Origin of the sequence: Streptomyces sp. NPDC048192, assembly GCF_043202415.1 — a bacterium.
GTDB lineage: Bacteria > Actinomycetota > Actinomycetes > Streptomycetales > Streptomycetaceae > Streptomyces.
In genome coordinates this window covers 1-55,449 of sequence record NZ_JBIDAL010000030.1, presented here as the reverse complement: position 1 = coordinate 55,449, position 55,449 = coordinate 1, and the positions used below count along the sequence as shown (strand labels likewise).

The 55,449-nt window shown below is 72.9% G+C and carries 46 protein-coding genes, 1 tRNA gene and 1 pseudogene; 31 read left to right on the top strand and 17 right to left on the bottom strand.

Annotated features, from left to right (window positions below):
- The 3 genes from ACGFZN_RS38840 to ACGFZN_RS38830 all read left to right on the top strand — a co-directional run.
- A partial coding sequence (locus ACGFZN_RS38840; protein WP_393863199.1) for a hypothetical protein occupies positions 1-272 on the top strand: 272 nt, incomplete at its 5' end.
- 364 nt (positions 273-636) lie between these two features.
- Complete coding sequence (locus tag ACGFZN_RS38835; protein WP_393863200.1) at positions 637-969, top strand: hypothetical protein; 333 nt, start codon at positions 637-639, stop codon at positions 967-969.
- A gap of 398 nt (positions 970-1,367) precedes the next feature.
- Entirely contained in the window at positions 1,368-1,691 is a 324-nt protein-coding gene (locus ACGFZN_RS38830) for a helix-turn-helix domain-containing protein (protein ID WP_393863198.1), read from the top strand.
- Between the two features lie 60 nt (positions 1,692-1,751).
- Here ACGFZN_RS38830 and ACGFZN_RS38825 read toward each other — a convergent pair whose 3' ends face one another.
- The 7 genes from ACGFZN_RS38825 to ACGFZN_RS38795 all read right to left on the bottom strand — a co-directional run bounded on the left by ACGFZN_RS38825 (position 1,752) and on the right by ACGFZN_RS38795 (position 8,520).
- Positions 1,752-2,531: a hypothetical protein gene (locus ACGFZN_RS38825; protein ID WP_393863197.1), complete on the bottom strand. Its 780-nt coding sequence runs from the start codon at positions 2,529-2,531 to the stop codon at positions 1,752-1,754.
- Positions 2,532-2,775: 244 nt separating this feature from the next.
- Complete coding sequence (locus ACGFZN_RS38820; RefSeq protein ID WP_393863196.1) at positions 2,776-3,453, bottom strand: 2OG-Fe(II) oxygenase; 678 nt, start codon at positions 3,451-3,453, stop codon at positions 2,776-2,778.
- Positions 3,450-4,721, bottom strand: a complete 1,272-nt coding sequence (locus ACGFZN_RS38815) for an MFS transporter (protein ID WP_393863195.1) — start codon at positions 4,719-4,721, stop codon at positions 3,450-3,452. Before ACGFZN_RS38815 ends, ACGFZN_RS38820 begins: the two co-directional genes overlap by 4 nt.
- A gap of 37 nt (positions 4,722-4,758) precedes the next feature.
- On the bottom strand, positions 4,759-5,910 hold the full coding sequence (locus ACGFZN_RS38810) for a hypothetical protein (RefSeq protein ID WP_393863194.1): 1,152 nt from the start codon (positions 5,908-5,910) through the stop codon (positions 4,759-4,761).
- Positions 5,911-5,921: 11 nt separating this feature from the next.
- Positions 5,922-6,956 carry a hypothetical protein gene (locus tag ACGFZN_RS38805; RefSeq protein ID WP_393863193.1) on the bottom strand — a complete coding sequence of 345 codons (1,035 nt, stop codon included), beginning with the start codon at positions 6,954-6,956 and terminating at the stop codon, positions 5,922-5,924.
- 321 nt (positions 6,957-7,277) lie between these two features.
- Complete coding sequence (locus ACGFZN_RS38800) at positions 7,278-7,799, bottom strand: GNAT family N-acetyltransferase (RefSeq protein WP_393863192.1); 522 nt, start codon at positions 7,797-7,799, stop codon at positions 7,278-7,280.
- Positions 7,800-8,109: 310 nt separating this feature from the next.
- On the bottom strand, positions 8,110-8,520 hold the full coding sequence (locus ACGFZN_RS38795; protein WP_393862929.1) for a hypothetical protein: 411 nt from the start codon (positions 8,518-8,520) through the stop codon (positions 8,110-8,112).
- Positions 8,521-8,815: 295 nt separating this feature from the next.
- Between ACGFZN_RS38795 and ACGFZN_RS38790 the strand changes: the two genes are divergently transcribed.
- From ACGFZN_RS38790 to ACGFZN_RS38775, 4 genes are all read left to right on the top strand, one after another.
- Complete coding sequence (locus tag ACGFZN_RS38790) at positions 8,816-9,391, top strand: hypothetical protein (RefSeq protein WP_393863191.1); 576 nt, start codon at positions 8,816-8,818, stop codon at positions 9,389-9,391.
- A gap of 153 nt (positions 9,392-9,544) precedes the next feature.
- The gene (locus tag ACGFZN_RS38785) at positions 9,545-9,871 is read left to right on the top strand and encodes an acyl carrier protein (RefSeq protein WP_393863190.1); all 327 of its coding nucleotides are present in this window, start codon (positions 9,545-9,547) and stop codon (positions 9,869-9,871) included.
- 121 nt (positions 9,872-9,992) lie between these two features.
- A complete protein-coding gene (locus ACGFZN_RS38780; protein WP_393863189.1) occupies positions 9,993-11,339 on the top strand; it encodes an ATP-binding protein in 1,347 nt (448 codons plus the stop codon).
- A 216-nt stretch (positions 11,340-11,555) separates the two neighbouring features.
- Positions 11,556-11,651: transfer RNA gene (locus ACGFZN_RS38775), tRNA-Cys, on the top strand.
- A 160-nt stretch (positions 11,652-11,811) separates the two neighbouring features.
- On the opposite strand, the gene ACGFZN_RS38770 is transcribed toward ACGFZN_RS38775, so the two are convergent.
- Together ACGFZN_RS38770 and ACGFZN_RS38765 are read right to left on the bottom strand one after the other, a co-directional pair.
- On the bottom strand, positions 11,812-12,123 hold the full coding sequence (locus ACGFZN_RS38770; RefSeq protein ID WP_361991589.1) for a replication initiation protein, RepL2: 312 nt from the start codon (positions 12,121-12,123) through the stop codon (positions 11,812-11,814).
- Complete coding sequence (locus ACGFZN_RS38765) at positions 12,123-12,575, bottom strand: MarR family transcriptional regulator (protein ID WP_330343079.1); 453 nt, start codon at positions 12,573-12,575, stop codon at positions 12,123-12,125. Before ACGFZN_RS38765 ends, ACGFZN_RS38770 begins: the two co-directional genes overlap by 1 nt.
- Before the next feature lie 1,021 nt (positions 12,576-13,596).
- On the opposite strand from ACGFZN_RS38765, the gene ACGFZN_RS38760 reads away from it, so the two are divergent.
- Together ACGFZN_RS38760 and ACGFZN_RS38755 are read left to right on the top strand one after the other, a co-directional pair.
- On the top strand, positions 13,597-14,862 hold the full coding sequence (locus ACGFZN_RS38760) for an AAA family ATPase (RefSeq protein ID WP_393863188.1): 1,266 nt from the start codon (positions 13,597-13,599) through the stop codon (positions 14,860-14,862).
- Positions 14,859-16,199, top strand: coding sequence for a ParB/RepB/Spo0J family partition protein (locus tag ACGFZN_RS38755; protein WP_393863187.1), 1,341 nt, complete (start codon positions 14,859-14,861; stop codon positions 16,197-16,199). The genes ACGFZN_RS38760 and ACGFZN_RS38755 overlap by 4 nt, the downstream gene beginning before the upstream one ends.
- Before the next feature lie 322 nt (positions 16,200-16,521).
- On the opposite strand, the gene tpg is transcribed toward ACGFZN_RS38755, so the two are convergent.
- Complete coding sequence (gene tpg, locus ACGFZN_RS38750) at positions 16,522-17,076, bottom strand: telomere-protecting terminal protein Tpg (protein ID WP_393863186.1); 555 nt, start codon at positions 17,074-17,076, stop codon at positions 16,522-16,524.
- Between the two features lie 6 nt (positions 17,077-17,082).
- Positions 17,083-19,401 (bottom strand): telomere-associated protein Tap, encoded by a 2,319-nt coding sequence (tap, locus tag ACGFZN_RS38745; protein ID WP_393863185.1) that lies wholly within the window; start codon positions 19,399-19,401, stop codon positions 17,083-17,085.
- A gap of 232 nt (positions 19,402-19,633) precedes the next feature.
- Here tap and ACGFZN_RS38740 point away from each other — a divergent pair, with 232 nt between their 5' ends.
- From ACGFZN_RS38740 to ACGFZN_RS38725, 4 genes are all read left to right on the top strand, one after another.
- Positions 19,634-20,203, top strand: a complete 570-nt coding sequence (locus tag ACGFZN_RS38740) for a hypothetical protein (protein WP_393863184.1) — start codon at positions 19,634-19,636, stop codon at positions 20,201-20,203.
- Positions 20,204-20,916: 713 nt separating this feature from the next.
- Positions 20,917-22,029 (top strand): bifunctional DNA primase/polymerase, encoded by a 1,113-nt coding sequence (locus ACGFZN_RS38735; protein WP_393863183.1) that lies wholly within the window; start codon positions 20,917-20,919, stop codon positions 22,027-22,029.
- Positions 22,026-23,591: a phage/plasmid primase, P4 family gene (locus ACGFZN_RS38730; protein WP_393863182.1), complete on the top strand. Its 1,566-nt coding sequence runs from the start codon at positions 22,026-22,028 to the stop codon at positions 23,589-23,591. Before ACGFZN_RS38735 ends, ACGFZN_RS38730 begins: the two co-directional genes overlap by 4 nt.
- On the top strand, positions 23,588-23,962 hold the full coding sequence (locus tag ACGFZN_RS38725) for a DUF6009 family protein (protein WP_330343088.1): 375 nt from the start codon (positions 23,588-23,590) through the stop codon (positions 23,960-23,962). Before ACGFZN_RS38730 ends, ACGFZN_RS38725 begins: the two co-directional genes overlap by 4 nt.
- Before the next feature lie 179 nt (positions 23,963-24,141).
- On the opposite strand, the gene ACGFZN_RS38720 is transcribed toward ACGFZN_RS38725, so the two are convergent.
- Positions 24,142-24,816, bottom strand: coding sequence for a ScbR family autoregulator-binding transcription factor (locus tag ACGFZN_RS38720; protein ID WP_393863181.1), 675 nt, complete (start codon positions 24,814-24,816; stop codon positions 24,142-24,144).
- A 467-nt stretch (positions 24,817-25,283) separates the two neighbouring features.
- Here ACGFZN_RS38720 and ACGFZN_RS38715 point away from each other — a divergent pair, with 467 nt between their 5' ends.
- Entirely contained in the window at positions 25,284-25,475 is a 192-nt protein-coding gene (locus ACGFZN_RS38715) for a hypothetical protein (RefSeq protein ID WP_393863201.1), read from the top strand.
- Between the two features lie 465 nt (positions 25,476-25,940).
- Here ACGFZN_RS38715 and ACGFZN_RS38710 read toward each other — a convergent pair.
- Positions 25,941-26,615 (bottom strand): annotated as a pseudogene (locus ACGFZN_RS38710) (ScbA/BarX family gamma-butyrolactone biosynthesis protein); the annotation flags it as partial.
- 291 nt (positions 26,616-26,906) lie between these two features.
- Between ACGFZN_RS38710 and ACGFZN_RS38705 the strand changes: the two are divergent.
- Together ACGFZN_RS38705 and ACGFZN_RS38700 are read left to right on the top strand one after the other, a co-directional pair.
- Positions 26,907-27,671 carry an SDR family oxidoreductase gene (locus tag ACGFZN_RS38705; RefSeq protein WP_393863180.1) on the top strand — a complete coding sequence of 255 codons (765 nt, stop codon included), beginning with the start codon at positions 26,907-26,909 and terminating at the stop codon, positions 27,669-27,671.
- A gap of 184 nt (positions 27,672-27,855) precedes the next feature.
- Positions 27,856-28,845 (top strand): NAD-dependent epimerase/dehydratase family protein, encoded by a 990-nt coding sequence (locus ACGFZN_RS38700; RefSeq protein ID WP_393863179.1) that lies wholly within the window; start codon positions 27,856-27,858, stop codon positions 28,843-28,845.
- Positions 28,846-29,054: 209 nt separating this feature from the next.
- Here ACGFZN_RS38700 and ACGFZN_RS38695 read toward each other — a convergent pair whose 3' ends face one another.
- Positions 29,055-30,056 (bottom strand): ScbA/BarX family gamma-butyrolactone biosynthesis protein, encoded by a 1,002-nt coding sequence (locus ACGFZN_RS38695; RefSeq protein WP_393863178.1) that lies wholly within the window; start codon positions 30,054-30,056, stop codon positions 29,055-29,057.
- Between the two features lie 567 nt (positions 30,057-30,623).
- Between ACGFZN_RS38695 and ACGFZN_RS38690 the strand changes: the two genes are divergently transcribed.
- From ACGFZN_RS38690 to ACGFZN_RS38625, 14 genes are all read left to right on the top strand, one after another.
- Positions 30,624-31,253, top strand: a complete 630-nt coding sequence (locus ACGFZN_RS38690) for a ScbR family autoregulator-binding transcription factor (protein WP_393863177.1) — start codon at positions 30,624-30,626, stop codon at positions 31,251-31,253.
- Positions 31,254-31,519: 266 nt separating this feature from the next.
- Complete coding sequence (locus ACGFZN_RS38685) at positions 31,520-32,353, top strand: BTAD domain-containing putative transcriptional regulator (RefSeq protein ID WP_393863176.1); 834 nt, start codon at positions 31,520-31,522, stop codon at positions 32,351-32,353.
- Between the two features lie 90 nt (positions 32,354-32,443).
- On the top strand, positions 32,444-33,382 hold the full coding sequence (locus ACGFZN_RS38680; protein ID WP_393863175.1) for an SRPBCC family protein: 939 nt from the start codon (positions 32,444-32,446) through the stop codon (positions 33,380-33,382).
- A gap of 59 nt (positions 33,383-33,441) precedes the next feature.
- Complete coding sequence (locus ACGFZN_RS38675) at positions 33,442-34,737, top strand: hypothetical protein (protein ID WP_393863174.1); 1,296 nt, start codon at positions 33,442-33,444, stop codon at positions 34,735-34,737.
- A 38-nt stretch (positions 34,738-34,775) separates the two neighbouring features.
- Complete coding sequence (locus ACGFZN_RS38670) at positions 34,776-35,705, top strand: 4'-phosphopantetheinyl transferase family protein (RefSeq protein ID WP_393863173.1); 930 nt, start codon at positions 34,776-34,778, stop codon at positions 35,703-35,705.
- A 124-nt stretch (positions 35,706-35,829) separates the two neighbouring features.
- The gene (locus ACGFZN_RS38665; protein ID WP_393863172.1) at positions 35,830-37,878 is read left to right on the top strand and encodes a condensation domain-containing protein; all 2,049 of its coding nucleotides are present in this window, start codon (positions 35,830-35,832) and stop codon (positions 37,876-37,878) included.
- 88 nt (positions 37,879-37,966) lie between these two features.
- On the top strand, positions 37,967-38,182 hold the full coding sequence (locus tag ACGFZN_RS38660; RefSeq protein ID WP_393863171.1) for an acyl-CoA carboxylase epsilon subunit: 216 nt from the start codon (positions 37,967-37,969) through the stop codon (positions 38,180-38,182).
- A gap of 295 nt (positions 38,183-38,477) precedes the next feature.
- Positions 38,478-39,353 (top strand): BTAD domain-containing putative transcriptional regulator, encoded by an 876-nt coding sequence (locus ACGFZN_RS38655; RefSeq protein ID WP_393863170.1) that lies wholly within the window; start codon positions 38,478-38,480, stop codon positions 39,351-39,353.
- Between the two features lie 38 nt (positions 39,354-39,391).
- Positions 39,392-40,165 (top strand): phosphopantetheine-binding protein, encoded by a 774-nt coding sequence (locus tag ACGFZN_RS38650; protein WP_393863169.1) that lies wholly within the window; start codon positions 39,392-39,394, stop codon positions 40,163-40,165.
- 121 nt (positions 40,166-40,286) lie between these two features.
- Positions 40,287-41,234 carry a 4'-phosphopantetheinyl transferase family protein gene (locus ACGFZN_RS38645; RefSeq protein ID WP_393863168.1) on the top strand — a complete coding sequence of 316 codons (948 nt, stop codon included), beginning with the start codon at positions 40,287-40,289 and terminating at the stop codon, positions 41,232-41,234.
- A gap of 178 nt (positions 41,235-41,412) precedes the next feature.
- On the top strand, positions 41,413-42,234 hold the full coding sequence (locus ACGFZN_RS38640; protein WP_393863167.1) for a BTAD domain-containing putative transcriptional regulator: 822 nt from the start codon (positions 41,413-41,415) through the stop codon (positions 42,232-42,234).
- Positions 42,235-42,457: 223 nt separating this feature from the next.
- Positions 42,458-42,814 carry a hypothetical protein gene (locus ACGFZN_RS38635; protein ID WP_393863166.1) on the top strand — a complete coding sequence of 119 codons (357 nt, stop codon included), beginning with the start codon at positions 42,458-42,460 and terminating at the stop codon, positions 42,812-42,814.
- Between the two features lie 372 nt (positions 42,815-43,186).
- Positions 43,187-45,268 (top strand): condensation domain-containing protein, encoded by a 2,082-nt coding sequence (locus ACGFZN_RS38630; RefSeq protein WP_393863165.1) that lies wholly within the window; start codon positions 43,187-43,189, stop codon positions 45,266-45,268.
- Positions 45,269-45,702: 434 nt separating this feature from the next.
- A complete protein-coding gene (locus ACGFZN_RS38625; RefSeq protein WP_393863164.1) occupies positions 45,703-46,938 on the top strand; it encodes a helix-turn-helix domain-containing protein in 1,236 nt (411 codons plus the stop codon).
- Positions 46,939-46,981: 43 nt separating this feature from the next.
- Here the strand turns inward: ACGFZN_RS38625 and ACGFZN_RS38620 are convergent, their stop codons facing one another.
- Together ACGFZN_RS38620 and ACGFZN_RS38615 are read right to left on the bottom strand one after the other, a co-directional pair.
- Complete coding sequence (locus tag ACGFZN_RS38620) at positions 46,982-51,895, bottom strand: AMP-binding protein (RefSeq protein WP_393863163.1); 4,914 nt, start codon at positions 51,893-51,895, stop codon at positions 46,982-46,984.
- A 274-nt stretch (positions 51,896-52,169) separates the two neighbouring features.
- Positions 52,170-52,532: a hypothetical protein gene (locus ACGFZN_RS38615; RefSeq protein ID WP_393863162.1), complete on the bottom strand. Its 363-nt coding sequence runs from the start codon at positions 52,530-52,532 to the stop codon at positions 52,170-52,172.
- Between the two features lie 472 nt (positions 52,533-53,004).
- On the opposite strand from ACGFZN_RS38615, the gene ACGFZN_RS38610 reads away from it, so the two are divergent.
- Entirely contained in the window at positions 53,005-54,201 is a 1,197-nt protein-coding gene (locus ACGFZN_RS38610) for an aminotransferase class V-fold PLP-dependent enzyme (protein WP_393863161.1), read from the top strand.
- Positions 54,202-54,276: 75 nt separating this feature from the next.
- On the opposite strand, the gene ACGFZN_RS38605 is transcribed toward ACGFZN_RS38610, so the two are convergent.
- Entirely contained in the window at positions 54,277-55,035 is a 759-nt protein-coding gene (locus tag ACGFZN_RS38605) for a thioesterase II family protein (protein ID WP_393863160.1), read from the bottom strand.
- Between the last annotated feature and the right edge of the window lie 414 nt (positions 55,036-55,449).

The following is a 55,449-nucleotide window of genomic DNA, read 5'->3' as shown; positions in this document are numbered from 1 at the left end:
GGTTCGACTGGTTCGACTGGTTCGACTGGTTCGACTGGTTCGACTGGTTCGACTGGTTCGACTGGTTCGACTGGTTCGACTGGTTCGACTGGTTCGACTGGTTCGGAGGCCAGGCCTGCTGTGCAGGGGGCGGTCTTGTCTTCTTCAGAATGGGCTGCGGATTAACTCTGGAAAAGATCATGGCTCCCGGAACGGGATCTCCGCACCACTGTCACCGGGCGAGTGGAGCCGCGTGGCAGCGGCCGGCGCCTGGAAACCGGCGGCCACCGTAGAGGGTGGGCCCAAGGAGACCGTGTGCGGTACCTCCCGCACGGGTGGACTCGCAGCGCCGCCGAACGCGCCACCTGGCAGGCGTCCTGGGCACGGCTCCGGTTCACCTAGTCTCCTGGCGCGGATGGGGGCAGGGGCAAACTGCATGCGGGGCAGGTGCGCTGGTGGGCAGTCACCAGTTGGCAGCGTGGCGCACGTTGGGGGCAGACCTGCATGTCCTCGGGCGTCCAGGACAGGTGGTGGCGGGCGCTGCTAAGGAGCCACACAGAACGGCTGCCGCCCCCAAGCTCCCGCATCCCTGACCCACCGACGCACGAGCCAGTCACCATCTCCCGCGATGTCCTGTAACTCCTCGCTCTCGTCGACATCTCCCCCACCGGCCGACGTGTCCTCGGCATCCTCCTCGCCCTCCAGGATCCCGACACCGGCACCGCCCACATCAGCCAAGACGAAATGTGCGCCACACTCGGCGCCACAAAGCCAGCCGTCAACCGCGGCTTCCGCGAGCTCCGCCAATGCGCACTCGCCTGGCTCCACAAACGCGGCGAATACCAACTTCACCCCCTCATCACCGGCGGCCGCCTCGCCACCACTGTCACCGCCGTACCCGACATCCACCCTGCCAATCCCCAACACCTCACCCAACAACGCCGCCAGCGCTTCGCCGCCCAAACCGCCAACCTCCCCCACACCACATAAACGACCCAGCCCTCCACCGACATCGAGGACGGGGCAAGCCGAGCAGACTCTGCTCTCGGCATCATCCGTCCCAGACCGTGTCGTGCGCCGCGGGTGGTGCAGTGGCTGGTAACCGGTCAGCAGCAGACGGGAGGGCTGCTGCCAGAGGCACAGTCGACGTTCGCGTCCCAGCCGTGAGCGGGAGAGCAGCCGGCCTGGTGGCATTGCGTCGGTTGCCGTGTTGGTCCGTCAGGGTGACTTTGCGTCAGTCTCGCTGTCAGGTTTTCGCAGGTCAGGGGCTTGGGGGCAGGGTGTGGGGAGTGGATTTTTCACCAATCGAGTTTTTAGCCATAGCTAAAGGTGGCATTCTGATGGAGTGGTAACAGGTGTTGCCGTCATGCGAGTTGGGGGAGTGAGACATGGGCATCTTTGCTCGTGACGAGAGCCGGTCCGAGTTAGCTGCGGCGCGGGTGGCGAGGCAGGCCACGGCCTCGCTGGCCGGTGTGCTGGCGGGGCTGGGCAAGACCCGCTCCGATCTGGCGAAGGCGATGGGCGTCAGTCCGGGGCGTGTCAGCCAGATCATGTCGGGGGATGCGAATCTGACGGTGCGGACCCTCGCTGCCGTGGCCGAAGCGCTGGACGCCGACGTCCAGATCACCTTCTGTCCCCGATCACAGGCAGCAGCCGGCGGCAGCGCGGGTGCATCTGCCGTCAGAAGCACGGGGTTCCCGGCACACCACTGAGCTTCGGTGCCGCCGTCGCTTCTGTCTCAAAGTCGCCCCGCCGCGGTGCTCGTGGTCCGCTTATCGTTCCCGGGTCAGCCATCGGTCGTACCAGCGGCGCTGTGGGGGCAGCCCTGCGCTGTGGAATGCGTCGTTGGATGTCGCCTTCGCGCGCAGGGCGCGGAGTTCTTCGTTCTGGCTGCGGCGGCCGTGGACGTAGGCGAAGTGCAGCAGGTGTCCGCACTGGGCGAGGGCGGTGCCGAAGGCCTGGCGGCGGGCGATGAGTTCCTCGGTGGTGGGCTGGCGCTGCCAGGTGACGTTGCCTTCACGGCATGCCTCGTCGATGCTGGTCTGCACGTCCAGTGCCGTGTCGATCGCCTTCTCGGCGTCCGCGTAGATGGCGTTGATCGTTTTGGTCTCGGCGGCGAGTGGGTGCCGTTCCAGCAGGTACAGCTTGAGGTCGTGGACGAACACCCGGAGCTGGGTGGATGTTTCGATGCCGTTGAGGAATCGGTCCGACCAGGTGCAGGCGTCGAGGTGCACTCGCTGGGCCAGTCGTTGCCTGGCCAGGGCGATACCCAGCGTCATGAACTTGACGTACGGTTGTGCCGTGTCGTCCTGTCTGCGCCGGGGCAGGGCGGTGGCGCCCGTCGCCGCGCCCGCGATCACCGGAGGTATGGATGCCGCGTGCGGCAGGAGGGCCACCGCGCCGGCTGCCACCGCTCCCATCATCGCCAGCACGAGGAGTGTCAGACCGGTCGAGGCCCAGCTGCCCAGCAGCCGTCCCTTGCCCGCGAACTCGCGTGCCAGGCCGATCCAGGCGATGGCCGCGCTCACGCAGGCCGGTAAGGCGTAGTCCACTAACCAGGCGTGGTGAACCCAACTCATCGACGGCGCCCCCAAGACGTCCCACGAACACGCTGGACCGTCGTCAGCGTGCGGGAAGCCGAGCAGGCTCTGCTCTCGGCATGTCACACCGGCGGCCGGTCCTCTCGCCGGCGCACCTTTCGTCGAGAGCTGCCGCGAGTAGAGCTGATGATGTCAGCCGGGACAGCACGGTGCCGTTACTTTGAGCAACAATTGGCCAGTATGGGCCGGGGACGGGTCACTCGAAGCTCAGGGTCCATGTGATGCGGCGGCGTTCGGGGGCGTCCGGGGCCACCGGTTCGACCCAGTGCCGTGCGTCGCGGGTGGGGTGCAGGAGCACGGCGGAGTTACGGCGTGGCTGGTAGCCGAACCAGCCGGTGGCGCCCGGGTCCCAGTACTTGGTCATGCCGCCGTCGGCGGGGCGCCAGCCGTCGGTCAGGGAGATGACCATCACGAGCTGGGTCGTTCCGTTGCCGTGGTCGTTGTGCGGTGTGGTGAACGCTCCCGGCCCCCAGTAGGCGAGGGTGGCGGCCTTCAGGCCGTGCAGGGGCAGGCCGCTGATGCGGCGGAAGGCGTGCATCGCCTCGGGTGTCGTCAGTTGCTCCTTGATCCTGGCCAGTCCGGGGACGTCGCCGTGGGGGCGCTGGTGGCAGGAGCGGACGAGGTCGGTGCGTTCGGGGGTGCGGAAGGCGGCCCTGACCTGGCGGGGGTCGTCGGATGTGGAGTAGATGCAGTACGTCCGTACGTCCCGGTGCATCTCGGCGGCGCGGCACACGGCCGCCAGGGTGGGGGCGGCCAGGACGGCGGGGACGACGGCCACCCCGGGCACGGGATAGGCGGAGGCGAGCTGGGCGGCCGTGTCGTCCGCGCCGGCGAGCAGCTCCGGGTGCAGCAGGTCGGGCAGGGGCGTGGTCATGGCGCTCCTGTCGGGGTGCACGGCGTGGTGTCGGGGTCGGCGAAGCGGGTCACTCCGGGGACGGGGAGGGCGAGCAGGGTCGTGGCAGCGATCACCACCGCGCCGGCGACGAGCAGCGCCGTGGGTCCGGTGACGGCGGCCACCACGGCGGTGAGCGCGAGCCCGACGGGCATCAGCACGGTGCTGGCCAGTGAACTCAGTGCCATGACACGTCCCAGCAGCCGGTCGGGATATGCGCGCTGGAGGGCTCCCGTCCACAGCACGGTGTTGTACTCGCTGCCCGCGCCCGCCACCGCGTAGACGACGAGCAGCCACGGCAGGCCGATGCCGGGTGTCAGGAGTGTCAGCAGCGGCCCGACGAACAGGGCCTGCGCCCCCAGCGCGGCGAGGCCGGGCCGGCGGGGCCGGTGCCGCATGGCGGCGAGCCCGCCGGCGAGGCCTCCCAGGGCGAAGGCGCCGAGCAGGAGGCCGTAGCCGCGCGGCCCGAACTCCCGTACCGAGATCGTGGGCAGCAGCACCAGCCAGGGCGCGACGGCGAGCAGGACGTGGGCGATGTCGAGGAGGAGCACGGTGAGCACCCAGCGGCGTTCCACGACCACGCGGACGCCTTCGCGGGCCTGGTGGAGCACGGGTGCTCGGGAGGCTCCGGCGGCGGTCCGACCGCTGCCGAGGACGAGCAGGGTGGCGGTGGACAGGGCGAAGGTGACCAGGTCGAGGGTGAGGGCGGCGCGGTAGGTGGCGGTGGCGACGAGCAGGCCGCCGAGTGCGGGGCCGGCCAGGGCGCTGCTGGTGGAGGCGATGCTGGTCATGGAGTTGGCCCAGGGCAGCCGGTCGGGTTCGACGAGGGAGGGGACGAGCGCGCGGAACGCGGGCCGGAAGAACGCCTCCCCCGCCCCGAGCACGAAGGTGAGCGCGGCGAGTGCGGCGGCCGGGGTGTCGGTGGGTACCAGGACGAGCCCGCCGACGCCGAGGAACCGGATCAGGTCGCAGACCATCATGACGCGGGCGCGCGGGTACCGGTCGGCGACGACGCCGCCCAGCGGCACGAACAGGGCGAGGGCCAGGGCGCGCCCGGCCAGGACGAGGCCGAGCGCGGAGGCGTGCTGGTGCGGGCTTTGCACGATCCAGGCGGCGAGGGCCACGGGCACCATCTGGTCGCCGAGCAGTCCCGCGGTCTGGCCGCTCCACAGACACCAGAAGCGTTTGTCCTTCGGCGCGGTCCGGGTGCGTCGTGCGGGGCGGGCCGCGGTGGTGTCCGATGTGGCCATGTGCTCGTCCGGTCTCCCCTGGTGGCGTGCCGCTCGGTCAGGCGGCGACGGCTGCTGCTGTTGCTGTGGAGGTGAACTGCCCGCTGTCGTAGAAGACTTCGTCGTTCACCAGGATGGTGACGTCGGGGGCGACGAAGTCCAGGTGGATGCGGGTGGCGAACCGGTCGATGTGTGCCGGGTCCGCGCCGAAGCCCACGTGTACGCCGGACACCGCCTCGTTGGTGGGCGATGCCCAGGAGGTGATCAGCGGCAGTGCGGCGGGGGACAGGCCGATGCCCACCTCGACGACGTGGCTGTACGCCTCGTCGCTTGCGAACACCTCGGCGAAGGCGGCGGCGAGGGGGCCTGAGGATTCGATCCCGGTGAGCCGGCCTTCTTTCAGACGCAGGTCGACGCCTTCGCCGGGCAGCAGTGCGCCGAGCTGGAGGAGCCGCCGGTAGGGGGCGTCGTCGAACTCGTTGCCGAGGGGCAGCAGGTTGAGGGCTCCGGTGCAGTGGAAGTCGCCGCTGACCTCGACGCCGTTCCAGAACAGCTCGCAGCCGGGCGCGAACCGTACGTCTCCGGCCACGGAGGGGCCGCACAGCTCCATCCACGGCTGCTTGCCGGTGACGGTGAGCCGGCGCCGTTCGCCGGCCGGGCCGCTGAGCACCTCCACCGTGTAGTCGCTGCCGTCGGGGCGGGCGGACAGCAGGGAGAAGAAGTGGTCGGCGTCCTGCCGCTGGGCCGCGGGGTCGCCCGCGAAATGGCCGGCGAGTACGGTCTCCACCTGCCAGGACGTCAGGTCCCGGCGGGGGAACTCGTACGAGGTGTAGTCGGCGCCCGCGTGGGCCGTACTCCCCTCACCGGTGGTGGACTTGGTGTACGACTTGGCGAAGCGGGCGGCCGGCCTGCCCTGGAGCTCGCAGAAGTTGTGGAAGGAGAAGTGGCCCGCGCCCGGCGCGGAGATGATCTCCTTCAGGTGGTCCGTCGGGTCGCCCTCGCGCAGGTCGTAGCCGAGCAGCACGGTGCCGGGGACGGCGGAGAGCCCCTGCCACAGGGCTTCGGGCAGCTCCCGGTCGTAGAGCCCGACGACGGTGACGCGCCGGCCGTCGGAAAAGCGCGGCAGCGCCGCCTCGACGAACCGGGTCACCTCCTGCGCGCGCAGCGGCCGGAACGTGGGGTCGGCGGGCCGGGCGGAGTGCTCGGTCATGTGGGTCCCTTTCACTCGGTCCGCATGAAGGCTTGGCCGTTGATCTCGACCGCGGTGGTGGCGGCCATCAGGTCCAGGTGGACGAGCTTCGCCGCCCGCGCGAAGTCCTTGCGCTCCGGGTCGGGGTCGCCGCCGATCGCGATGTGGACGCCGGGCCGTCCTTCGTTGGACGCGGCGTTCCAGCCGTGGACGAAGGGGTGGCAGGCCCGGTTGAAGGAGATGCCGACCTCCGTGACGGTGCCGTAGCGGTCCAGCGGGGTGAGGGCGGTCAGCTCCTCGGCGAGTCCGCCGCGGCTGGTGACGGCCGTGACGCGGCCGGCTTCGATGTGCACGGTGACCGGGTCCTCGGACAGCCGGCCGCCGAGCGCGGCCATGGCGGTTGCTGCTTCGGCGGCCTCGGGGCGCTGGGGTGTGGCCAGCAGGGCGCCGTCGACGGTGAACGCGCCGGAGACGGCCTCGCCGACGTAGGCGACCTCGCCGCCGGGCAGGAGCCGGGCCTCCTTCGGGGTGAGGGGCCCCGCGAGCATGTACCAGCCCGTGTCGTCGTTGATCTGGAGGCTGCCGTCGCGGGTGGTGATCCCCACCTGGTACGGCTTGCGGGAGCGCAGCAGCCGGTAGAACCGGTCGGCGACGTCGGCCTGCTCGTGGTAGTCGCTGCGGCGGATGACGTCGATGAGGTACTCGGCGCGCTCGGGCGTGAACTCGTCGTCGAGCGGCAGGTCGATCTTGCCGAGGTCGCCGTGGGGCAGCTGGTCGAAGACCTTCCGGGCGGCTTCGGCGTTGTCGAAGGACGGGGTGAGCAGCTGGATGGAGACGTAGTCGCCGGCGAGGTCGATGCCGCGCTCGCGCAGGGCGTCGAGGATGGCGTCGGGGTCGCCGGTGAGGTCCACGAAGTGGACGGTGGTGGGGGCGTCGGCGAGGTCGCCGCGCAGGTTCGCCACCATGGCGTCCGAGAGCGGGAAGTCGTGCAGGAACACCGTGTGATGGGGCTCGTTGCTCCGGCACATCAGACTGGAGTATCCGTTTTCCCCGTTGAATTCGGTCACGAGCCCCACCTCACAGTGTTGGGATGCCTGGCGTCAGGAAGCGATCTCGTAGATGTGGTCACCGGTCGAGCGGACGCGCAGCTCGTCCGCGTCGGCGAGCGTCTCGTTCTCCTCGGGCTCGAGAGACTCGGAAACCTCAAGGTTCATGTCGCTTTCTCCTTCCGGGTGGGTGTGACTCGCGGTACCCGCCGCGGGAGCGGCTGGTGAAGGTGAGCCAACCATCGCCGCCTGGATGGGGAGTCGAAGGGTCCTTGAGCGGCCCTCGAAGGGTTCCTTGAGGTGGTGGCGGGGTGGCGGGGTCGTGGGTCCGGGCCGTTGGGGTTACAGAGCCGGGTGATCGTCGTGCAGTACCCGCTGGAAGATCCGGTGGTCGCGCCACCGTCCGTCGATGTGCAGATAGCGCGGGGCCGTGCCGATCGACTCGAACCCGCATTTGTGCAGCACCCGTTGGGAGCCGGTGTTCTCGGGGAGGGTGGTCGCCTCGATGCGGTGCAGTCCGATCCCGTCCCGGGCGATGTGGCAGACACGCTCCACGGCAGCGGTCGCGATCCCCCGCCCCTGCTGGTCCTCGGCGACCCAGTAGCCCAGGTAGGAACTGCAGAAGGCGCCCATGACGATGCCGGACAGCGTGATGACTCCCACGATCCGCCCGTCACGCTCGAAGAGCCACGGCACCAGCCGGCCGTCGGCGTACTGCCGCTTCTGCTCTTCCAGGCGCTGTGCCTGACCGGCCACGGTGTAGAAGGACTCCGGCCGGCGCGGTTGCCAGGGCTCGAGGTGCGTCCGGTTCTCGGCATAGGCGGTGCACAGTGCCGGGGCGTCGGCCGGTTCGGCGAGCCGCATGATGACGCCGTCCGTGATCTCGTCGCTTCCGATGTCCGTGCGCGCACCCTAGTGTCCCGTCCGGCGACGGGCGGCCGCCGCAAGCCGGGGGACGGGGGTACGACGGCGGCCGCGGCGATGGCAGTGGCAGTGGCAGTGGCAGTGGCGATGGCGGTGGCGGTGGCGGTGGCGGTGGCGGTGGTCTCGCCGAGGGGTTCGGGCGGCCTTCGCGCTCTCCGTCGTGTTCTCCGTCGCGGCCGTCAGGGGCCCGGCCGCGGCGCGGCTTCGGCGGGAGCGTGGCGTAGCTCGGGTCGTCGAGCCGGGAGAACCGTCAGGCGGCGTCGAGGGCCTGGGTGATCTTGTCGGTCATCGCGGTCAGGACGGGGCCCGGCTCGCCCTTGCCGGTCCGGGTGGCCGCCTCCACGGCGACCAGGACGGTGCTGCGGAAGTTGCCCGCCTCCTCCGGCGCCTGCTTCTTCAGCAGCTCCATGGCCGCCGTCAGGGCCGGCAGCACCCGGTCGGCGATCTCCGCGGTGGACCTGCCGTCCACCTCACCGACCTCCGCCTTCTCCGCCAGCACATGCCCGATCAGACCCGTCGCCGAATGCAGCGCGATGCTGCCCTGAGCCGCCACCTTGTGCGGCGAACCCGTACCGGCAGCAGCAGCCGCCAGCAGCGACACCGCCCCGTACGCGGCGGTCCGCACGGTGAGCTTGTCCTGGTCGCTGAGGATGACCGACATGGCGGGACTCCTTCTACGTCGTACGCCGTGACCCGGCGTCGCTCCGATTGGATGGCTCCACAATGGCACAGGTTTGGCGTCATGGCGAGCGAATTCGCGCCATGCGGTGGCAGGTATGAGGCCACTGCCCCGGCGGTGAGTGGGCACCTTGTGCGGTCGACCTGCGCATTGACCAACTCTTACCGCAGGTGACAGGGCACATGGGGCGAGAAGGCGACAGTAATGGCCCCCAGTGGAGCCATTTATGTGTCATGATGGCGTCACCGGGTAGCGCACGTCATCGAAGGGACGGGTCATGGGGACAGCACAGAGTCGGGAGCAGACGGCACCTGGCACCTTCGTCGCCTTCCTCCGCTTCGTGGTCTGTGGCGGCGGAGTGGGGCTCGCCTCCAGCTTCGCCGTGGCGGCCGTCGCCTGCTGGGCGCCGTGGGCCCTGGCCAACGCCGTGATCACGGTCGTCTCCACGGTCCTCGCCACCGAGTTGCACGCCCGCTTCACTTTCGGCGCGGGCGGACACGCGACCTGGCGCCAGCACGCGCAGTCGGCCGGGTCCGCCGCGGCCGCGTACGCGGTGACCTGCGTGGCCATGGTCGTCCTGCACCTGCTGGTGGCGGCCCCCGGTGCGGTGCTCGAACAGGCCGTGTACCTGACCGCCTCAGCACTCGTCGGCGTGGCACGGTTCGCGGTGCTGCGTCTCGTCGTCTTCGCCCGGAGCCGTTCGCGGGCCGTCGCCACCGTCCCCGCCGCCCAGCGCCTCCCCGCCGCCCAGCCTCTGCCCGCCGCCCAGCCTGCGCCCGTCGCCCTGCCCGTGCCCGCGGTGGCCTGCGCCTCCGCCCCGGCCGGACCCTCGGCGCTCTGTCACGCCGCCTGACCGTCCGGGGAACGGGCTCGGCGTCGAAGTTCCGAGGACGCGGCCGGTAGGGCCGCGTTCGAACGGCCGTCGACGGCGGCTCAAGCGGGTGCGGACACCGTGGGGGCGTATGCGCGACCCGAGACGTACCGGCAGCAGGAAGGAAGTCCGCCCATGGGCCAGACTCCGTGGAACGCGAAGTTCGAGGCAGTTCTCCGGCACGGCCTGCCAGGCCTGGGCAAGGACAAGGGGCTTGCCGTCGACGTGCCGATGGAGGCCTACGGGCTCGACTCCCTGGCCCTCATCGGCATCGTCAGCGCCCTGGAGTCCGCCTACGGGGTCAGCCTCGCCGGTCAGGTCACCGTTCCGGTGCGATCGCTGACCGCGGGCCAGCTGTGGGGCATTCTCTCGGCCGCGCTCCAGCCGGCCTGGGACGCCGGCCGGCACCCGTCCGCGACGGGCGGCACGGCGCGCGGCCAGGCACCCTGGATCATGGCCTGACAGACGCTCAACGAACCGCCGCCGGGCCGGTGCCACGGTGTCGACCTGTCCTCCAGTCCCCGTAGAGTCCCGCTGCCCATCCTGGCTGTGACTCAAGCGAACCGTGGCAAGGAGGCGGGCTATGACGCAGGCGGACACGGCACCGGCGGCCGACGTCCAGGAGACGGTGCTCGCCACCTGTGCACCGGGCCGCTCCCGGGCGGTGCTGATCGAGGGCGCCCCGGGCCTGGGCAAGACCACACTGCTCGGTCGCGTGGCGCAGCAGGCCGGCGCCGCCGGTGCCGTGGTACTCACCGCCGCGGGCAGCGAGCGACTGGATCCACTCGGCATGGTGCGGCAACTCGTCGCGGGGCACCCTGAGTTGGCCCGGTCGGGCCTTCTCGACGGCGATCCGCGTCGTCCGGCCGACACGGCGGCCGCCTTCTGCGCCGCGCTGCGCGGTCTCGCCCGGCGCGTCCCCGTGGTGCTGTGCGTGGACGACGTGCAGTACGCCGATCCGCAGTCCCTGCTCTGTCTGCGCCATGTGGTGCGTTACGCGCATCCGGCGCCCGTCGTCGTCGCGGTCACCACGGTGACGCACTCCAGCCGGTGGCAGGAGCTGTTCACTCCGGACGCGCTGCGCTGCCCCCACGTCAACCGGGTGCGGCTCGCCCTGCTCGGCCCCGGTGAAACCGAACGCGCGGTGGCGGCCGGGACCGACTCAGCCCGTGCGGCGCACTGCGCCCGCACGCAGGCCCACGCGCAGGCCCACGCTCACGCGGCCGCTCGGCTGCACCGGCTCAGCGGCGGCAACCCGCTGCTGCTGCACGCGCTGCTCGCCGAGAACGCCCTCACCCGGCAGCCCGCGCCGAACGGGCCGTTCGCCCAGGCCGTGGCCGACTGCCTGCGCCGCGGTGGCCCGGCGGCCCTCACCACCGCGCACGTCCTCGCCGTCCTGGGCGAGCGCCCGGTCGACCCGACCGTGCTGGCCGAGTTGGTCGACGGCGGCGCCCCTCAAGCGCTCGACGGCCTGTCGGCGCTGCGGGCGTGCGGTCTGCTTGACGGGCTGGCCCGCAGGGATCCCGCCGTACGGGCGGCGGCGCTGGCAGATTGCCCCCCGGCCACACGGGCACGGCTCAGGCTGCGCGCGGCACACGCCCTGCACGCCGCAGGCGCCCCCGCCACGGCGGTCGCCGCGCCGCTGCTGGCGCTGCGGGCGGATGGCGCGCGGCCGCCGGCCCACTCCGCGGACCGGTATCTGCTGGCTCGCACGGCCCGGGAACTGGCCCAGGCAGGGCGCGTACTGCGCCGACAAGGCCGCACGGCCCGCGCGGACACCATGATGCGGGCCGCCCGCCAGCTTTCCCTGCAGGCCGGTGACATCACGCCGCACGACGAGATGCGGCCCGTGCCGGCAGTCGGCCGCAGCGCCGCGATGCCCCGGAAGGACGGGCGAGGATCGACGGCGGCGGCCGCCTCCGTCGCCTGAAACAGGGGAACGGCCTGGGGTGGACGCCCCGACGGGCAGGAGAGGCCGATCCCTATTACGCCGTAATAGGGATCGGCCTATTACGCCGTAATAGCGCACGCCGTTGGCGATCTGACAGTACGACCGGTCAGCGGTGCGTCAGAGGGGCGTCAGCCCGTCCTGGCATCGTGAAGCACGTGAACGGCGCCGCGGGAGGAACCGCGGGGCCGGGAGCGAGGAGAGGTGCCCGGAGCGGCTGATCGGGGACCAGGGCGCAAGCCCGGAGTCGGATCCTTTCGAGGGTCCACGCAGGTTCGAATCCTGCCCTCTCCGCAGCGCAGGAGCGCAGCGATACGGCTTCGGTCGCCATGAGGCGGCCGAAGCCGTTTGTGTGCGTGCCCGGCAGCCGTCGTCCTTGCGTCCGGGGCAACCGAGACGTCCTGGCGAGCGCACCTCATGTACCTGACGTCAATGAGGTGCGCTCCTGTGGTCGTCAGGTGGCGCGGCGCAGCGGGACGACGACGTTCTGGCCCATGCGCTTGGGGTCGAGGCGGTAGTACTTGATGTGCCCGATTCTCTCGGTCTCCTCGAGCCAGCCGGCCTCGATGACCTGCTTGCGGGTGCGGGAGAAGACCGGAGGCGCCATGCCGACGAGCTTCGCCAGGTTGGCCGCGGTTTCGAGGACGGCGCCGGAGCGGTCGGTCGGGTGCAGGGCGTACAGCATGACGACGAGACGCTGGTTGGCGCTCATGCCGGCCGTCTTCTCAAGCAGTTCGAGGTTCTTCTGCTTGTCGTCGGTGCTGATCACTGGGCCTCCCACCGTGCAGGGGCATTCTCGTCGAATCCTGGGATGTCCGGCGGGTTGCACGTCTTCACGGCTTCACGCTGTTCGATCCCTGTGCCGTGGAAGGCAATGTACGGGCTGATCCGGTAGAAGTTGTAGTTGCCGATGCGTCCTCGGATCACCAGGATGCGGTGTTTGGCCAACTTCCTGTTGATTTTTCCTACGGCATCCGGGGACATGCCCACGCGTTTGGCGATGTCCGCTCCGGTGGCCCGCAGCGGTTCCATGCCCTCGGGCGAGACACCGATCCACCACAGGACGAGGAACTTCTGACTGGGCGTGAACGCCTTGGACTCGGTGATCGCCTCGACTCGCGCCTTGTCGACCTGTGTGTGCCGGCCGGAGAAGGCGTACGGCGCATAGGGGACCGGTTCGCCGGTGTCGGCATCGACCAGTCTGCGTACTGCTCCCAACGGGCCCTCCGTGGAAGGGGGGTGATTGGTGGTTCATGAGGGACGACCGTGAGGCCGACCAGATGAACTTAACGTACATGAGCATGAAGTCAATCAACTCCGCCTGTCGGCCGTGTCGCCTGTCGCTCCGTCAAGGTCTCGGCGAGCGCTCAGGGCTGCTCCGAGTGGTCGACTCATGTACGTGACGTCAATCTGGTACGTCTCCAGGATCGTGGTGCCCGGTTCCTACGGACGTGGTGACGGTTCTCACGAACGTGGTGCCAGTCCTCTGGATCGTGATGTGCGGTTCCTGGGACTGGGTGGTACGTCCGTGGCATCTGGGCACCCCGATCCGCGGATCGCCCTGCACGGTTGGCCGAACTGCCTGCCAGTTCTCACGATCTGTGTCGTTCGATGTATTTGCGCAGGTCAGAGCCGCAATGGCGGGTGCGCTCTCTTACCTCGGTAGTCGGCGGGCAACCCGTCCCGGGATGCGAGGGTGAAACCGGTGGGTTAGTACGCCGTAATGACCGGCCGGGCTGTCACGGCACGGTGCGGTCTCCAATGCCTGCTCCCCCAGCCGCCCGACCGACCTCGGCCCACGACAGGCCACCCCGGACGGTCCTCGGCTCGACGGCGGACCCTGCCCCGCTGGAGTCGCGCTCGACGACGGAGCCACGCGCGCACGAACCCGGTGCTTCCCGGCGCGGACGGTGCGCGCCACGACGAAACGGCTTCGCGCCGGGAAGTGCCGGGGCAGCGGGGTCCAGGGGCCGGCGAAGGCCCCTGGTACCACGCTGCCGAGCCACGTCCGGGTCCACCCCTGGACCTGCACCGATGCACGTCGGGTGCGGGTGACGGGGCTGTGACCCGCAGCCGGGAACGGGCGGCGCGGCAGGAGACTTCTGGGCGTGGGCTATTACGGCGTAATAGCTCCGGAGTGGACAGTGGACCCGGCAAGCGGCACCTGGCACCGCGTCAGTCTGCAACAACTAACGTGTCGGTGCTTCCATGGATCTTGGACGTTAGTAAGGTGTCGTCCATGAGTTCGCCAGCCAATTCCAGCGACCGCGAGAAGGTCGTCTCCAAGCTGCCGGGATGGCTCCGGCAGAACCTCAAAGTCAGAGCCGCCCAGCACGGCATCGAGATCCAGGCGGCCGTCGAGCAGGGCATCCGGGACTGGTGCACGCTCGCCTCCACTCCCCCGGCCGTCGACACCTCGCGCGCCGACTCGTTCTCCACCTTCCTGCCGCCCGGCCAGTGGGACGAGTTCCGGCAGGTCGCCGCCGAACGCCGGGTCTCGCTGATCCAGGGCCTGGCGCAGTCCGTGCAGTTGTGGCTCGACTCCAATCCCGCGCCGCACGTGGAACGGCCCGAGATCACCCGCCGCATCATCGTGTGCAACCAGAAGGGCGGTGTCGGCAAGACCGCCATCACGGCGGGCCTCGGCGAGGCGCTCGCCGAGGACACCGAGCGCCTGCACGCGGTCCGGGTGGCCAAAGCGCTCACCGAAGCCCTGCGGGCCAGCGAGGCTGACGACGACGAGGCGCCGGGCGGCGACGACCCGTTGAGCGTGGAGAACCTGCCTGGGCTCGGGATGCGGGTCCTGCTGGTCGACTTCGACCCGCAGTGCCACCTCACCAACCAGCTCGGGGCCGCTCCCCTGCCCATGAACGGCGACAGCCTGACCAACCACATGGCGGGCGACCCCAAGGGCGACCTACGCGACCTCGTCGTCTCCATCGACGAGGAGACCTTCGGCGGCCGGCTCCACCTGCTGCCCGCCTGCAACGACGCCTTCCTGCTCGATGTGCGTCTGTCCGCCGTGCGCGCCCGCGAAGCGGCGCTGGAACGAGCCCTCGCCCCGCTCGAGGCCGACTACGACGTCATCCTCGTCGACTGCCCGCCCAGCCTCGGCCTGAGCATGGACGCTGCCGCGTACTACGGCCGCCGGCGCGACGGGGAGAAGCCCGGTCAGTCCGGCGCGCTGATCGTCGTCCAGGCCGAGGACAGCTCGGCGGACGCCTACGAGCTGCTCACCACCCAGATCGACGACCTGCGCGGCGACCTGCAGGTCGACATCGACTACCTGGGCATCGTCGTGAACCTGTACGACTCGCGGCGCGGCTTCATCGCCACCTCCTCGCTCCAGGGCTGGGTGGACATAAAGGATCCCCGGGTCGTCGGACTCATCGGCGACCTCAAGGAGCAGAAGGAAGCGGTCCGGATGAAGCGGCCGCTGCTGTCCTACGCACCCAAGTCGCAGCAGGCGATCGGGATGCGCGCACTGGCCCGGGAGATCGTATGAGCAAGGCCGACCAGCTGGGAGCCGGCCGTTTCGGCGGGGGAGTGCGCTCGGTCAGCGCACGCCGCCAGGCCGTGGCCGCCGCCACCGGGGTACCCACCGAGGGGGTGGCCCCGCCCACCGAGCTTCCGCCGCATCGCATCAGCCTCAACCCCGACAACCCTCGGTCCAGTCTCGGCGACCTGACCGATCTCGCGGGCAGCCTGAAGACGCACGGGCAGAAGCAGGCGATCACGGTGATGAACCGTGACGCCTACATCAAGGCCAACCCCGAGCGTGAGGCCGACCTCGAGGCCGACACCACGCATGTCGTCATCGACGGCAGCAGCCGGCTCGCCGCCGCCCGCGAGGCGGGGCTCCCCGCCGTCAAGGTGATGGTCAGCGACGACCAGGGCACCAACTCCGAGGAACTCCTGGAGTCCGCGCTCGTCGCCAACATCCACCGCAGCGATCTCGGGGAACTCGACGAGGCGCGGGCGCTGCGCCGCCTGCTGGCCATCCACGGCAGCCAGACCGCGCTGTCCAAGCGGCTCCACCGCTCGCAGGGGTGGGTGTCGCAACGGCTGGCTCTGCTCAATCTCACTCCCGAACTGCAGCGCCGTATCGGCGAGGAGCCGATCGACCTGCTGCGTGCGGTGGCCAACAAGCCGGCCGCCGAGCAGGAGGCGGCGCTCCAGGAGCTCAAGGAGGAACGGGCGCGTCGGGAGGAGGAGAGGCGCGGACGGCAGAAGGCGAGCGGGGGCGCCGTCTCTGCGTCCACCGCGCCGGAGCGGGAGGGCTATTACGGCGTAATAGGAGACGGCGAGCCGGGCGCGGCCGCGGGGGCCGGGCAGGGGGAGCCGGCCGGGGGGACAGGCTCCGGTCGGCGGGCGGAGGAGTCGGACAGCTATTACGGCGTAATAGGAGACGGCGAGCCCGGCGCGGCCGCGAGCACTCCGGCGGAGCAGGGGGAGCGGGCCGGTGGTGCCGGGTCGGGCCGGCGGACGGCGAAGGCCGAGGGCTATTACGGCGTAATAGAGGGAGCCGAGTCGGGCGCTTCGGCCTCGGGTGCGCCGGTGGCGGCGGCCGCTGCCGGTGGCGAAGCCGAGGTGCCGGAGCCGCGGGCGGAGACGTCCGTGGCCGTTGCGGAAGCGGATGCGTCGGGCAGCTCCCATCCGCGCCGGGTGCCGTACGACGAGCCGGGACCCCTCGCCATGCTCCTGGACCGGAACATCGACAGCGACGACACCTTCTTCGACCTGCTCCGGTTCCTGTGCAAGAAGGGGCGTGAGCGGAATCCCGCCCGACTCACCGAGCTGGCGCGGTCCTTCGCCGAGGGGGCCGGCGTACAGGGCGAGTGATCCCTGCGGAAACTGGTGGACGGGCCAAGCTCACTGTGCGCTGGCCCGTCCACTGCTGTCCGGGAGCTATTACGGCGTAATAGGCGCCGGGGAGTCAGGCGGGGGTGCGGGGACCGGCTCCGGTCGGCGGGCCGAGGAGTCGGACAGCTATTACGCCGTAATAGGAGACGGTGAACCCGACGCGTCCGCAGCGGCCGGGAGCCGGGGGTGAGAGCTATTACGGCGTAATAGGCGCCGGGGGCGGCCCGTGGCGCCGAGGGTGGCGGGGGAGGGCCGGGGCTATTACGGCGTAATAGGTCGGCCCCGCCGGTGGGGCGCGGGGCTACAGGGAGATGTCGATCTGGTCGACGTCGGTGAACTCCACGTCCAGGCCCTGGGCTCGGGTGTTGTCGGCTCGGAAGTACATCTCTCCGAGGCCCTCCGCCGCGATCTGCAGCAGTTGGTCCTCGGTGGCTCCGGCGTCCCGGGCCTGGAAGAGCCGCTCGGCCCAGCGGGGCGGGAGGGCCTGGGTGATGTCGCGGATGCGGGCGTCGTCGGTGGTGCCGGGAGCGGCGGTGAAGCCGAACCTGGCCCGGGTGGTGAAGACCAGGCCGTCGGTGGTGGCCGCCTTCTGCTTGGCCCGGGCCCGGACCTGCGGCTGCCAGCGGCGGCGGACCTCGCGCTCCAGGCGGGCGGCGAGTTCGGGGCGGGGGTGCTTCAACTGGTCGGCCACGTACCGCTCCACCGTGCGCTGGGAGATGCCCAGCAGTTCGGCGACCGGCCTGGTGCCCTTGAGCTGCTTGACGAGGAATCGCATCCGGGCCGGTGCGCTCTTGGGGATGGGGCGGGTGAACGCCTGCTCCAGCGCGCGGTCCAGGCTGTCCCCTACCGAGTCCATGACCGGCTACTCCCCTTCGGCGGCGGTGTTGTCGTTCTTGATGTGGTTGGCGATGTTGAACACCCCGCCGTGCTGCTCGAACTGTTCCTCCGCCCACAGCACGGTCCGGGTGCCCTGGTGCTTGATCATGCCGGGGCTGACGCCGAGCCGGAACGTGCCCGGCACCGGCTTGCCTTCGGGGGTGTACGGCAGGAAGTCCAGCGGGCTGGGCCCGGGGGAGGGGTAGACGAGGGCGTCGGTGCCGATGGCGACGGGGTAGCGGTCCGTGGCGGCCGCCGTCTTCATGATCTTGCGGTGCATGCTGACGCGGACCGTCGCCAGGACGGCGGCGCGGATGTCGGGGCGCCAGGTGGGGCGGGCCAGCGCCGGCCAGGGCTCGTAGTACGGCACCTGCCCCCGGTTGCGCTGGCGCAGCTTGCCGATGCCGCCCTTGGCCGTCGCCTTGATGGCCTTGAGGACCAGGGCCAGTGTCGGATCGGCGTGCCGGGAGCGGGCCATGGCCTCCAGGAACTCCTCGCCGGCCATGCCGGTGCTCACCCCGAGGTCGGCCATGGTGGCGATGTAGGCGTCGCGCAGCCGCTTGTACCAGGGGTCCAGATAGCGGCCGGTGCGGGTGCGGACGTACGCCTCGATCGGCGCGACCTGGAAGCCGAGTTCCACGGCGTACGCCACGGTGGGTGTGGCGTACCAGGCCGGTCCCTCGGGCCGGTCGCCCCTCGGGGTGAACGGCGACGGGAGCCGGTCGGCGTCCAGCGTGCGGCCGCCGACCTCGACCTGGGAGAGGTCGACGTGGGAGAGGTCGACCAGCCAGGAGCCGGGCAGCGCGGGGTCGAAGGGCGGGTTGCCGGTGAGGTGGGTCGGCCCGTTCAGCCCGACGGTCAGGCCGTTGGCGGCCGCCGCGAACGCCATGTTGACGTCGATGGCGACCAGGTACGGCTGCATGCACTCGTCGTCGGTGAGGTCCCGGCACCAGTCGTACGGCTCCTCCAGCAGCATCTCGGCCGGGGTGCGCTGGTGGTGGCGGGCGAACCGGCCCTTGAGCAGCGGGTGCTCGTCCGGCACCTCACACTCGACGACGTCGTACACCCCGGTGAGGGCATCGGGGTTGAAGGCCTGCCGGAACTCGCCGGTGTCCGGGTCCTTCTCGGCGCGGGTGGGCGGGCGCAGGGCCGTCATCAGTTCGAGCCCGGTGACGGCCGTGGTGCCGCGCGGGGTCATGACCCGCTCTGCGTAGGTGCCGAGGAAGCGTGCGAGGTCGGCGGCCGGCATGGTGGGCAGACGCGGGTCGTTCCTGTCGTCCCACTCCTCGGCCGGCAGCGCGCCCCAGGACGGGATGCACAGCTGGACGCAGCGGCGGCGGGCGCCCTCGGGGTCGCGGTAGAGACGGGCCCACGGGCCGAAGCCGAGCTGGGTCAGCTGGAGTCCGGCCTTCTTGACCTGCTTGACGACCTTGTGGCTGTCCTGCAGCCGTCCGGCACGGCGTTCCTCGGGGGAGAGGGTGACGGGCAGGCCGTAGCGCTCCAGGGCGGCGGGGGTGAGGACGAGGACGGGGTCGGCGTCGCGGCCGTGCCGGTGCAGCCGGGCCTGGCCGAGGCGGGCCTCGGTCAGCGTCCAGTCCACCAGGGCCGCAAGGCTCTTGGCGGGCACGTCCAGGAGCAGGCCGCCCACGCAGTAGGCCACGACCTGGTCGCCGTCGAGGTCGATGACGGCGAGGGGGCCGTTCTCGAAGCGGGCGGCGGTGGTCTCGGTCGTGGTGTCCGGGGCTGCCGGGGCCTTGGACGGCGTCGTCCTGGACGGCTTCCTCGGGGCCGGCCTCGACGCGGGCCTCGGCTCCGACCTCGGCCGGGGCGCGGTCGTGGGTGCGGTCGTGGGCTCCGTCGCGGTCCGCCGGGGCGGTTCGGGCGCGGCGCTCGGCGTGGCCCGGGTGTCCGGCTGCGAGGGGAGGGGGGCCACCTCGCGGGGCTGGTGGCCCTCAAGTGCCGGAGAAGGGGCGGGCGTCTGCGGGGTCGGCTCGAGCGGGGCTGGTCCCTCCACCCGGGCGCCGGCCGTCTCAGGGGACGGCTCCGGCGGGGCCGGGAAGCGTTCGGCCAGCTTGTCCAGGAAGCGGGCGTAGGCGGCCCGTTGCGGCGGCCGGGGCTCGTTCCTGCCCGACTCCCAGCTCGCGACCGTCTCCCGGCGGGTCGCGAGCGCGGCCGCGACCTGGGCCTGACTGAGCCCGGCGGCCTCGCGCAGACGCCTGCGTTCGGCGGGCGCCGGCAGGTCGTTCTGGGCGACTTCCTCCAGCAGCGCGTCGACGGCGCTGAACAGCTCGTCCTGAGTGGGCACGCGGCTCACCTCCCGGCCCGCACCCTATCCCAGCCGCACATCTCATCCCTCGCCGGATCGCTCGCGGATCGCACAGCGTGCCGCATGCCGGGGGAGGCTGAGCAGGGGACGTTCGGCATACATACGCGCCCAGTGCGACACGCCGTACCGCCGCGTATGCCCTCCGATTGGGTGACGGCCGTGGTGGAGAAGAACCTGTCACAAGGCCGGTACGGGGACGGGGATGCGGGCGATGGTCTGGGGCACGCTCAGCTCGGAGGCGGACGCGGAGGCCCTGCGCAGGGCCGAACGGGCGGCGGCGGGACGCGGGTTGGGGGAGCGGACGCATGCGGTGCACATCGGCAGCCGGCTCACCGGGCTCGGCTGCGTGTCGATGTTCCCCGCCCTCGGCTGCCTGATCGCCGGGCTGGCCCTGCTCGGCGCCACGGAGGGCACCGCCCTGACGGCCCTGGCCGGGGTCCTGCTCGCCCTGGTCGTCGCCGTCCCGGCGGCCGCGCTGTGGACCGAGGGCCGGCTCACCCACCGCGACGTGCGCCTGTATGTCTTCGACCGGGGCATCGTCGTCACCCGGGGCCGGGCCGAGACCCATGCCATGACCTGGCCGGAGGTCCGTGTCACCGAGCGGACCGAGAGCTCGAGCTACGGCCAGCACAGCCACGGCCCCACCGTCCACTGGCTGTACCTGCAACGCCCGGACGGTCTCCCGCTCACCCGGATCAGCACCAACAACCCCGCCGGAGTCGCCATCGCCCGTGGGGTCGCCGAGGGGCGGGAGCGGGAGGCGGTGCCCGGCGAGGGGTGACGATGCCGCCCACGCCGGAAGGCTCGGCGGGGCGCGGCCTCCGAGGCAGTCTCCGGGACGGCGGCCGAGGCGGCGTGGTCCCGGGGGCTGTGCGGCCCGGTGCGGGAGCGAGGGGCGGCCCGGCGGACGGCGGATACGGCCCGTCGGTCGCTTCGGTCGCTGGCGCGGGTGAAACGGCCCGGTGAAGAAACGCTCATCCAGGTTCGGTCCAGAGTCGCTTGAGTCGCTCCGGTCGCTGCGCGGGCAGCGACTCAAGGACGGCGGAGGCTGGACAGCGACTGAAGAACAGCGACCGAAACCCGGGTCGGTCGCTCTTGAGTCGCTGCTCAGTCGCTAGGCAAAAGCCCTGGTCAGGCCGGGTTTTGAGGGCAAACAGCGACTGAAGCGACTCAAGGATCGGGTATATGAAGACATTCGCGTGTGTGCGTGCGTGTGCGTGCGTGCGCGTGTGCGCGTTATATGTACGGAAGTTGAGTCGCTTGAGTCGCTAATTAGGGGCTGTATGGCCTGTGACCTGGTGTTTCGACAGCGACTCAAGCAGCGACCGATGTATAGGGCAACGGGTTTTCAGTCGCTTTGAGTCGCTGCTTCGGTCGCTGGCCGCCTTCCGGGGAGGCGGAATCGATTCTTCGTTCCCATGACCCCAGCTTTATCGCTGCTTCGCTACTCTGTGCCTGTTGTTGAGTCGCTTCGGTCGCTGACGGGGGAAACGCATGGCCGATGAGCTGCGGGTTTTACGCAGCGACTCACCGCGGCCCGCTCCCGCAGGACCGGGCGTCCCGCGGTCCCTGGCCATCGCCCGGTGGTGCGCGGGCCGTGGCTGGCCGGTCCATCCGCTGGCCCGGGGACGCAAGACGCCGGCGGGCAACTGCGCGGCCTGCCGTGAGCCCGGGCACACCCACCGTGGGTGCCGCTGCCCTGCCGCCGGTCGCTGGTGCCACGGCTTCCGGGCCGCCACGCTGGACTTCGCCCGCATCGAGCAGTGGTGGCGCGCCCACCCGGAGTTCGGCGTCGGGGTCGCCTGCGGGCCCGCGGGGCTGGTCGTGATCGACATCGACGCCCACGCCCGGCAACTGCCCGCCCGGGACCGCCTGCTGCCCGGCATCGACATCGCCGAGACCGTCGACCTGACCGGGCTCGCCAACGGGTTCCACACGATCGGGGTGCTGGCCGCGCTGCGTGGTGCGGCCTCCCCCGCCGACGACGAGACCACCCTGCGCGTGCGCACGCCCTCGGGCGGCCTGCACGTGTGGTATCGCGCCCTGGGCGGGCACCGCTGGCAGTGTTCCTCCGGCTCGGGCGGTGGCAGGGCCCTGGCCTGGCAGGTCGACGTACGGGCGCACGGCGGGTACATCGTCGCTCCGGGCACCGTGACCGAGGCGGGGACGTACGAGGCCGTGGGCACGGCGCGTGAGCCCGCGCCGCTGCCCGCCTGGCTGGCGCGCGAGCTTCAGCGCACCGGCCATCTGCCGCCCGTCGAGGTGCCCACGCCCCGGCCGGTGCCGCCGCGGGCCCGGCAGGCCGTCCTGGCCGCCTCAGGCGGCCGCAGCGCCGGAAGCCGGGCGCTGGCCCCGCTGCTGGCTCAGGTGGCCGCCTGCGGCGCCGTACCGGAGGGCGCGGGGTTCACCGAGAAGCTCAACCGGGCCGCGTACACCGCCGGAGGGCTCGTCGCCGCGGGTCTGCTGGCCGAGGCCGAGGCGGAGCGTGCCCTGCGGGACGCGGCCGGGCAGGCGCGCCCCGGGCAGGAGCGGCGCTACGGCGCCGTCATCCGCGGCGGGCTGAGCGCGGGCCGCACCCGACCGCTGACCCCGGGAGGCCGCCCGTGAAGAGCGGCCACGACAACGCCCTGTTCGACGCGGGGGAGGTCGCCGCGCAGATCCTGGCCCAGAGCGTGCCTCAGGCCCGTCAGAAGGCGCACAGCCGCCCCGAGGCCCCCGTACTGGCCCCCGGCGTCCCCCGGGGCCGTACGGACGGCCAGAACGGCTCCAGGGCCGCGGGAGAGGCGACCCCCGACGGGCTGCTGCCGGACACCCTCAGCGACCGCGGCAACGCCAAACTCTTCGTCAGCCTCTACGCCAACGACTACCGGCACGTGCCGGGGCTCGGCTGGTTCCGGTGGGACAGCACCCGCTGGCAGATCGACGAGGACGACACCGTGCTGTGGGCGGCGGGCGACCTGGCGGAGTCCCTCGCCACCAACGACCCGCGGGGCGTGCACAGCACGACCGCCCTGCAGCAGCACCGCAGGCGCGCGCTGAGCACCAGCGGGATGAACGCGATGCTCACCCAGGCCAAGTCCGCGCCCGGCATGGTGCTCAACGCCGCGCTGCTGGACGCCGATCCGTATGCGCTGTGCACGCCCGGCGGCATCGTCGACCTGCGCACCGGGCTCAAACGCGTGCCGGACCCGAACAAGGACTTCCACTCCCGCTCCACCACCGCCACGCCCGAGCCGATGCCGACGCCGCGCTGGGACCGGTTCCTCACCGACACCTTCGGGGAGGGTCCCGCGGGCCGGGAGATGATCGACTTCCTCCATCTGCTGCTGGGCTACTCCATCACCGGCGACGTCGGCGGCCAGGTGATGCCCTTCCTGTTCGGCTCCGGCAAGAACGGCAAGTCGGTGCTGCTGGACGTGGTGATGAAGCTCGTCGGCGACTACGCGGACGCGGCCCCGCCCGGGTTCCTCATGGCCCGCCCCTACGAGGGACACCCCACCGACCTGGCCGAGCTGCACGGCCGCCGGGTCATCGTGTGCAGCGAGGTCAAGCCGGGGGACCGGTTCGACGAGGCCCGGGTGAAGCTGCTGACCGGCGGCGACCGCATCAAGGCACGGCGGATGCGGCAGGACTTCTTCAGCTTCCAGCCGACGCACAAGCTGTGGCTGCTGGGCAACCACCGGCCCGAGGTGGGCACGGGCGGGTTCGCGTTCTGGCGGCGGATGCGGCTGATCCCGTTCGAGCGGGTCGTCCCCGACCACCGCAAGGTCGACAACCTGGCCGACATCCTCGTGACGGAGGAAGGGGCCGGCATCCTCAACTGGCTCGTCACCGGCGCCCGGCGCTACCTGAACGGCGAGCGGGACCTACTGGGCCCGGAGGCCGTGCGCATCGCCACCACGGCCTACGCGGAGACCGAGGACCACATCGGGCGCTTCCTCGGCGAGGCCTGCCGGCGCGAGCCGGGCCTGAGGGCGGAACAGGCCGGTCTCTACGCGGCCTACCGGACCTGGTGCCAGAATGAGGGGGCCCCGGCCGTGTCGTCCCGGTCCTTCGCCGCACGGGTCCGGGAGGCGGTGGGACTGGCGTCTCCGAAGGAAATGATCCTGTCCAACCAGCGCAAGTACTATCCGGGCATCGGGTTGGCCGCCGACGAGGAGTCAGTATGAGTGCCCTCATAGCCGAGGACGAGATCGTCCACGAGGTCGACCTCGTCTGGCTCGAGGACATCAGCGCCCTGGACTACGTCCGCCAGAGCCTGGACCGGCTCCCGTCCCGCCGGGGCAGGCCCGCCTACCACCGCGACGGCCGCATGGTCGGCTACGCGCTGCTCGGCCCGAAGGCCAAGCCGTCCCGCTCGTCGGGCACCTTCCGCCGCCGGGTGTTCTGGCTGCTGCCGCACGACCGGGACACCGTCCCCGACGGGCTGTACGCCACGGGGGCGCCCGCCGAGGCCGTCGATCCGCGCACGCTGGCGCCGGGGAGCAAGGGCCGCAAGACGGAACGCTCGGAGGGCGGGGCGGTGTCGTCGCCGCTGTAGGACGGAACAGACGACGGACGCATGCCAGACGGATCCGACGCGTACCCGGTGCGAGAACGACGTCTGCGCGGGGAGCGGGGTCCCGTATCCCGCACAGACGTGCGGTCTGCTCGGGGACGACCGCCTGCGCGGTGAGGGCGACCCGGCCGCTTTCCGCGATCGGAAGCGGCCGGTGCTGCTCAGGAGATGGCGACCTCGACCTCGGCCACCTCGGCCAGTGAGGCCTGCACCTCGGCGAACACCCTGGACCCTCGCGTTTCGGACAGGTCCAGAGCGGTGATCAGCGCCGGCATGACCACGCTCGGCAGTATGTGGCGCAGCAGGGCGCAGGAGCGCTGCATCAGGTCGGCGTAGTCGCTCATCGCGTGCGACATGGACTGGATGCCTGCGAAGGCCCCGGTCAGGACATCGGCCGTCTCCTGCGGTTCGACGTGGGGAAGCAACTCACCCCGGGCGCGGGCCTCCTCCAGCAGTTGGGACGCGAGGCCGGTCCACTTCAGAAAAGGCGTCCTGCGGTCCAGCCCGTGGGACGTCTGGTCCATGGCCAGCCGCACGGCCGCGCGCACCATGGGGTCGGTTTGCAGACGGTGCGCGTGGAGCATCACCACGTCCACGAGTTCCTGTACCTTGCTCGGACGTTCGGGCAGGCTGATCATCTGGTCCTGGGCGCTCAGCACGCCCTGCGCCAGGTCTTCCTTGGACTGGAAGTGGAAGTAGAGAGCCCCCTTCGTCACGCCGGCGGTGTTGAGGACCTCACTGATGGTCGCCGACCGGTACCCACGCGACTCGAAGACTTCGGCCGCCGCGGAAAGGATCTTCCGACGGGTGCGGATCGCACGGTCCTGCATTGCCATGAAGCCACTCCGTCCGATGTGCCGTACTCCTTGCCAGGGTCGGCAAACAAACCGCCCAGTTTGTATATTACACACGCAATGGTCCGCTGTGCAGCGGACCGCCTGCAGTGTGAGGACCGAAAGTCCGGAGACCCGGCTACGCCGGGAGGGAACGAAACCGGCTGACCGACTGCCGGTGGGGCGGAAGCGGAGCCCGTGATCCGCGTACCCGGAAACGGCGCGGCCATGAGGGGACAAGTCGTACGCCGGCTCTCGACCGGCCGCGCCGTTCGCGTGATGACCTGCGAGTTCACGCCACGATTGGCGTGTCCGCCGCAGCCGGGGCGGGGCACGAGGACCATGCCGACGAGGGCTGGCCGATGTGTGCCTCGCAGGGTGCGGAGCATGTGGTTCTGGTCACCGGTCCTGGCGACCGAGGCGTCGATGAGCGCTTCGTGCGGGCCGCGCGTCTGGCCGGAACCCGACGGATGGTGACACTGCCGGCAGCCGCCGACACCGACCTCCGCGCGGACGACCCCATCGCCCGCTGCCTGCGCCACGAGGAGCAGCTGCTGCGCGCCCGCTGGTCTGAGCGGGCCCGGTGCGGGCCTCCGTCCATGCCGGGCACGGCGACTGAGACGGCCACGGCAACCGGCTCCGAGCCGATCGCCGTCGAGTAGGCGGCCCCGCCGGCCCGGCTGCCGGGCCGTGTGCAGCGCTGTGAGGTGCCGGGGGTGGCGCCGGCGCGCACTGTGCCGGGTGCCCGGCCCGGGGAGCGGGCCGCCAGGGTGGGGCGACGCCGCACCGGGAGCCGGCTCTCCGGTCGGGGTGCCTCCTACGGCGTCCGAGGCGAGACGGTTCCCGGCTCGGCCTTTCCGTACGCAGGCCGAGGACCGTCTGTCCGCTGTCGCCTGTGCCCCGTGGCCAGTCGCTGCAGGGCGGGCCGCAGCTCGCCCTGCACCGGCCGTCGCCGGCACCGGGTCTGGTGGGGAGATGCCGCCGTGGTGACGGGGCATGGGAACACCTCGCAGGCGTTCTGACGGCCGGTCACCAGGACCGACTGGGTCGTGCCGTCGGCCGGACAGCCCCTGATGCGCGGCTGCGGCAAGACAGCACTCGTCCAGGTCGACGTATCGGTTGAAGGTGCTGTTCATGGTGAGCGGCACCATGCACGAACGTTCCAGCACCGCAGCCGCGGCCTGCCGGGCCGCCTCGATCAGGACCATGCCCGGCACATGATCGACCGGGTGACCGAACAGGACGGGATGCCGGGTGTCCACCCTCAGCTGCCAGAGGTCCGACGCGCCGAAGGGCGCCGGCACGGCGTCGAACGGCGAGATGCGTCCGACCTGCTGCGGCGAAGCCGGAGCCATCGACGCGACGGGGCGGATGCCGGCCGGGTTGCGGCTCCCGCGCAGCCGGCGGTACACGGCCGGTGTCGCGGTGCTGAACGAGGCCGTACCCCTTGCGGCGATCAGGCTGTCCCGCAGGCTCGTCACCTCGTGGTCGAGCTGGGCGAGGCTGCCGGCACGGCGCTTGACGCGGGTGGCGGTGACGAGAAGTTCCTGGGACGCCGGAGTGTCTCCGACCGGAAGCCCCGCGGGCTCCACCGCGATGTCAAGCCGCATGAGGAAGTCGTGGCCCAATGGAACCTCGTACTCCGCATGGGCGAGCAGAGAACCGACTTGCCGGATTGTTTCAGCGACGATGAGTGGGTCGTGGAGTCGGCCCTGAAGGGGAGTGAAAAAGCTGTGCGCGTGCGGCCGTTGCGCGGTCACCGTGCAGCGGGTGTCGTCCTCCCGTCTCCAGTTCGTCAGCATGACCTCGGCGACCGCCGCGCGGTGGACGAACTCCTTCGGGACAGCCGTGGTCAGTGAGGGGTGAAGGGAGACGGTCGTCTTGAGCGGCCAGACCCCCGCATCCCCCTCCGCTTCTTGGAGTGACGTGCGCTCGACCTGGAAAGTGATCGCGGACATGGCTCCCCCCAGGGCCGTGGCGACAGGTGGTGTGGCGCTTCGGTGAAGGAAGATACATACCAGCCGGTTTCGTTTCTACCGGTAGCGGAGACTCCGGGAGTGCTCATAATGATGGTCGTCACGGGGGAGGCGGACATGGGTGTGCTGACGGGGAAAACCGCGCTGGTCACCGGTGCCAGCAGAGGCATCGGCCGAACCATTGCGACGAAGCTGGCGCGGGAGGGCGCCCTGGTCGCTGTGCACTTCCATGCCGACCCGGACGCGGCTGACGTGACGCTGGACGCGATCGAGTCCTGCGGGGGGCAGGCGTTCGCCCTCAGAGCACAGCTGGGCGTTCCGCAGGACACCGAGACGTTGTACGGCGAGTTCGATGCCGGGCTGGCGAAGTACGGCCTGGCTCCCCGGCTCGACATACTGGTGAACAACGCGGGAACCAGCGGTTCGGCCCGCATCGACGAGGTGACCCCCGAGCTCTTCGACCGGATTTTCGCGGTGAACGCCAAGGCGCTCCTCTTCGTCGTGCAGAAGGGACTGCTGCGGATGCGTGAGGGCGGCCGCATCATCAATGTCTCCTCGGCGGCGACCCGGATCGCATACCCGGAGTCCGTCGCGTATGCGATGAGCAAGGGGGCGGTGGAGACTCTGACGCTTGCTCTGGCCAAGGAGCTCGGGCCGCGTGGCATCACGGTGAACGCCGTGCGTCCCGGATTCATTGAGACGGACATGAACCGAGCCAAGCGCGACACACCCGAAACGGCGGCACAACTGGCGTCGTGGTCTGTCTTCGACCGCATCGGACAGCCTTCGGACGTCGCCGACATAGTGGCTTTCCTCGCGTCCGGCGCTTCGCGCTGGATCACTGGTCAGTGCATCGACGCATCCGGAGGCTCGCGACTGTGAGGACACTCGGCGCGGTACCGCAGATACGACCTCACCCGCCGGGCGCCCACAGGCACCTGCATGGTGCCGACGACTGCGCCGGAGGGGCCCGCGAACCGGTGTTCGCCGACCATCCGCATGCACCAGGCGCGGGCCGGCGTTCGCCGAGTCCGGCTGCGCACGTCCGGAAAGGGGTGAGCCGCTCGTGACCGTTTCCGCCCGGCCCCCGCGGACCTCGCGGGGCGCCGTGCTCGTCGTCGGCGGGACGGGATTCGTCGGCAGCGCCGTGGTGCGGGAGCTGCTCTCACGTGGTGCGTCCACCGGCTCGGACATCCGTGTTCTCTCCTCCCGCCCGGCGCCGGCGACGTCCGTCGTCGGGATCCGGCACGTGCAAGCCGATCTGACCCGGCCGGACACCCTCCGTGGTGTGTGCGAGGGCGTGACGTCCCTCCTCCATGTCGCCTCGTATGTGGGACGTGACGAGGAGCGCTGTGAGGCGGTCAACCACCGTGGCACTCAGGTGCTTCTCGGGGAGGCCCGCCGGGCAGGCGTCCAGCGTTTCGCCTATGTCAGCACCACGTCCGTGTACGGCACAGGACCTCACCGGGGGGCCCGGGAGGGAGAGTTGACGCCGCACCCCGAGTCCGCGGCGAGCGCGTCACGTCTGCGGGCGGAACAAGCGGTGCTGGACGCGGGGGGCATCGTCCTGCGCCCCCACCTCGTATACGGCCAGGGGGACGTCTGGGTCGTCCCGGCCATCGCTCGGCTGCTGGCGCGGGTGCCCACCTGGCCGGCAGAGGCGTTGCCACGCCTGTCGATGATCAGCGTGAACGGTCTCGCGCGCTGTGCGGTGTCCCTGGTGCACGGTCCGGAGGCGCCACATGGGCCCGACTTGTACCACGCGGCGGATCCGGAGCCTGTGCAGATGGACCGACTGCTCCAGGTCCTGCATCGTATTCTCGGCCTGCCGCTGCCTGCGTACAGCGTGTCGGCGGTCGAGCACCGCTCGCTGGTCGCCCGGGCCATGCCCGAACTCTCACCCCATCAGTACGCTCTGCTCACCCAGGACCATTGGTACGACAGCACTCGCCTGTGGACCGCCCTCGCGGACGGCCCAGGGCCCGGTCTGGAACACCGCTTCGCCGAGTGCCGGTCTTGGTACATGGCGCATCTGACCCGGACAGGCCTTCTTTGATCGAGACCGGATGTGGGGTGGGCTCCGTGCACGCACGTCCGGTGTGAGCCGGCCCGAGGACGGGGTCGTACCCCGGGCGAGTGCTGTCAGCCGTCAGAATTGGGCAACGTCCCCGACATCACACAGTTGATGCTGGTGATGGTGATCCCCGGGCAGACCGCCGGGCCCGGGGCGGGGGCCGTCTCGCCTCGGGCCTGTCGTCGCAGGTCTCAGGATCTGATGTGGGAGGCCATCGCAGTCACGAGGCATGTGAACACCTCGGCGCCGCTCTGGCGGGCCGTCACCCGGACCGACTCGGTCGTGCCGTCGGCCGAACGCCCCTCGTACGTGGCCTCGATCATGCAGGGTGCGTCCAGTTCGACGTACCGCTTGAACGTGCTGCTCATGCCGAGAGGAGACAAGGAGGAACGTTCCAGCACTCCTGCCGCGGCCTGTCGTGCCGCCTCGGTCAGGACCATGCCCGGTACGTGGTCGACCGGGTGGTCGAACAGGACGGGATGCCGGGTGTCCACCCTCAGCTGCCAGCGGTGCGGCCCGTGGCCGGGTGAGAGCACGACGTCGACCGGCGAGGTTCGTCCGACGCTCTGTGGCAGGGCGGGCGCGGTGAGCGGCAGGGCGCGGACGAGAGCGAGGTCCTGGCGGCCCCGCAGCCGGCTGTACACCGTTGGCGCCGCGGTGCTGAACGAGGCTGCTCCCCTTCCGACGGGGGCCCCGTCGCGCAGCACCGTCGCCTCGTAGCCGAGCCGGGCGAGGCTGCCGCCGCGGCGCTTGACGTCGGTGGCGGTGACGACCACTTCCAGAGAGGCCGGCGCGTCCCCGACCAGGAGCCCGGCGGGGTCCACGGTGATGTCGAGGCCCCACATCAGGAAGTGGTGGCCGAGCGGGACTCCGTACTCGGCGTGGGCCAGAAGCGCACCGATTTGCCGGACCGTCTCGGCAGCGATGAGCGGATCGTGCAGCCCGCTCTCGGACGGAGTGAAGAAACTGTGGGCGCGCGGCCATTGCGCGGTCACCGTGAAGCGGGTGTCGCCCCGGCGTTTCCAACTGGTCAGCATGACCTCGGCGACTGCCGCGCGGTGGACGAACTCCTTCGGAACGGTCGTGGTCAGCGCGGGGTGGGCGAAGACGCCGGCCTCGCGCGCCGACGCCGGCGCGTCCACCTTGGCCCCGCGGAGCGGCGCGCGCTCGACCTGAGACGTGATCGCAGACATGGCTTCCCCCCTGATGCCGTGCGATGGATGTGTGGCGCTCGTGCAGGAAGATACATACCAACCGGTTTCGTTTCCAGGGGGTAGCGGGTACTCCGCCTGACCGAGATACGGAGGTGGTGCGTCCGTTCAGCGTGCTTACGCGTGTCTTTCTGCGACGACACTGTGAAGAAGTTCGTCACGCACCCGGCACCGCTCGAGCCGGCCCGGAGCGCTTCTCGAGCGGACGGGCGGAACGTGGCCGAAAACTGCTGATTGTTCCGGCGATTCAGGGTGCCGTCCGCCCCGGTGCCGCCGGACAGGGGAGGTCTCTGCGGCGGGCCGGCGGGGCGAGGGGGCGGCCTGCCGGGCGTGCGCCGGGGCAGAGGAAACGGGCGGCGGCGGCACCGTCCTCACGTCCGCAGGCCAGCGCCCCCCTGGAGCCGGTTCAGTGGTCTGGCCACCTACAAACCGTCTTAGCGGTTTGTTAGGCTGGGCAGTGCTGATCGACTCCCCTGAACGTGCCTGCGCCAAGGACAGCGGCCCGCAGGCCAGGAAGCACGGGAATCCCCCTCAGTAACGGAGTACGTGATGGTCAAACAGGAGCGGGCGGCGCGGACGAGGGAGAACCTGATCAGGTCCGCGGCCGAGGTCTTCGAGCGGGACGGGTACGCCGTGGCCTCGCTCACCGCGATCAGCTCCCAGGCGGGGGTGAGCAACGGCGCCCTGCACTTCCACTTCGCCAGCAAGGAGGCGCTGGCCCGGGAGGTCGAGGACGCCGCGGCCGACGCCGTCGAGAAGATGGCGGAGGGGTGCCGCGGCTCCGCCGACACCCTGCTGCAGTCGCTCGTGAACGCCACCTGCCGGCTGCTCGCCGCCGTGGCCGGCGACCCGGTGGTCAGGGCCGGTTTCAAGCTGGGCCACGACCCCTCGCGCAAGAACGCGGAAGGGGGGCTGTGGCGGTGGTGGTGCGGCTGGGTGCAGGACCTGGTCGCGCAGGCCCAGGAGGAGGGGGAGCTGGCGCGCGGAATCTCGCCCGAGGACGCCGCCGCCGCCATCGTCGCGACGACGGCCGGCTTCGAGGTGCTGAGCACCTGGGACCGGGACTGGCTGTCGCGGGAGCGGGCGGGCCGGATCTGGGCCTTCCTGCTGCCCCTGCTGTCCGGCTCGCCGGACAGGACCCCCGCAGGCCCGGACGGCGAGGAGCGGCCCGCCGGGTGAGCGGATCTTCACGGGAACTTCCCGGAAACCGTCCGGCGGACCGGTAGCGGCTCGGCCAGGAGTGCCGCCGCCGTCCGTCCTGAGCTGGCCTTTGCGGGCTGATGTCCGGAAATAGTGGCCTGTCCGGCGGACTCGCGGGCCTCTCGAGTCTCCGTGGAAGCAAAACGGGGCGGCCGGTACCCTATTGACATACCGCGCGTGCTGTTTTTTACTCGGGACTGCTAGGGGACGCACTACAGACCGGACCGGAAAGCGGGGGAGACGGCGTGGACATCGATGTACTCGGCACACTCGCCGTACGGCTCAACGGGGTGTCCATCACGCCGACGGCTCCCAAGCCGCGCCAGGTGCTCGCCCTGCTGGCGCTGCGCGCCGGCCAGGTCGTCCCGGTGGGCGTGCTGGCCGAGGAACTGTGGGGGAGCAAGCCCCCGCGCAGCGCCCGGGCCACCTTGCAGACCTACATACTGCAACTGCGCGAACTCATCGCCGCCGCTCTGGAGAACGGCGCCGGGGACGACACGGGGCAGCGCCGTCAGGCCAAGGACGTGCTGCTGACCGTCCCCGGCGGCTATCTGCTCAAGAGCGGCGACGGCACCAGCGACGCACGGGAGTTCGAGCGGCTCTCCGGCTCCGGGTACCGGGCCATGGACGCCGAGGACTACCCCCAGGCGGCCCGTCTGCTGCGGCAGGCGCTCGAGCTGTGGACCGGCCCGGCACTGGCCGACGTCCACGCCGGCCCTCAACTGCGCACCGAGGTCAAGCGGCTGGAGGAGAGCTGGCTGTGCGCGCTCGACCAGCGCGTCGAGGCGGACCTGCGGCTCGGCCGGCACCGTGAGCTGCTCGCCGAACTGACCGTGCTGGTCAACCAGTACCCCATGCACGAGAGCCTGTGCGGCCAGTACATGCTCGCGCTGTACCGCTCCGGCCGCCGCGGCGAGGCGCTCGACGCCTATCAGCGGCTGCGCGCCACCCTGGTGCGCGCCATGGGCCTGGAACCGTCTCCCGCGCTCGCCAAGCTGCAGCGCTCCATCCTGATGTCCGGCCCCGACACCCTTCCGGCCCGCCCCGCGCCGAGCGTGGCCGTGGCCCGCGTGGGCTGACCCGGCGTCACCTTGGCCCTCCAGCAGGAATCGAGCACCGCTCAGCCCCGGCCGTGCAGCGTTGATCACACCGGGAGGAGGGGGGCGCGCATGTCGTCGCAGCGAGTGCACTTCGCCCAGCACACGATCGCGGTCGAGGCGCCCGCCGGCGTCGTCTACGGCCTGCTCGCCGACGCCCCCCGCTGGCCGGTCCTGCTGCCTGCCTTCGTCCACGTCGAACGCATCGACTTCGACGGCGCCGAGGAGAACCTGCGGCTGTGGTGGCTGCGGCACGGCCAGGTGTGCTCCGCGTCCGCCCGCCGCGTGCTGCTGCCACCGCAGCGCCGCATCGAGTTCGAAGTGCAGGACGGCCTGCCCGGCGCGCCGACGTGCGGCGTCTGGAGCGTGGCGCCCGACGGCGCCGACCGCTGCCTGCTGACCCTGCGCCAGGAGCGCCCGGCCGGTCCCGGGCAGCCGCCCGGGGCGCTCGAGACGGACGTACAAGCCGAGCTCGCGGTGCTGCGCGAGGCGGCCGAGCGCTGGGAGAGGTGGGACGAACTGCTGCTGTCCTTCGAGGACAGCGTGTACGTCGCCGGCTCCCCGGAACTCGTCTACGACTTCCTCTACCGCGTCGAGGACTGGGCCGAACGCCTTCCCCACGTCGAGTGGGCCGAGGTCACCGAGGACCGGCCGGGCGTGCAGGCGACGGTCCTGCACACCTGCGACCCCGACACGGGCCGGACGCAGGTCTCCGAGGCGGTACGGCTGTGCTTCCCGGCCGCCGGACGGATCGTGCACAAGCAGACCGTCACCCCCGATCCCGTCGCCGCGCACTACGGGGAGTGGTCCCTTGAGCCCGACGCGACCGGGGTGCGGGTCGTCTCCGTGCACCAGGTGATGCTCCGGGACAGCGCCGTCGAGCCCCTCCCGGGCCGGGGCGCCGAGCCGGTGGACGCGCGCCGGTACGTGCGCGAATGGCTGGGCCGCACGAGCACCGAGGCCCTCGACCTGGCGCGCTGGCACGCCGAAAGCGCCGTACGCCGGCTGTGACGAGCGCGCCGCACACCGACCGTACGGCGACCGGTACCACGACGACGAGGAGAGCGGCGATGGCCCTGACCCGGCCGGTCCGGCATGCCGGGCGGCCCCCGGCACCCCGGACGACCCCGGTTGAACCAGCGCAGGGCGCGGCGCGGGACGCGGCGCGCCTCGAAGCGCTGCTCGGCGACCCGCGCAACCCGCGCAACCCCTACGGCCGTTCCGCCCTGTGGGCCGCGGGGCACGACGGGCTGCCCGCCCCGCCCGCAGGCCTGCCCGGAACCGGGGACGTCCGGCCGCCCGCCGACCGGCTCGCCCGCGCCCTGCGACCGCTCTTCCGCCGGGATCTCCAGCTCGCCCACGCCTGGTGCATCGGTCCGATGCTGAGCGCGCCGGAGCCGCATCCGGCGGCCGCGCTGCTCGGGCCGGCGGCGCTGCTCGCGGCGGCGGGCGGCGTCCTGTGCGGCGTGACCCGCATCGTGGACGCGCTGAGCCGGTACGAAGCCGCGGCCCGGCAGTGGCGGCCGGTGCTGGCCTCGGTCTTCGCGGACCTGCTGGCCTGCGAGAGCCTGACGGCCGTGGCCCTGCGGTCCTGCTCGCGCGAGACGGCACCGGAGCGGGGTGACGAAGAGCCGCTCGCCGCTGTCGTCGGGTACGTCGTGCCGCAGCTGGCCGGTGAGCTGCTGGGCGATCTCGAACTGGTGCTGAACGAGTGCGGTTTCGGCGCCGACACCGTCGAACGGCGCACGCTGGCCAGGATCCTGCGGGACCGGGCGGCCGCCCGGTCCGACTGGACCGCCGTCAGTGCCGCGCAGGCCCGCATCGTGCGGGAGCTGGACGCGGCGGGCGGTGTGCAGCCGGGCGACGGCGCCGGCCTCGCGCCGCTGTTCCGGATCACCGGGCCCCTCCCCGCCGCGGTGCCCGACGGCGTCGGCGCGCAGGCCGTCGCGGCCACGCTGGCCGGTGCCACCGGCCGGCTCGCCGGTGCCGGCGAACCCGGCACCGAGGCGCTCGCCCGCGTCGGCCGCAGGCTGGTCGCCGAGGAACGGGCGCTGCGGGCGGCCTGCGCGACGACCGCCCGGCACGACCCCGGCGACCCCGCGGCGCGCGCCCTGGCGGACCGTCAGGCCCTGCTGGTGCTGGCCGCCGCGACGCTCGGCGTGCGCGAAGCGGCGGCCGAGGCGCGGCTGCTTTTCCTCGGCAGCACGGACTGGGCGCTGCTGGCACTGGGACGGATCACCGAGCGGCTCGGGCGGACGCTGCCCGACCGCACGCCCGACCCGCAGCCGGGCGTATGGGACGAACTGGCCCGACGCGCGGCCGACGGCGTGGACTGCGACCTGTACGCGACGAGGCTGCCGTGGTGAGCGCGGGCGGCGGGTACGGCCGTGCCCGGGAGGCGGCCGTGAGCACGGGCGGGGCGTACGGGCGTCCACCGGAGGAAACCGGGGACGCGGGCGGGGCGGCGCACGGCCGTACGGCACCGGGTCCGTTCCCGGCGCCGTGTCACGTGCACGGGCCGGACGGGCCCTGGGAGGAGGTCCAGGAGCGGGTCGAGCAGGCGGGCCGGGCGGTGGTGCACACCACCTGGGGCCAGTGGCTGACCGCGGCCCTGCTCGATCCCGGGCTGCGCACGCTGCTCGGCCGCGACTGGCCCCGCTACCGGCAGCATCCGGCCCCGTCCGGGCGGCTGATCCTGGCCGTCTCCCGGATAGTGCTCAAGCACACGGCCGCCGCCGCGCTGCAGGTCCCCGCCGAGCGGCTCGACCTCGCCTATCTGCCGGGCGGGCGGCCCGTGCTGCGCGGCCTCGGCGCGGACCTGCGGGTGAGCCTCGCGCACACCGACGAGCTGATCGTCGTCGGCGTCAGCCGCACCGGGCCGGTCGGCGTGGACGCCGAGCCCGCCGGACGGGCGATCTCCTTCGAGGCGCTGCGCGACCACGTGTGCACCGGCGAGGAGGCCCGGCTGCTCGAGGCCCTGCCCGAGGAGGAGCGCACCGAGATGTTCCTGCGCCTGTGGACGCTGAAGGAGGCGTACGCCAAGGCGCTCGGGCACGGGATGCGGCGCCGGTTCTCGGCCGTCGGCTTCGCGTGGGAGGCGACCGGAGCCGCCCGGCTCACCGGGGACGGCGCCGGTGCGTGGGCCTTCGCCACTCATCTCGTCGAGGGGCGCTTCCTGGTGACCGAGGCGCATCACCGGGACGCCGCGCCGCCGGCGCCGGGCGGGGCGCGGCAGGCGCCGTCCGCCGGTGATGCCAGGCGGCCGCCCGTGGCCGGGGCGCCGCACGGCGCCCAGGTCATCGGCTTTCCGGGGCGGGGCCCCGGGCGGCGGTGAGCGGAGGTGTCCGGCGGGGCGTGCGGGCCCCTGCCGAACACACCGTGCAGAAACGATTCGAGAAGGAGGTCGGGGTGCCGGAGACGGCTGCTGCGGCAGAGCCGTCCGTGACCCCGGGGAGCGGATGAGGGGCCATCACTCGCACGCGGGCGCCGTCCTGGCCGTGGTGCACGAACCGCTCGGCGCCGATGCCTGGTCGCCGCTGGTCTTCCGGCTGTGCGGACTGACCCGCACGGACGCCGAGGCGGTCGCCGCCCGGGTCGCGGGGCGCCATCGGGCGTACGACGTCGAACTGGACGACGTACCACCGGACCCCCGGCGCTCCGGCGGGCATCTGCTGCGGCTCACCCCGCGCGGCCCGGCCGTTCCCGGCGGACCGCTCGGCGACGAACTGCTGGCCGATCTGCTGGCGCCGCTCGCGGCGGGCACTATCGCCGTGACCGGGCACCAGCGAGCGCTGCTGACGGCCGCGGTCGCCGGTCAGGGCGGCCCCGACCGGTATGTGGAGCAGCTCTTCTGGGACTGGACCGGCCCGCTGGACCTCGGCCGGTTCATCGACGCCTGGCAGTCCGTCGCCGAGCGGGAGGCCGTGCTGCGGGCCTCCTTCGACTGGGCAGGCGCCGCACGCCTGGTGCTGCACGACCACGCGGCCGTGGAAGTCGTACGCCATGTGCACGCCGACGTCGGCTGGAGCGAACTGCTGCGGCGGGACCGGGCCCGCGGCTTCGAGCTGTACCGGCCGGGACTGCTGAGGGTTTCCCTGCTCGACGGACCACCGGACACGGCCGGCGCCGGGCCGTCGCCGGTGCGCCTGCTGGTGACCTACCACCGGGCCCTGCTCGACGAACGCGGGGCACGGCTGCTGGTGCGGCAGTTCTACCGCTCCTATCTCGCCGACGGCGAGCTGCCCGGCGGGGACCGCAGGCCCGACATCCGGGACCACGCCCAGTGGCTGGCCCGCCAGGATCAGGCCGGGGCCCGGGAGTTCTGGGCGGCGGCCGCACCGCCCGCCGGCGCCGCCGTCAGCCCCGGCCGCCCCGGCCGGCCACCGCGCCGCACCGAGGGACCGGGCCGGACGCGACGCCGGCTCGCACCGCCCCGGACCGACCGGCTGCGCTCCTGGGCCGCGGGCCGCGGCGCGGGGGAGAGCAGCGCCCTGCACGTGGTGTGGGCCCTGCTGCTGTACCGGGCGGCCGGGGCCGAGGGGCCGCTGCCGGTGGCGTTCGGCGTGCACCTGTCCGGGCGGGACATGTCGCTCAGGGCCGCCGGCGACATCCCCGGGCTGCTGGGCAACCCGCTGCCGATGACGGTCACCGTGGACCCCGCCGCGCCGCTGGCGGACCTGCTGCTGCAGGTGCGCGACGCGGCGCTCGACCTGACCCCCTACGCCTGGGTCGGCGGCGACCAGATCCGGGAGTGGAGCGGGCGCGCACCCGGCTCCGGCCTCACCGAGACCACCGTCCGCTTCGAGCACCATCCCGAACTGCCGGAGAACCTGCGGGCAGGACTGGCGGCACAGGGCATCCGGATGGGCGCGCCGCACAGCGCCGGCGGTGCCACGACCCTGCCGGTCACGCTCGTCGCGCACTACGACGCCGAGGACGCCCTCGTGCTGACCGCCCTGTACGACCGGGCCAGGTTCACCGACACCGACGCCTCCGGCACCCTCGCGCAGTGCCTGCAGCTGCTGCGCGCGCTGCCCGAGCACCCGCAGGAGGGGTTCACCGTCGGCGACGCCCTGCGGTTGCTGGGCGCATCGCAGGTGCCCCGCATGATGCCGCCCGAACCCGGCGGCAACCGGTTCGCGCTGTCGGTCCTGCGGGCCGGGGAGCCCGGGGCCGACGTCGTGTGCCTGGTGACCGTGCCGGGTGTCACGCCCGGCGCGTACGACGCGCTGCTGCGCGACCACGAGGGGCCGGAACGCATCGTGTCGCTCAGTGTGGCCGGCCGGGAGCTGTCACCCGGTCTCCTTCGGGAACTGCACGGCGCAGGGCGGCGGTTGACCCTGTGCGGTGCCGGTCCGGCCGGCCGGGTCGCCCACGACATCGCCCGCCGTACGGCGGAGCGGACGGGTGAGGCCCCGGCCGTGGTGATGACCGGGGTCGGCGGCGCCGCCGAGAGCGCGCAGGCGCTGTCCCGGGCCCTGCGGGCGGTGCGGGCGCGCAGCGCCTGACGCGGTGGCACGGCCACCGGCGCTTCTCCACCGGGCCGAGAGCGGCCCTTGAGCGCCATGGCCGACGGTGGCCGAAACAGGAGGCGGCATGGGCGAGACGGATCGTGGGCCGGCGGCGGCTCTGCGGGTCGAGCGGGGCACGGCGACCGAGGAGGAACTGGCCGCGCTGGCCGTGGTCCTGCTGGCCCTGCGCACGCGGCCGGAGCAGCAGGACGCGCGGACGCGGCCGGCCGCCGGCGCCCTGTGGTGGCGGCAGGGGCGCTACCGCGCCTCGCAGGGCTGGCAGGCAGGGACCGGCCGGTAAGAGAAGAGAAAGAAACCGCGCGGTCTATTTGATCGCGGCTCACGCGTCACACGGTCGGTTACGTCGGGGTTTACGGCTTCCCTCGCGTGGGGTGCATGCCGGATCAGTGGTGGGTGAGGGGGAGTCAAGATGCGATTGTGTCTGAGAGTTGCCAGGCCAGAGGCCGTCTCGAGGGCCGCTGTAGCGGCGCTTGAGGTGTGTTAAAAACAGGGCGATCGGTCTCGTATTGACATACCGTTCATGCTGTTTTTAAATCGTGGAGTGCCGACAGCACACGCGGACCAGGGGAGACGGCGTGGACATCGACGTACTAGGCGCACTGGACGTGAGGGAGAACGGGGTGTCCATCGCCCCGACGGCGCCGAAGCCACGCCAGGTTCTGGCGCTGCTGGCCCTGCACGCGGACCGGGTCGTGCCCGTCGCCTCGCTCATCGAGGAACTGTGGTCGGGCCGGCCGCCGCGCAGCGCGCGCACCACCTTGCAGACCTATGTCCTGCAACTGCGCGAACTCATCGCGGCGGCGCTGGCCCGGGACCCGGGACAGCAGGACGGTGCGGGAGGGCAGCGCCGTACCGCCAAGGAGGTGCTGCTCACCCTGCCCGGCGGATACCTGCTCTCCTCCGGCGGCGGCACCATCGACGTCCGGGAGTTCGAGCGGCTGGCCGGGCTGGGCTACCGGGCCATGGACGCCGGTGACTTCGCGGGCGCCTCCCGCACCCTCGCCGCCGCCCTGGACCTGTGGTCCGGCTCCGCCTTCGCGGACGTGCACACCGGGACCCAGCTCGCCATGGAGGCCAAACGCCTCGACGAGAGCCGGCTGTGCGCCCTCGACCAGCGCATCGAGGCGGACCTGCGACTCGGCCGGCACCGCGAGGTGCTCGCCGAACTCACCGTCCTGACGAGCCGTTACCGCACCCATGAGAACCTGCACGCCCAGTTCATGATCGCACTGCACCGCTCGGGACGGCGGGGCGAGGCGCTCAACGCCTACCTGCAACTGCGCACCACCCTCGGGCGCGAACTGGGCCTGGAACCGTCACCGCGGCTGCGCCGGCTCCAGCACTCGATCCTGATGTCCGGGCCCGAGACCGCGCTGGGCCCGACGCCACCCGCCCGCGCCACCCGGTCCGCGCCCGACCCGGACGCCGGACCCCTGACACCGACCCACTGATCCCCCGGCCCGCGGGGCGGACCCTGGAGGCATCCCTCATGACCAGTGAGCCGACGGCACCTTCCGACGGCCACGGGGAGATCCTTGCCGAGCTCACGGCCGTGCTGGCCGACGTCGTGCACGCCGACCCCGACCGGATCGACCCCGAACAGCCCTTTCCCGTGCTGGGCCTGGACTCCCTGCTCACCGTGGAGTTCACCGCGGCCATCACCCGGCACTTCGGCGTCCGCATCGCCGGCGCCGACCTCTACGCGTACTCCACGCCGGCCCTCCTCGCCCGCCACCTGGCGGCCCTGCGCCGCGGTGCCGACGACGCCCCCGCCGTCCAGGACCCCGGCGCCGCGGCCGCGGTGCTGCAGGTACTGCGCCGGCAGCTGGCGCAGATCCTGCACTGCGACCCGTGGGAGATCGACGGCGGCGCCGCCTTCGCCGAGCTGGGCATCGACTCCGTCCTGGCGTCCGGTTTCGTCGCCGGCGTCAACCGCGTCTACGGCCTGAGCGAACGCCCCGTCTCCGTCCACGAGCATCCCAGCCTCGCCGCCATGGCCGCCTACATCGCCTCCCGCACCGGCGGCGCGGTGACCCCGGCGGCGCCGGCCGCCGGCAGCGGTGCTCCGGCCGCAGCGGGCCCACGGCAGGAACCGGCGGCCCCGCAGACCGGTGGCGAGGCGCGGCAGGAGCCGCCGGCCGCCGCGGCCGCGAAGCGACCCCCGCTGTCCCAGGAGGAGGTGGTCGCGCTCCTCGACGCGGTGCGCGGGGACCGGATCGGCGTCGACGAGGCCGCCGCCCTCCTGGCGGACCGTTCCGCCTGACGGGAACGCCACCCGTGGCGCACCGGCAGCTCCCCGCCCGCTTCGGCCCCGGTGGCCCCAGGGCCGCGACGCCGCGCCGTCCGCACCGGGACGGCGAACCGAGACGGACTGACACGACATCATGACCCTCACCGCATCGGAGCCCCTCGGCGCCGGGACCGCACCGCCCCACGAGACGGTGCCCCCGGTGAAGCTGTGGCTGTGCCCCAACGACGCCCTCCCGCCCGCCATCGCCGCCGTCCTGGCCTCGCACTGGCTCGACGAGCGGGAGCACGCCACCGCGGCCCGGTTCCTCTTCGAACGAGACCGCCGGCAGTACCTCGTCGCCCACACCCTGGTCCGCCGTGCGCTGGCGCTGGAAGCCGGACTCGCCGAATCCGAGCTGGTCATCTGGCGTTCCTCGCGCGGACGGCCCTTCCTGCAGCCGTCGCCCGGCGGCCTGCCCCGAGGCGGCGACCACCTGGACTTCAACCTCTCCCACGCGGGCGGCTACAGCCTGCTCGGCATCGTCCGCACACAGCGCATCGGAGTCGACGTCGAGGGCCTGGGGCGGGAGGCGGGCGCACTGGAGACCATCCTGACCACCTTCACCCCCGAGGAACAGCGGTGGGCGGCCGATGCGCCGCCGGGACGGCAGCGGGACCGCCGGGTGCTCAGGCTGTGGACCCTGAAGGAGGCGTACTCCAAGGCCCGCGGGCTCGGACTCGGGCTGCCCTTCGACGAGTTCTCCTTCTGTCTGGCCGATGACCGGGGCGTGCTCGGCTTCCGGCCGCCCGCCGACGACCGGGCCGGGCGCTGGCGGTTCCTGGAACTGGAGCCGGTGCCCGACGTGCTGGCCGCGGTGGCCGTACCCGCCGACGAGGGCTGCGCCCCGCACCTGGAGCTGCACCAGGGGTTCCCGTGGGACCGGTCCGCACCGCACACCGTCGTCCTGCCCGAGCCGGTGGGCCCACCGCCGGACCCGTCCGATCCCCGCCCCGGCCCGCGGGGGCGGGAAAAGAGCACACGCGCCGCGAGTTTATCCGCCGTTTCAAAAGCAGAACCGGAATCGAGAGTTCAATTCCAGTGAAGGTGCGGGTGTTTCCGAGCGCCGTACGGACCCGTCCGGCACCCCGTGTGGAGCACCGCTAGAGGTCCGCTACAGGAAAACGCTTGTAGGGCACGGACACGGCTAGCGTGCGTAACGGCGGAGATTTCTGGCCACCAAAGGAACTGGACAAGGAACTCGACGAGGTGGGGAGGCCACCATGAAGATTCAGGTTCTGGGTCCGTTGAGTGCCGAGGTCAACGGGGGATCTATCGTTCCGACGGCCGGCAAGCCGCGGCAGATTCTTTCGCTGCTGGCGCTGTACCCGGGGCGGGTCATGCCTGTTCCCACGCTCATGGAGGAACTGTGGGGAACCGAGCCTCCGGCGAGCGCGCTGACGACCCTTCAGACCTACATCCTGCAACTGCGCAGGCGGCTCGGCACGGCCATGGGACCGGGCGCGCCGACCGGGGCGAAGGACATTCTCGCCACACGGCACGGCGGATACCTGCTGCAGATCGACAGAAGCTGTGTCGACGTGCACCAGTACGAGGAGCTGGTCCGCCAGGGCCAGACGGCGTTCGAGGAGGGGGACGACGAGGTGGCCGCGGCGCGGTTCCGCGCGGCCCTCGACCTGTGGACCGGGGCCCCGCTGGTCGACGTGAAACTCGGCCCGGTCCTCGACATCGAGGTGATGCGGCTGCAGGAGAGCAGGCTGGTCACCGTGGAGCGGCGCATCGACGCCGACCTGCGGCTCGGCCGCCACTCGGAGCTGATCGCCGAGCTGACCGAGCTGACCGCCCGGCATCCGCACCACGAGGGGCTGCACTCCCAGGTCATGGTGGCGATGTACCGGTCGGGCCGGCAGGCCACCGCACTGGAGGTCTACCGCAGGCTGCGCATGCGCCTCATCGACGACCTCGGCGTGGAACCCTCCCCGCAGCTGCAGCGCCTGCACCAGGCCATGCTGTCCGTGGACCCGCAGCTGGACGTGCTGGCGGGGCCGCGCCACACCTCGACGTTCGACCTGTTCGCGGCGTGACGGACGGCACCGCCCGCTTCCGCGGAAAGCCGCGGGAATTGCGCGGGACTTTCGGCGGGATTCCGCCGGCACGCGAGGAAGTGCGCTGACGCGGTATATCCCGTCGAGGCCCGGCGCGTTTCATTCGGCCTCCATCATTTCTCCAGTGCGGACGGTCATGCTTTCCCGGCCGGCCGTATCGGATGACGAACCATGAGAAGGGCCTCTCGTCATGGTGCCCACGTTGACCGAGCCCCTCAGCGGGGTGCTGCACGAACTCCTCACCGCGCGCAGCCTGCGCGAGCGCAACAAGGAACTCGTCCTCGCACTGGTCGAGTCGGGCAACCGGGGCGAGGTCAACCAGCTCACCCGCCACTGGGCGGGCCTCACCGGCACCGGGCGGGCGCTGCCCGACGGGCTGGGACTGACGGTCGAGAGCATCCTCGCCGACGGCGACGTCGTGGTGCTGCGGGCGACCGCGCGCGCCGGGCGGGCGGCCTGGTCGCTGGTCGCGGAGTTCCGCTTCGACGCCGCGGGCCGGATCGCGCAGTGCCACGACATGCTCGTGGCCGGGAACGCCGGCGAGCCGCACGCGTTCTGACGCGCTGCAGACCGGCTCGGGGACGGTTCGCGGGGCGCTGGAGGAAACGGACGCGGGCGCGCCGGCACAGCTAGCGTGAAGAGGCCGACGTGTGGAGGCGGCCATGAGGGAGCGTCAGAGCGGCCGGTACGCAGCACCGTCACGACCGCAGCCGTGCGCCTGCCGGACGCCCGGGCCGCCGATGCACGGCCGGCCCGGACCGAAGGGGGCGCGCGGTGCGGCCCGGCGAGGCAGGGGCGTGCGCACCGGGGCGCCTTCCCGCCGCCTCCCGCCCCCCGCGGCGTCGCCGCGCCCTCCGGGGCGCACGGGCCGGTCCGCCGAGCCGGCGGGCGCACGTCCGTTCCGTACGGGGGTGTCCGAGAGGGGGAGGCGATGAACGACGGCCGGACGGGCGCCGTATGCGCCGTGATCGACCCCGAGCGGGGAACCCACGGCACCCTGGAAGTGCACGGACCACTGGACCCCGCCCGCTTCCACCAGGCCCTGCACCGCATCGCGGAGATCCGGCCGGGCGCCCGGCACCCGGGCCCCCGGCTGCTGCGCCACGGGCCCGACCTGCACACCGTCGAACTCCCCGGCGGCGACGGGACGTCGGCGCCCTATCCCGCCGGTCTGCTCGCCGACCTGCTCACCGCCGCGCCCGAGCCCGGACCGCGGCCCCGGCCCGGCACCGCAGCGGCCACCGGACCGGCCCGGCGGCCCTGCGGAACGCTGCCGCGCACCCAGCCGGTCACCCCCGTGCAGCAGCAGCGGCTCGCCGAAGCCCTGGCCCGGCCCGAACACCAGGCCGAGCAGGTCGTCTGGCGCTGGTACGGCCCCCTCGACACCGCACGCTTCCGGGCCGCCTGGCAGGCCGTCGGCGAACGCGAGAGCGTGCTGCGCACCGCCTTCGTATGGGACCCGCGGCCACGCGCCGTCGTCTTCGACCGCGGCCGCACGGACGTCGTCCACCACACCCACGGCACGGCGGTCCGGCGCGCGGCACTGCTGGCCCGCGAGCGTGCCCGCGCCTTCGACCTGCGACGCCCCGGAGCCGTGCGGGTGGTGCTGCTGGACAGCGGCCCGGCGGATCCGGCGGCACCCTTCACCGACGTGCTCGTCACCTACCACCGTGCCCTGCTGGACAGCTGGAGCATCCGGCTGCTGATGCGCGAGTGCTGCCGCGCCTACCTCGCCGACGGCGTGCTGCCCGGCGGCGAACGCCGTCCCGACCTCGGCGACTGCGCCCGCTGGCTCCGCGCCCGGGACCTCACCCCGGCCGGCGGTCTCCGGCACCGGCCCGCCCGCCCGAAGGCCCCGCCCGGCGCACCCCGGCCCCGCCCGGCCGGCGGCTCGGGCACCGGCGTGCTGCGCGCCGCCCTGTCCCCGCAGGACAGCGCGCACCTCGCCCACTGGGCGGCGCGCTGGGGCGTCGCGGAGAGCAGCGTGCTGCAGGCGGTGTGGGCGACGCTCCTCTACCGCGCGTCCGGCGCCGCGCCCGGGCCCGCGACCGTCGGCTTCGGCCTGGACTTCCCCGGGCGGGGACTGCTCCTGGAGGGCATCGAGGGCGTCCCCGGACCGTTCGAGAACGCGCTGCCCGTCACGGTCGACGTCGACCCCGCGCTGGAGCTGCCCGCACTGCTGCGGGAACTGCGCGACCGCGTCCTGGACATGGCCGCGTACGAAGGGACGGCGGCCGGAGAACCGGCCGCCGGCGGTGACCCGGGGGCACGGGCCGGCGGCCTGCTCGCCTTCGACTGCGGCCCGCGGCCCGAGACCGCCTACGGTGACGAACTCGCCGCGCACGGGATTCGCCTGGAGGAGCAGGAAGCCGCAGGATCGCCCGCCGGGTACGCCCTGCGGCTGCGCGTCGGCCACGACGCCCGCCGCGCCCTCGTGCTCACCTGCGCGTACGACCGCGACCTCGTCGACGGCGGCACCGCCCGCACGCTGCTGGCGCACACCGCACGGCTGCTGCGCCTGCTGCCCGGCGCCGCGACCGCCGGAACCACCGTCGGCGACGTGCTGGCCCTGCTGCCGGACGCGGCCACGCCCCGGGTGCCGGACGGTCCCGCCGCCCGGGACGCGGCGCCGCTGCTGCCGCTGCGCGGCGCGTCGGCGCCCACGGCGGCGACCGTGTGCCTGCTCGACGTCCCGGGCGCACCGCGCACCGGGCACCGGGAACTCCTGCGGCACTACCGCGGCCCGGAGGCGCTGACCGCGCTGCGGGTCACCACCGGCGGGGAAACCGCCCAGACCGGCGCCCTGGCCGCACTGGCCCGCTCCTGCGACCGGCTGGTCCTCGGCGGGTACTCCGGCGCCGGCGCCCTCGCCTGCGCACTGGCACACCAGGTCACCGGGCCCGGGGTGCGCCCGCCCCTGGTCGTGGTCGGCGGCGCCTGCGACGACCCGGACGGCCCCCGCACACTGGCGAGCGCGCTGCAGCGGGCCGGCGCGTCGGCGGCCCGGCACTGAGCCGCCGCGCCCCCGCCCGCCCGGCACGACCGCGGGGCGTGACCGTCACCTGGGCCAGTCGATGTCGTCGTCACCGGGCGCGGCGGGCAGCGGTCCCGATCGGCCGGAGCGGCCCTCGCGGGCAGCACGGCGGGCAGGAACCGACTGCTTCATGGACGACTCCCGTGGCGATACGGACGGGACGGCTCCCGTGACCTTGGCGGGCCGGTGCGCAGGCACCGCCACCGACGCTTGAGATGCTCCCCGGATCCGGTAAAGAACCGCTCGAGGAACGCAAGAGAGTCCCGTGAGACCCGCACGAGGCCCAAGGCACGGCCTCTGGCAAAACATTGCCCGGCTGTTGCCCGGCCCCCTACGCTCGTTGCGGCTCGCGGTGGCTCGCCCGTCCCGCCCCGCGGCCGCCCCCCACTCGTCCGTCCCCAGGGAATGGTCACATGCTGCAACAGCCCGCGTTCGGCAGCCGTCTGAGGAAACTGCGCCAGGCCCGCGGGCTGTCCCAGACCGCGCTGGCCGGCGACGGCATGTCCACGGGATACCTCTCCCGGCTGGAGTCCGGCGCCCGCCAGCCCACCGAGCGGGCCGTCGCCTACCTCGCCGAACGGCTCGGCCTGGAGGTGGCCGACTTCGAGGAACCCGCGGGCGGTTCCCTCGCCAACGCGCTGTCGCTGGTCGCCTCCACCGGTTCCGACGCGGCGCTGGAGACGCTCCGCGAGGCCCTGGCGGCCGAGGGGCACGAGACGCCGGCACTGCGCTGGCAGGCGCTGTGGCAACTGGCCCGGCAGCGCCGGGTCCAGGGCGACCACGTCGGCGAACGCGAGTACCTGGAGGAGCTGGTGCAGCTCGGCGACACGGTCGGGCTGACCGCGCTGCGGGTGCGCGGACTGACCCGGCTCGCCCGCTGCCTGCGCTCGCTCGGTGACATCAAGGACGCCCTCGACGCGGCGATGACCGCCCACCATCTCGCCCGCGAGGACGACCTCGACGTGGAGGACCGTGCCGCGGTGCTGCTGGCCCTGGTCTCGGTGGAGGGCGAGGCCGGCCGGATGCCGGACGCGCGGGCCCACGCCGACGAGCTGGTCGAACTGGTCGCCGGCCGGACGGACGCGTTGTGGGCGGAGGCGATGTGGACCGCCGCGGCGGTGCGCCTGCGGCAGGGCGACCACACCGCCGCACAGGCCTACCTGGAGGAGGCGGTGGAGAAGTTCAGCAGCGGGGAGGACCTGGTGCTGTGGCTCCGACTCAGGCTCACGACCGGCCGGCTGCACCTGGAGAAGACGCCGCCGGACCCCGAGGCGGCCGAACGGTGCCTCACCGCGGCCGAGTCGGCACTGGCCTTCGTCGGCACCCCCGGACTGCGTCAGCAGCTGGTCGCGCTCAAGGCCGACCTCGCCTTCGCCACCGCCCGGTACGACGACGCGCGCGCCCTGCTCGGCGAACTCGCCGAGGCGGAGAACCGCATGACCTACCGGGAGCGCGTGCAGATGGACATCCTGCGCCACCAGCTGCTCATCCGCTCCGGCGACGAGCGCGGCATCCAGGGCCTGCGGGCCCTCGCCGAACAGGCCCAGGCCGACGCCAACGTCGATCTCGCCGCGCAGATCTGGCGCATCCTCGCCGAGGCGCTGGCCCAGTCCGCCGTGCAGAGGGGCTCGGCGGCGACCGGGGTGTGAGCGCCGCTCGCGCACTTTCCGGGCCCCGGCGCTGCCCACGCCCTCAGAACGGCTCGTGCTCGTCGATGTGGTCCAGGCACAGGTCGTACCGGTCCGCGGCGTGGGTCGCGTACCAGCCCTCGGGCACGGCGGCCGTCGCGGGCCACAGGGCGCGGTGGCCGGTGGCGTCGGCCAGCACCAGGAAGGTGGCGCACGCGTCGGCGAACGGGTCGTCGGGGGCCGGTCCGTCGAGCACCCGCAGATTGCCGTACTCGTCCAGGCGGGCGGCGCGGCCGGTGCGCCACATCAGGGCGGTGGCGCCGTCCGGGCCGCCGAACGGGTCGGGCAGGAACCGCTCGCCGCTGGCCCCCGGCGCCCCGGCGTAGCCCCGGGCCACACCGGCGCCCGCGATGTACAGGGATCCGGTGCCGCCCGGGCCCACCGGGCGCAGCGCCGGGTCGAGGAGATAGGCCCGGTGGCCGGGAGCGGGGCGGGCCGGGGCACCGGGCACGTGCTCGACGACGAGCCTCGCCTCCGCCCAGCCGCCGCTCACCGTCAGCTCGGCGCCCTCGGTCCGGGCGAGCGACACCAGCGCGCACAGCACGTCGTCGGCGCCGCCCAGCACCACCCGGGCCCCCTGCCGGCGCAGCCACCCCAGCACCTCGTGCGGCACGTCACGGGTGACGGAACCGTCCGGGACGTGCACGCGGGCGCCGCAGGCCAGGGCGCTCAGCAGGCCGATCGCCGCGTCCCCGTCCGGGTAGCCGCGCACCAGCCAGGCCGCGTCGGCCGGTGCCGCCAGCGTCGCCGCGGCGACGGCCTCGCCGCCCACCGCCACGGTGCCGCCCTCACCGGGCAGCAGCAGGAGCGGGTCCCCGCCGCGCGGCGGCCGGATGCGGTCGGCCTCCGTCACCGGCCAGTGCCCGGCCGGCGGCAGCCGGTCGGCGGCGTCCTCGCGGACCAGCCGGGCCGCGCCGGGCACGGCCGGCAGCAGCAGGTCGGCGGTCTCGTCGAGCAGCAGCACCACGGGGGCCGGCGACTCGTCGAGATCCAGCGACGGGTCGACCGGCAGCAGCGCGGCTCCCGTCTTCGCCACGGCGATCGCGGCCACCGCGAACCCGGCCGGTGAGGACAGCGCGGTGAGCACGCAGCTGCCGGGACCGGCCTTGTGCTCGATGAGGGCGTGTGCCAACAGGTCGGAGCGGGCGTCGAGTTCGGCGTAGTCCAGGCCGTCCAGCGCCGGCGCCCCGGGCGCCCGTGCCACCTGGGCCGCGAACAGCGACGCCACGTCCTGCCGGACGGGCGGCACGTCCGCGCCCGCCCACACCCCGCCCCCGGCGGCAGGTCCGGGCAGCAGCCGCAGCCGGCCGATCGGCGCCTCGGGTGCCTCGAGGGCCGAGCGCAGTACGGCGACGAGCCGGCCGGTGAGACTGGCGGCCGCCGTCTCGCCGACCGTCTCGCGGCGGAAGGTGACGGTGACGGCGATCCCCGCCGGGGCGCCCGCGGGGCTCTGCCGCTCCGTCAGCGTCAGCCCCAGGTCCGCGGCCGGGACCGCGGGTGTGCAGTGCTCGGCGTGCACGGACAGTCCGGCCGCCGTGAATCTGCCGACGCACTCCTGGAGCACGGTCAGCGCGATCCCGCCGGGCAGCGCCGCCAGCGCCGCCTCGCCGTCCCGGTAGGCGGCCAGGTCCCCTTCGCGGACCCGGCGCAGCAGCTCGGTGAAGGCCGGATCGCCGGACGTGTCGACCGTCAGGGCCAGGACCCGTCCGTACGGGCCGACGGCCTCGCGCAGCGCGGCGGTGTCCCGGGCCGGGACGGGGGCCGCGACGGTGACCCGGTCGCCCGCGCCGAGCCGGTTCAGCAGGGCGGCGAGCGCGGTGTGCACCACCATGAACAGCGTGGTGCCGTGCTCGGCGGCGAACCGGGTGAGCCGCGCGTGCAGATCCGCGTCCAGTTCGCTCTCCAGGAGGCCGTGCGGGGCGTGGGCCGCGCCCGGCGCGCTGCCCGGCAGCGGGGTGGGCGGCAGGTCGCCGGCGACCGCGCGGGGGGCCGCGTCCAGCCCGGCGGGGGAGTGCCGCGGGGTGGCCCCGGTGGCCCGCGCGCCGTAGGCGCGGGCGATGTCGGCGGCCAGCGGCACATGGGACCACAGGTCCACCGACTCGGCGGGCAGGGCCAGTTCCAGCAGGTGGTCGTCGGCCGCCAGCGCGTGCAGCCGGGTGCCCGCCGAGCCGAGCCGGGAGTTGCGCAGCGAGGGGTGGCGCCGGCCGAGGTCTTCCAGCGCCGCCGCCAGGGCGCGGCCGTCCAGCGCGCCGCGCAGCCGCACCGAGAACTCCCGGCTGTCACCGGCCGTGGCGCCCGGCCCGGTCAGCGCGGCCGGGGCGTCGCCGACCAGCGCGGCGAACGCGACGGGGGTCGGCGCCTCGTACAGCGCCCGGACGCCCGGCTCGGCGCGGAGCGTCTCGCGGACCCGGCGCAGCAGCCGGTGCGCCGACGCCGCGTCGCCGCCGATGCGGAAGAAGTCGGACTCGGCGTACACCTGGTGCCTGGGCCGGCCCACCGCCTCGGCGAACAGGTCGCGGACGATCTCCTGGACCGGCGTGCCGGGCTGGGTGCCGGGGTGGGCGGCGGCGGAGGCGGGCGCGGGCAGGGCCGTACGGTCCACCGTGCCGTCGGCGTTGTGCGGCAGAGCCGGGACGACCACCAGCGCGGACGGGATCAGGTGCTCCGGCAGCCGCTCCCGGAGACGGCCGCGCAGGGCGGCCTCCAGGCCGGCGGTGCGGCCGGCGGTGGCCGGGCTGTTGGCGCACCTGCCGGGCTCGGTGACGGGCGCCGCGTACCCGGCGGTCGGCACGCCCGCGGGGACCTGCCCGGGGTCGAGCAGCACCAGGTCGAGGAGGTCGGGGCTCTCCCCCCAGGTGAGCAGGGCCCGGTAGCCCAGGCGCTCGGCCATCCGGCACAGCCACTCCGGGTCGGGGGCGGGGGCGTCCCGCGGCGCGAGGTCGATGCTCTCGCGGGGGTCGAACAGGGACTCCATGGCGGTGTACTCGTCGTGCACCCGGCGGTTGGGCACCCCGGCCAGCCGCAGCACGGCGGGCCGCGCCGTCGACAGGCGGTGCTCGGCCTCGAGGGCGCCGGCGACGTCCCGGCCCCAGCGGAGCGTGGGCGCACCGGTGAGGTCGGCGACCGGCTCGGCCGTGGAGAGCACCGCGTGGTAGCGGTAGCGGGTCAGCTCGTTGTGGTGCCGGCCCCGCACGGCGCGTACGTCGACCGCGCGTACGGCGGGCAGGTCGCGGGCGAGCGCGGCGAACACGGCCGGGGAGAGCAGCAGTTCGGGCTCCGCGGCGACCTGCCGGTCGATGGCGCGGCGCAGCGCCTCCCGGTCGCTGCGGGCGGCGCCGGGCCGGGCCAGCGCGATGCCGGTGTGCAGGCAGCGGGCGAGGTCGAGGTTGCGCAGGTCGCCGAGGAACAGCGAGCCGCCCGGGGCCAGCAGCGGCAGCACCTTCTCGATGACGGTGCGCAGGTGGGCGAGGCTCGGCAGGCGCCGGATCACGGAGGTGACGACGATCGCGTCGAAGTGGCCGGCGGGCAGGCCGCCGGTGTCCTCGGCGCCCCGGCAGTCGAGCCGGACCTTGTCCTTCAGCACCGGATCGGCCTCCACCCGCGCGGTGAGCGCGGCGACGGCGGCGGGGGAGAAGTCGGTGGCCCAGTACTCGTGGACCTCCTCGTCGCGGGCGAGGTGTGCCAGCAGCAGCCCGCTGCCCGCCCCGATCTCCAGGACGTGGCGGCGCGGCAGCTCACGGACCCGGTCGAGGGTGGCGTTCCGCCACTCCCGCAGCTGCTCCGGCGGGATCGGCAGGGCGTCGTAACTGCTGTGCCGGCCGGTGAGGCCGGCATCGAAGCCGGCGCCGGTCGTGCCGTCGTCGAGCACCTGGGTCTGTCTGCGCTCGGCGGTCCACGCATCCTCCCCGGCCGTGCCGGCCGCCGGTACCACGTGGGCCACCAGGCGTTCGTCGCCGTCCTCGGTCCCGTACACGGACACCGCGGCGGCGGACACGGCCGGGTGGCCGGTCAGCACCGACTCCACCAGGAGCGCACCGGCGCCGCCCGGGGCGGGCCGGTGCGGGGCGGCGAACACCTCGCGCGCCCGGCGCGGTTCACAGGCCTCGATGCCCGGCACGACGGTGCGCGGCGGAGTGAGGGCGGCGGGTCGACCCCGGGTGATCAGGCCGGACAGGGCGGTCGTCAGGAAGACCACCGAGACGCCGTGGGCGTGGACGGCGTCCTGAAGGCGGTCCGGGTCGGCGAGGGCGTCCTCGCCGAGGCCGACCAGCCGGGCACCGGCGGTGAGCGTCGCCCACACCTCGAGAACGGCCGCTCCGGTGGCGGGCCCGGCGGCCAGGGCCACCGTGTCGGCGGGGTCCAGCCGCAGGTCGGTCGAGCGGAGGAAGTCCAGCACGGCGCGGTGCGGTACGACGACGCGCTCGGGGGCGCCGGTGCCGGTGAAGGTGTAGCGGACGTGGAGGGCGTCGTCCGGGCCGGTGGTCTGCTCGGGCAGGGCGTCAGAGCCCCTGGCGATCCGGGGAGCCTCCTCGTCCAGCGCGACGACCACCGTGTCCAGGCCCGCGTAGTCCGCGGCGTCCGCGCCTTCGGTCAGCACCGCGGTGGCCGCGCTGTCGCGCACGATCAGCCGGCGCCGCCCGGCCGGGCCGGCCGGGTCGACCGGGACACAGGCGGCGCCGGCCCGCACGATCCCGAGGAGCGCGGTCACCATCTGCGGGCCCGGCCGCAGCGAGGTCACCACCCGGTCGCCGCGGCCGGTGCCGCGGGCCCGCAGGTACGCGGCGAGACGGTTGGCCGCGCGGCTCAGCTCCCGGTAGGTCAGGCGGATGCCACGGCCGTCGGCGTGCCGCGGACAGTGCACCGCGATCGCGTCGGGACGCTCCTGGACCTGCTGCTCGATGAGGCCGGAGATGGACATCGGCACCCGCTCCTTACGACAGAGCCTTCCGGCTTCCGGCTTGGCAAAACGTTGCCTGAATGTTGGCAACAGTCGCCTGAGATGGCGTCTCGGGCCGGTCGAGCGGTGATGGAGTCGCAGATGACGAGGGCGAGTTGTGGCCGGCGCGAGCGTCGGAGGGTTGCCAAGCACGCCGCGCCTCTGCCGTACCGCCGCCGTAGAACGCCGAAGCCCCCGGCGGGCAAGGCTGCCTGCGGGGGCGTCACGGGATGGGGCACTGGTGCCCGGGCGCGGATCAGACGGAGGCAACCGCCGGCCAGTCGATGCCGGCGGTGGCGGGGGCGGTGGGCCAGTCGATGCTCGCCTGGGTGGCGGTGGCGGGGGCGACCGGCCAGTCGATGCTCGCCTGGGTGGCGGTGGCGGGGGCGACCGGCCAGTCGATGCTCGCCTGGGTGGCGGTGGCCGGGGCGACCGGCCAGTCGATGCTCGCCTGGGTCGCGGTGGTGGGAGCGGTCGGCCAGTCGATGGAGCCCGTCGCGGAGACCGTCTTCGGCGCCGTCGGCCAGTCGATCGCGTTCGCGGCGGTGGCGGCACCGGTGGTGGAGAGGGCGGCGACGGTGGTGGCGGCGGCGACGGCGATCCGGGCGATGCGGTTCATGGCGGGCTCCTCGGTGTCAATTTCGTGTTCGTTGCTTGGCAACCTCTTGCCAAGAAGGTTGGCAAACACATCTCGCGAATCACTGGGGAATTGGTCGAATTAGACTCAAGGTGGGCGCGAAATACGTTCCTGGGGCCCTGCGTGCCCCGCCGCCTTGCCAGGCTGAACTACCTATGACCTGCGGAGATTTGGAGCCCAGGCAGAATCAGGAAGCCTCTGGCAACGCTTGGCAATCCCTGGAAAAGGAGTCGGCGCGGCTCGGGGGCGGGGGCCGCCGGCGCCTCGTCCGCCCCGTTCACTTGAGCGCCGCCTGAGCGCATGTTGCCAACTCCTCATCACTGGCGGCAATCTATTGCCAACCATCAGGCAATAAGTTGCCTCAATCATTTCAGTGACGGGGGGAGGCCCCGAAGTGAACGCGGTGTCCCACGCTGAGCGAAGGGTCCATCTGAACTCGGCCGGTGCCGGCCGCATGCCCGCCGCCGTACGCGACGTCCTCACCGAATGGATGCGCTTCGAGGACCGGTACGGGCCCTACGAGCTGGAGGAACGCCTCGACGACGTCCTGCACGGGGAGATCCACGAGCGACTGGCCGCCGTGCTCGGCGCGCCACCCGGCGACACCGTGGTGTGCACCGGGGCCGCCGACGCGTTCGCCGCCGTTCTGTCCCGGCTCCCGCTCGGCCCGCGCGACCGCGTCTGGACGACCCCCTACGAGTCGGCCGCCCACCTCAGCGCCCTCTTCGCCCTGCGCGCCCGCACCCGCTGCCGGCTGGAGGTCGTACCCCTGCGCCCGGACGGGGACCTGGACCTGGAATGGATGGCCGCGCACGCCGGCGACGACCTCGCCCTGGTCTCGGTGACGCAGGTCCCGGCGGGCTGCGGCATCGTCAACCCGGTGGAGGAGGCGGGCCGGATCCTGGCCCCGTACCGCTGCCTGTACGCCGTCGACGCCTCCTACGCCGTCGGGCAGCTCCCCGTGGACGTCGCCCGCATCGGCTGTCAGCTGCTGATCGGCGACGGCTGGCGTTTCCTGCGCGGCCCGCAGTCCGTCGGGTTCGCCTACGTGGCACCGCAGTTGCGCCAGGCTCTGGTGCCGTACGGCGGTCTGCCGGTCGTGCCGCCGCACGGCGCCGTCGTCGCCGCGTTCAACGCGGCCCTGGCCCGGCACACACCGGTGGCCGCACCCGCGCCCTCGGACAACGGCTCCCGCCTGCGCGCCGCGGTGGAGAACACGTCCGGCACCGGACTGATCGCCCCCGGCCGTGTCCAGTCCGGCATCGTCACCTTCCGGCACGAGGAACTGCCGGCCGCCCTGGTGCGCCGCCGCCTGGCGGACCGTGGAGTCGTCGTGTGGAAGACGGTCGCGGAGGAGACCCCGCTGTACCTGCCCGGGCGCGGTGTGGTCACGGCCGTACGGGCGTCCGTGCGCCCCGACGACCCCGCCGAGGACATCGAGCTGTTCGCCGACGCCCTCCAGGACGCCGTGGCCGAGGGGCTGCCGCGGTCCGCCCGTGTCCCGCGTCCGCGCTCCGCCGTACCGGTGCCGCACCCTGCCGTCCGTGCGGCCCGCGGCCCGGATGCGGCTCCGCCGAGCGGCCGGCGACGGCATCTGACCCTGGTGTCCGGCGGTCCGCCGCACGCCGACCGGCTCCAGCCCGGGGCGTGAACGGCTCCCGGCCGGCCGGAGGACCCGGCCGGGAGGGCGGCAGGCGGACTCGTGGCCCGGGTTTCTCGCGGTGCGTCAGCGCAGCCGCGCCCGAAGAGTGGAAAGGACGGCGGGCGCCTGCTCCTCGAGGTAGAAGTGGCCGCCGGTGAACACCTTCAGCTCGAACGGCCCCGCGCTGTGCTCCGCCCAGGCCCGTGCCTCGTCCGGTGTGACCCCCGGATCGTCGTCGCCGGTGAGCACCGTCAACGGGCAGGACAGCGGCGGGCCCGGCGTGTGACGGTAGGTCTCCGCGGCCCGGTAGTCGGCGCGCAGCGACGGCAGCACCATGCGCATGATGTCCGGATCGCCCAGCACCTGGGCCTCCGTGCCGCTGAGCCGGGTGATCTCCTCGATCAGCCCCTCGTCGTCCAGCAGATGCGCCCGCTCGTCCCGCACGGTCGACGGGCCACGCCGACCCGAGACGAACAGCCCGTGCAGCACCTGACCGCGCCGCTCGAAGCGCCGCGCCACTTCGTACGCCACCGAGGCGCCCATGCTGTGCCCGAAGAACGACACCGGACGGTCGAACCAGCCCCGCAACTCCTCCACCAGCGCGTCGGCGAGCCCGTGGACGCTGTCGACACACGGTTCCCCGCGCCGGTCCTGACGCCCCGGGTACTGGATCGCCAGCACGTCGACGCCCGGGGCTAGGGCACGGGTGAACGGAACGTAGTACGACGCCGAGCCGCCCGCGTGCGGGAAGCACACCAGGCGGTGCGGGGCGTCGGGAGCCGGCTGGAAGCGCCGCACCCAGGCGCCCGTTCCCGCCTGCATGGACGCCGTGAAAGCTGTCATGAAGATGGTCTCCCTTCGGGCCGGGCGGGCCGGGCCGGCGTCACCGCGCGTGCGGCCCGCGTCGTCGGGGCGCAGACGGTACGGCACCTCGGTACAGCGGCGGCGGAACGCGGCGGGCGGCCGGTGCCGGCGCCGTCGTGCGACGAGCCCCGTGCGTTACGCCCGGACGGACGCGAGCGCCCCTCTAACGGCCGTCACTAGCCTCCGGACCAGGTGTACGCACTATTCGGTGCCGCCGCGAGACGAGTCACGGACCGACAGGAGCCGACCCAAGCATGTCTGTGGAAACGACCGCGCCGCCCGAGACGCGGACGGCGCCCGCCAAGGATGTCCGGCGTCTGGATCGGGTGATCATCCGGTTTGCGGGGGACTCGGGTGACGGTATGCAGCTCACGGGTGACCGGTTCACCTCGG

Bases quoted from the DNA above. Each gene is read 5' to 3' on its own strand.
- ACGFZN_RS38830 (WP_393863198.1), top strand. From the start codon at position 1,368: ATGGGCATCTTTGCTCGTGACGAGAGCCGGTCCGAGTTAGCTGCGGCG.
- ACGFZN_RS38820 (WP_393863196.1), bottom strand. From the start codon at position 3,453: ATGACCACGCCCCTGCCCGACCTGCTGCACCCGGAGCTGCTCGCCGGC.
- ACGFZN_RS38815 (WP_393863195.1), bottom strand. From the start codon at position 4,721: ATGGCCACATCGGACACCACCGCGGCCCGCCCCGCACGACGCACCCGG.
- ACGFZN_RS38810 (WP_393863194.1), bottom strand. From the start codon at position 5,910: ATGACCGAGCACTCCGCCCGGCCCGCCGACCCCACGTTCCGGCCGCTG.
- ACGFZN_RS38800 (WP_393863192.1), bottom strand. From the start codon at position 7,799: ATGCGGCTCGCCGAACCGGCCGACGCCCCGGCACTGTGCACCGCCTAT.
- ACGFZN_RS38795 (WP_393862929.1), bottom strand. From the start codon at position 8,520: ATGTCGGTCATCCTCAGCGACCAGGACAAGCTCACCGTGCGGACCGCC.
- ACGFZN_RS38790 (WP_393863191.1), top strand. From the start codon at position 8,816: ATGGGGACAGCACAGAGTCGGGAGCAGACGGCACCTGGCACCTTCGTC.
- ACGFZN_RS38785 (WP_393863190.1), top strand. From the start codon at position 9,545: ATGGGCCAGACTCCGTGGAACGCGAAGTTCGAGGCAGTTCTCCGGCAC.
- ACGFZN_RS38780 (WP_393863189.1), top strand. From the start codon at position 9,993: ATGACGCAGGCGGACACGGCACCGGCGGCCGACGTCCAGGAGACGGTG.
- ACGFZN_RS38760 (WP_393863188.1), top strand. From the start codon at position 13,597: ATGAGTTCGCCAGCCAATTCCAGCGACCGCGAGAAGGTCGTCTCCAAG.
- ACGFZN_RS38755 (WP_393863187.1), top strand. From the start codon at position 14,859: ATGAGCAAGGCCGACCAGCTGGGAGCCGGCCGTTTCGGCGGGGGAGTG.
- tpg (WP_393863186.1), bottom strand. From the start codon at position 17,076: ATGGACTCGGTAGGGGACAGCCTGGACCGCGCGCTGGAGCAGGCGTTC.
- ACGFZN_RS38740 (WP_393863184.1), top strand. From the start codon at position 19,634: ATGGTCTGGGGCACGCTCAGCTCGGAGGCGGACGCGGAGGCCCTGCGC.
- ACGFZN_RS38735 (WP_393863183.1), top strand. From the start codon at position 20,917: ATGGCCGATGAGCTGCGGGTTTTACGCAGCGACTCACCGCGGCCCGCT.
- ACGFZN_RS38725 (WP_330343088.1), top strand. From the start codon at position 23,588: ATGAGTGCCCTCATAGCCGAGGACGAGATCGTCCACGAGGTCGACCTC.
- ACGFZN_RS38720 (WP_393863181.1), bottom strand. From the start codon at position 24,816: ATGGCAATGCAGGACCGTGCGATCCGCACCCGTCGGAAGATCCTTTCC.
- ACGFZN_RS38715 (WP_393863201.1), top strand. From the start codon at position 25,284: ATGGTGACACTGCCGGCAGCCGCCGACACCGACCTCCGCGCGGACGAC.
- ACGFZN_RS38705 (WP_393863180.1), top strand. From the start codon at position 26,907: ATGGGTGTGCTGACGGGGAAAACCGCGCTGGTCACCGGTGCCAGCAGA.
- ACGFZN_RS38695 (WP_393863178.1), bottom strand. From the start codon at position 30,056: ATGTCTGCGATCACGTCTCAGGTCGAGCGCGCGCCGCTCCGCGGGGCC.
- ACGFZN_RS38690 (WP_393863177.1), top strand. From the start codon at position 30,624: ATGGTCAAACAGGAGCGGGCGGCGCGGACGAGGGAGAACCTGATCAGG.
- ACGFZN_RS38680 (WP_393863175.1), top strand. From the start codon at position 32,444: ATGTCGTCGCAGCGAGTGCACTTCGCCCAGCACACGATCGCGGTCGAG.
- ACGFZN_RS38675 (WP_393863174.1), top strand. From the start codon at position 33,442: ATGGCCCTGACCCGGCCGGTCCGGCATGCCGGGCGGCCCCCGGCACCC.
- ACGFZN_RS38665 (WP_393863172.1), top strand. From the start codon at position 35,830: ATGAGGGGCCATCACTCGCACGCGGGCGCCGTCCTGGCCGTGGTGCAC.
- ACGFZN_RS38660 (WP_393863171.1), top strand. From the start codon at position 37,967: ATGGGCGAGACGGATCGTGGGCCGGCGGCGGCTCTGCGGGTCGAGCGG.
- ACGFZN_RS38650 (WP_393863169.1), top strand. From the start codon at position 39,392: ATGACCAGTGAGCCGACGGCACCTTCCGACGGCCACGGGGAGATCCTT.
- ACGFZN_RS38645 (WP_393863168.1), top strand. From the start codon at position 40,287: ATGACCCTCACCGCATCGGAGCCCCTCGGCGCCGGGACCGCACCGCCC.
- ACGFZN_RS38640 (WP_393863167.1), top strand. From the start codon at position 41,413: ATGAAGATTCAGGTTCTGGGTCCGTTGAGTGCCGAGGTCAACGGGGGA.
- ACGFZN_RS38630 (WP_393863165.1), top strand. From the start codon at position 43,187: ATGAACGACGGCCGGACGGGCGCCGTATGCGCCGTGATCGACCCCGAG.
- ACGFZN_RS38625 (WP_393863164.1), top strand. From the start codon at position 45,703: ATGCTGCAACAGCCCGCGTTCGGCAGCCGTCTGAGGAAACTGCGCCAG.
- ACGFZN_RS38620 (WP_393863163.1), bottom strand. From the start codon at position 51,895: ATGTCCATCTCCGGCCTCATCGAGCAGCAGGTCCAGGAGCGTCCCGAC.
- ACGFZN_RS38615 (WP_393863162.1), bottom strand. From the start codon at position 52,532: ATGAACCGCATCGCCCGGATCGCCGTCGCCGCCGCCACCACCGTCGCC.
- ACGFZN_RS38610 (WP_393863161.1), top strand. From the start codon at position 53,005: ATGCCCGCCGCCGTACGCGACGTCCTCACCGAATGGATGCGCTTCGAG.
- ACGFZN_RS38605 (WP_393863160.1), bottom strand. From the start codon at position 55,035: ATGACAGCTTTCACGGCGTCCATGCAGGCGGGAACGGGCGCCTGGGTG.